This is a genomic window from Demequina sp. (assembly GCF_016278765.1).
In the GTDB taxonomy this organism is placed as follows: domain Bacteria; phylum Actinomycetota; class Actinomycetes; order Actinomycetales; family Demequinaceae; genus Demequina.
In genome coordinates this window covers 1-54,391 of the sequence record NZ_JADQBE010000081.1, presented here as the reverse complement: position 1 = coordinate 54,391, position 54,391 = coordinate 1, and the positions used below count along the sequence as shown (strand labels likewise).

Genomic DNA, 54,391 nt, shown 5'->3' with positions numbered 1-54,391 from the left:
ATCCTCCCGACGAGCCCGTCCGAGGCGACTCCGCCGCTGGCGGTGGCGGCAGCACGATCTCAAGAGGCGATACGAAGGGCTCGGGGCTCGCAGTCGGGACGGGTGCGGCAAGCTCCGGGATGAGGGCCCGTCCGGCGGGCGCGTGAATCTCGGCCGCGACGTCGTCGGCGGGGGGTATCGCGGCGCGAGCGATCGTTGCCGCCGCCAACGCCAGCAGGACCACCAACGTGAGCGGCGGGGCCCATCGGCGCCACGTCGGCGCTGGGGTGGGGGTCGGCGTCGGCGTCGTCAACGGTGGTCGACCACCCAGTCAATGCACGCGAGCAGCGCCTCGACGTCGGCCGTGTCAACCGCAGGGAAGACGCCGATTCTCAGTTGATTGCGCCCGAGCTTGCGATACGGGAACACGTCAACGATGCCGTGCGCGCGGAGCACCGCCTGCACCTCGTCGGAATCGAGGTCGTCGACCAGGTCAACCGTCGCGACCACCGGTGAACGATGCGCGGGGTCCGCCACGAACGGGGAGGCGAAGTCGCGAGCCTCGGCCCACGCGTAGATTGCTGCGGAGGAGGCCCTGGACCGGGTGGCCATCGCGGCGAGGCCGCCTTGACTCAGCATCCATGCGAGCTGGGCGCGCATCATGATCAGGGTGCTGATGGCGGGCGTGTTGAGGGTCTGATCGGCGCGGGAGTTGCTCACCGCCTCGGCGAGCGACAGCGACGGCGGAATGTATCGGCCACTTGCCGCGATCCGCTCGATGCGCTCGACAGCGGCCGGAGACGCCAGAGCGAACCACAGGCCGCCGTCGGAGGCGAACGACTTCTGCGGGGCGAAATAGTAGAAATCCGCCTGCGTTGGGTCCAGGTCGATCGCGCCCGCGGCAGACGTCCCGTCGATCACGATGAGGGCGTCGCCAGCTCCGTCGACGCGACGCACGGGCGCGGTCGCGCCGGTCGAGGTTTCGTTGTGGGGCCACGCGTACGTGTCGACGCCGTCCTCGAGCACGGGTACGGCGATGGACCCCGGGACGGCGCGATGCACCGTCGGCTGCTCCAAGTGAGGCGCGGCCGCGACGGACGCTGCGAACTTGGAGCCGAACTCGCCGAAAGCGGCGAGTTGCGCCTTGGCGGCGATCAGGCCGAACGCCGCCGCGTCCCACACGAACGTCGAGCCGCCATTCGACAACAGCACCTCGTGACCGTCGGGCAAGTGATACAACTCGGCCAGCATTCGCCGCACGTCTCCCACGAGGCCGCGCACCGGAGCCTGACGATGCGAGGTGCCGAGCACGGTCGGGTTCGCGTCGACAAGTGCCTGCACCTGCGCGGCGCGCACCTTCGAGGGACCGGACCCAAACCGACCATCGCGGGGCAGGAGGTGGGCCGGGATGGTCGGGTTCGTGCTCATGGGCCCAGAGTAGTAGGGGAGTCGATGGCATGATGGCATGCGTGATCGCTCTGACCCCCGCCCTGCAGCGCTCGGACTGGGGGACGCCGGAGGGCATCCCCCACCTGCTCGGATTCCCGGCCGATGGAGGTCCTTACGCGGAGGCTTGGTGGGGAGCGCACCCGCTCGTTCCCTCGGCCACGGACGAGGGTCCGCTGGACGCGGTGATCGCCCGCGACCCGGTCGCGGCGCTCGGCGCCGACGTCGCCACACGCTTCGGCCGGCTGCCCTACCTGCTGAAGGTGCTGTCCATCGCAAGGCCGCTGTCCATCCAAGTGCATCCCACCGCTGGCATCGCGCGCGACGGCTTCGCTGCCGAGGAGGCGCAAGGCATCGCGTACGACGACCGTGCCCGCACCTTCAAGGACCCTTCCCACAAGCCGGAACTCCTGGTCGCGATGACGCCCATGGAGGTGCTCGTAGGGTTTCGCGCCGAGCCCGACGTGCGCCGTGACCTGGCGGGGCTTGACGGCGCAGGCGCGATTGCGTTGATGAAGGCGCTCGACGAGGGCGGGTTGGCCGCCTACGTCACGTCCGCGCTCGACGGCGGTCACCTTGACACGGTGACCGCGCTCGCCTCATTGCCGGAGGGCACGGGTGGCTCTCTCGGAGCCGCTCGCCTGACCGCGCAGACCTATCCGGGGGACCCAGGGGTATTGGTGGCGCTCGCGATGAATGAGGTGTTCTTGGCCCCGGGTGAGGCGGTGTTCACTCCCGCGGGAGTGGTGCACTGCTACCTGGGCGGCATGGGCCTTGAGATCATGGCGAACTCCGACAACGTGGTGAGGGCGGGCCTGACCACCAAGCCGATCAACACGGAACTGCTGCGCGAGATCGCTGTGCTCGAGCCCACCCCCGCGTCGCGTCCGTCGATGATCAATGAAGGCGCAGCGCGTCGCCTCCGCACCGAGGCGGACGAGTTCTGTCTTGACCTCGTGGAGGGGGGTGCCGCCATCGTCCCCGACGGCCCCCGCATCGTCCTCGCGCTCGGCAGCGGCTGCGAGGTCTCTACCGAGGCCGAGCGGCGCGTCCTGCCCGCAGGGCAGGCGGTATTCGTGAGCGCGCGCGAGGGATCGGTCACGGTGACATCGGACGGCCCGACGGCGATCGCATCCGTGCCGCCCGGACGCCGATAGTCTGGCGACATGAGTATGCGCGTATCCGTCTTTGGCACTGGATACCTCGGGGCGACCCACGCTGCGGGGATGGCAGAGTTGGGGCACGACGTCATCGGCGTCGACGTTGATCCCGTGAAGGTGGCCACGCTATCCCGTGGCGAAGTGCCGTTCTACGAGCCGGACCTGCCCGAATTGCTGTCCAAGCACGTGGCGTCGGGCCGGTTGAGATTCACGACCGACGCTTCAGAAGCCGCCGATGCCGACGTTCACTTCATCGGTGTCGGCACACCCCAGAAGCGCGGCGAGTATGCGGCGGACATGACGTTCGTCGATGCCGTGATCGAGACGCTCGCGCCGATGCTGGAGCGACCCACGGTGATCCTGGGCAAGTCCACCGTGCCGGTCGGCACGGCCGCGCGGCTGGCGGCGCGCGTGCGCGAGCTCGCGCCGGTGGGGGACCAGGCGGAGTTGGGGTGGAACCCAGAATTCCTTCGCGAGGGCTTCGCCGTCGAGGACACCCTGAGGCCCGACCGGCAGGTGCTCGGAGTGGACAAGGGCCAGCCAGGTCGAATCGAGGCGGTGGCGCGCGAGGTGTACGCCAGCATCATCGCCAGGGGCACGCCGTTCCTGGTGACCGACCTTCCGACCGCCGAGCTCGTCAAAGTCAGCGCGAACGCGTTCCTCGCCACCAAGATCTCGTTCATCAACGCGATCGCCGAAGTGTGCGAGGCGACGGGCGCCGACGTGCTTGAGTTGGCGGATGCCATCGGATATGACGAGCGCATCGGCCGCAAGTTCCTGGGCGCCGGGCTGGGATTTGGAGGCGGGTGCCTGCCGAAGGACATTCGTGCGTTCCAGGCGCGTGCGGCCGAACTTGGAGTCGACCAGGCGCTCGCGTTCCTCAGGGAGGTTGACTCGGTCAACCTGCGGCGCCGAGACCATGTGATCGATGTGGCCGCTCGCGAACTCGGCGGCGCGGTCGTGGGGCGCAAGGTCGCGGTGTTGGGCGCTGCATTCAAACCCAATAGCGACGATGTGCGTGACTCGCCGGCACTGGATGTGGCGGGTCGCCTCCACCTCATGGGTGCGGACGTGAAGGTATATGACCCGCAAGCGATGACGAATGCCAAGGCGGTCTGGCCAACCCTGACGTTCGCGGATTCCATGATGGACGCCGTGACTGCAGCAGACCTCGTGGTGGTGTCGACCGAGTGGAAGGAGTTCAAGGAGGCCGACCCGGCGGTGCTGCGCGCCCAAGCCAACGGCGATCTCGTGATCGACGGTCGAAACTGTCTGGACGTCGAGGCATGGAAGACGGCCGGCTGGCGTTATCGGGGTATGGGCAGGCACACGACATGACCGACCTCATCGACACCACTGAGATGTATTTGCGCACCATCTACGAATTGATCGAGGACGGCGTGCCGCCGCTGAGGGCGCGCATCGCCGAGCAGCTCGGACACTCCGGTCCCACGGTGTCGCAGACGATCGCCAGGATGGAGCGCGACGGATACGTGGTGGTGGGGGAGGACCGCACCTTGGTTCTCACCCCGGACGGCATCGATCGGGCCACCAAGGTCATGCGCAAGCACCGGCTCGCCGAGAGGCTGCTGACCGACGTGATCGGCTTGGAACTGCGTCACGTGCACGAAGAGGCATGCCGTTGGGAACACGTCATGAGCGACCGGGTGGAGCGGCGACTCGTCGAGATGCTGGGGCACCCGGAAAGGTCCCCCTACGGCAACATTATTCCCGGTCTCGACGAACTCGAGGCGGCGTCCGGTGAGGTGTCGGAAGTTGGCGAAGTGCCCATCAATGTGGTCGATGCGGTCGCTTTGGGCACCCGAAACGCCATGCTGGTGAGAATTGGTGAAAACCCACAAACTCTTGCCGGTTTCCTCCAAGACGTCTCCGAAATTGGTCTCTTACCTGGTACTTCGATAGGACTTCAGTCCCAGGGCGAAGACGTCGAACTGTCCACGAACCTGGGATCCATCGTGATTTCCGGGGACATTGCGCGACACCTGTTCGTTCACCCGGAAGCCAGGTACTCTGGCGATCAGGTAACGTAAGTCAGTCAACAGGGGCGGCATCGGCCGCTCCGGACATGGTGTGCTCGGTCCACTGCGGGGGCGGTGACGGGACCGAGCGCCCTGTTTTCGTGCGCTGACAACGCGAAGGGAACGGTAATTTGAGGTACGGATACATGCGCGCCAAGACGCGCGCGGTGGCAGTTTCGGCAGGCGTCGCACTGATCGTGGTGCCCCTGTCAGGAGCGGCCGCCGTAGCGATCGCCGGTGAATCACCGGTGACGCCCGACGTCGACGCGGCAGCCATTCAGGGCGCCGCCTATGTCGACCAAGTCGAGCAGATTGGCGCCGCTGTAGCCGCCGACTCACAGGCAAAGTTCACGGTGGAGACGCCGTCGCTTGACGTGAAGCCCGACCCCAAGCCAGTGGTGCGCAGGTCGTATTCTTCGGCTCGGACGGTCGCCAATAGCGCGAGCGTGGCTCAGGCCATCGCCGGCTCGGCCATCATCGCCGAGGCCGCAAAATACGTGGGTATCCCCTACATGTTGGGTGGAGCCTCGCCCAGCACCGGTTTCGATTGCTCGGGCTTTGTGAGTTATGTGTATGCGCAGTTCGGCATTTCGCTGCCACGTAGTTCGGGCGCGTACTACAACGTGGGAACCCGCGTGAGTTCGCCGCTGCCCGGCGACATCATCGTGTCTCCCGGTCACCTGGGCATCTATGCCGGACCCAACCTGCAGATCGACTCGCCGCGACCCGGCAAGACGATCCAGTTCCGCGCCATTTGGCAGACCAACCCGATCTACGTTCGCGTCACCGGATAACACCCCGACGGTGGGGACGGAGCACGTCGGCCGTCCCGTAACGTAGAACCCATGCGTACTTCAAAGATTGAGCGGCTCGGCCGCCAGGTCAGTGAAATCGGTTTGGGTTGCTGGCAGCTTGGCGCCGACTGGGGCAACGTCGACGAGGATCGCTCACAAGCGATTCTTCAGGCGGCCGCTGACTCTGGCGTCACCTTCTTCGACACTGCCGACGTCTATGGTGACGGCCGTTCGGAGCGCGCGATAGGCGACTTTCTCGCGTCCCGCGCCGACGCGGACCGGTTCTTTGTGGCGACCAAGATGGGTAGGCGTGCGCAACCACACGAGGCTCAGGCGTACACGCTTGACGCCTTCAGGGAGTGGACGGATCGCTCACGGGAGAACCTCGGCGTCGACACCCTTGACCTGATTCAGCTTCACTGCCCGCCCACGCCAGTGTTTTTCGACCCCGAGACGTACGAGTCCTTGCGCGTGCTGGTGGACGAGGGACGGGTGCGCGCGTGGGGAGTCTCCGTTGAGAAGGTTGACGAGGCGCTCCAGGCGTTGCGCGAGCCGGACGTGGCGTCGATCCAGATCGTCGTCAATCTGTTCCGCCGCAAGCCGCTCGAACGCGTGGCCACCGAGGCGGCCAGACTTGGCGTCGGGATCATTGCCCGAGTGCCCCTTGCGTCGGGACTGCTGTCGGGCAAGTACGACGAGAGCACCACCTTTGCAGAGAACGACCACCGCAATTACAACCGAGATGGCTCCGCCTTCGACGTCGGCGAGACGTTCGCAGGAGTGCCGTACGACGTCGGTGTCCGTGCCGCGCGAGAGGTCGCCGCACTGACGCCCGAGGGGTGGACCACGGCGCAGATGGCGCTGCGATGGCTCACACAATCCGGCGTCAGCACCGCGATTCCGGGGGCGCGCACCGTGGAGCAGGCACGGGGCAACGCGGCGGTGGGAGACCTGCCTGCGATCGATGACGCCACCATGGCTCAGCTCGCGCGCATCTACGACGACTCGATTCGCGAGCACGTCCACGCCCGCTGGTAGCGGGCGAACGGGTCGCCATGTTCCCTCGGCTTTGAGGAGCCGTTCGTCCAGGGCGCGACTCGCGGGGCTCGGGTCAACGCCGAGCTCCTCGTTGAGAACTTCCCGCATACGGCCAAAGGCGGCGATTGCCTCGGCGGTGTTGCCTTGCGCGGCCAGGGCCCTCATGAGCGTGCGATGGCCGCTTTCGCGAAAGGGCGCGGCCACAATCAGTTCACGCGCCGCCCGCTCGGCCGTGGGAAGTTCAGCACCGGCGACGTGGAGCGCGGCGGCCGCGTACGTCTCCAACGCCCGCACGTACATGTCCTCCAGTTCGCGGCGCACCGGAGCCGCCCGCGCGGCCTCGATGTCGATCTACGCATCCGCTGGCAGCGTCAACGTCACCTCGCCCCGCCCACTCAGAAACTCGTGACCCAACGCGGAGCGAAGTTTCGACAGTAACGAGTGCACGGCCGTGCCTGCGGCGCCCGGCGGGTCCTCTGGCCACAGTGCATCGATCAGGTGCGGTTGCGAGACTTTCTCGTGTCGGTGCAGCACCAGGAAGGTGAGCAAGAGCCTTCCCTGCCGCCCGGGCACCCGCGACTCCGTCCGCTCATCGTCGATCTCAATGAAGAGCGGACCGCACACCTGTATTCGGACCCGAGGAGACACCATGATGTCGCCAAGGTGCCACCAAGGACAGTCGGTTACCAAGAGTGCTGACAGAAAGGGAGCCGGTAATGTCCAAGATCATCCGATGCGAGTGCGGGTTCGTCGCCAACGGCGACACCGACGACGACGTGGTGGCGGCCATCGAGGCTCACATGGCGTCCGATCACCCGGCCCTCCTCGCTCAGGTCGATCGCCACGACATCTTTGGCTGGATTGAACGCGCCTAGTTCACCCCGAAGGAGCACCCCATGAGCACCACGACCACGTCGTCGAAGCCCGCCAGCGCGCCCGCTTTCGACGCTCAAGAGTACAAGACCACCACGACCGAGCAGTGGCAGGCAGCGGCCGCCGCCGCGCGTCGCGTCGCGTCGCGCCCCATGGTCGCGTGCCCGCCACCGACGTGTCCTCAAACCTGCTCGCCTGCGCGAAGCACTCTGCTCGCACGGCCAGCCTCGAGGACATCGTCGACACCGAGGTCATGGACGGTGAGAACCTCGCCGTCGACGCAGGCTCGTTCGACAGCGTGATTTCACGCGTGGGGCTGATCCACTTCCCCGACCGGCAGCGCGCGCTCAAGGGAATGCGGCGTGCACTCCGCCCCGGTGGGCGGCTCACGGCCGTGACCTACTCGTCGCCGGAGGCGAACACGTTCTTCTCCATTCCGGTCTCCGTCATCCGCGCTGCGGCGACACTGCCGGCGCCGTCGCCCGGACAGCCGGGGCCATTCAGCGTCGGCGACGAAGACGTGCTCCGCGCGGCCCTCAAGGACGCAGGGTTCATGGGTGTCGAGGTGCGGCGGATCCCGGCCCCGTTGCGCCTGCCCTCGGCGGCGGACTGCGTGCCTTTCGAACGCGCATCGTTCGGAGCATTGCGCCAGCAGTCGGCGCGCCTGGCGACTGGTCACTCCCGGGATCCGCGGCCCGCCGCAGGGCTGATGGTGATTGGCGGTGGCGCGGCGTTCGTGGCCGTTCTTGGTCCGCTACCGGCCGGCGTCATCGAATGTCACGTCTCCTCAGGAGCCGCGAATCAGATCGCCGGCGGGGATGTTGCGAGTCTGGTCCTGGTGGCACCGGTGTGCGTCATCGCAGCTGCGCTGGTCGCCTGCTATCCCGGCACTAGCGAACGATTCTTCCCCCTCTTTCTGGGGCTGCTCGTCCTTGCGCTCGCCATCGCAATTCGAGCGTGGAGCGCCGTCGACGCCTCCCGACTTCCGGCGACGACGCGCCGACTCGATCGCCTCGTCGGCTGGTTCGCGCCGCTGGTGGCGGCGTTCCTGACCTTCGGTTCACACCTACCCGGGTTGCTTGACGCCTGGCAAGAGCAGCCGAGCGCGCCGGAGTACCTCGCCGACCCCGTCGTGTTCTGGCTGGTCAAACTGATGGACCTGGGACTTGTCGTCCCGGCCCTCGTCGCCATCGGGTGGGGGGAGTCTGAGGGGCGCCGCCTGGGCGTCGCGAACCCGGTATGCAGCCGTCGGGTGGATGGCCATGTTGGGAATGGCGGTGGCGGGGATGGCGATCGCGCTGGCAATTGCGGCGACCGCGTATCGGCCGTTGTTCTCAAGCCGACCGTTGCGCGGCTGACCCGCGTCGAATTCGCCCTCGCCTGCGTTCGCCGCCGAGGGCCGGGGCCGAGCAACCACAACGTCGGCGGTTGCGGTGGAATCCACGCGGCCTTCGGAAGTGTTCCTTGATTAACGTCACCATCGCGAAGGAGCCTGCCATGCCAGACATCATCGACAACCCATTTGTGATCGAGCCGGGGACGGTGCAGCGAGGCCGGACCCGGATCCGGGCCTTCAGTGCCGGCGACCTCGTTGCCGACGCCGTCGAACCGCTGCTCGTCTGGGAGCACCCCTACTTCCCGCAGTACTTCTTCTCTCCCGCCGACCTGGAAGTCGAACTCCGTGCGGCGGGGAAGGGCCCGCGGTCGAAGGTGCTCGGACCGAGCGAGGAGTTCGACGTGGTGATCGAGGATCGCGTGCTGCCCAAGGCCGCCCGCCGCTACCCCGAGGCGGCCGTGTCGGGCATTCGCGAGGCCTTCACCTTGACGTGGGCCGCCTTTGACACATGGTTCGAGGAGGACGAGATCATCCACACTCACCCGCGCAGTCCCTATGTGCGCATTGACGCTCTTCCGTCAAGTAGGCACGTACGGGTCGTGTTTCACGGAGAGGTGATTGCCGACTCGCGGCGACCGATCGTGCTGGCGGAAACGGGCTTAGTTCCCAGGTACTACCTGCCGCGCGTGGATGTTCGGATGGACTTGTTGACACCCACCGACACTGTCAGCCACTGCCCGTACAAAGGCACGGCGTCGTACTGGAAGGTCGCCACCGGTGATGCGGAACTGGCCGACGCCGTATGGGGGTACGATTCGCCGCTGCCAGAGGCGGCGAGGGTCGCAGGGTTCGTCTGCTTCTGGCCGGAGAAGAGCGGGGACCTCGAGGTGTATGTCGAGGGCGAGCGCATCGGCCGACCTTGAGCCGTGGGTGGACGGAAGCGAAGCCCCACCACGTGGGTTCCGACGGGGTGAAGACACCGCGGACGAAGACATCGGGGACGCCGCTTCCACCCGCCCGCTATATCGGCGCGGACCGTGTGTGATGAAGGTGCTCGCCGACCACGGCGCTCAGCGCCTGATGCTACTCACTGGTCCACGGGTGTTCGCGCTCGCGATCCTCGCTGGCTCCTTCATCACGACCGGCGCGCTGATGTCGATTCTCCTTGCGGCGGGGACGCACAACGAAGGTCTGGTCAGGCTCATCGAGGGATGTGGGTTCAGTGCGGGCTTCTTCTTCGTCGTCCTGTCAGGAGCCGTGCTCTTCACCGAGACGAATGTGGTGCTCCCGGCAGTCTTGATGGGAGATCGACGGCCGGTGCTGCGGGTCTTGAGGTTCTGGGCGCAGTCGCCAGGTGGTCGGTCGTGGTCTCCGGGGTGCTCGCCCGTTGGCTGGTCGGCATGGCGGCATTCTTCGCGACTATGGGGCGCACCATCATCGGCAAGTACATCCCCGTCCTGCTCGCGGTGACCGCCTTTGTCTCGGCAGGATTTCAGCACAGTCCCGCAAACATGGGGTTCTTCTCCCTCGAGTCCGGGTTCGGTGGTGGTGTCGACTGGGCAACTGTTTTCGCTGGGAATCTCGCGCCAGCCGGCCTGGGGAACGTCATTGGCGGCGGCGTCGCAGTCGCGGCGCTACTCAGCTGGGTCTACGCGAACTCTGACGCGCCGAAGGCGGCACGGCTCAACCCCGACACGGGTGCGCATCGGCGTGCGCCGGTCGCGTCTCACGACTCCGTCGAGCCTTGACAACTTCTTGTTGAGGGGGCGCGGCTCAGTCGGCGGCGGGACGCCTCAACGCCCTGGAGCCGTCGAGCATGCGGCGCAGTCCGCTGACCATGACGACCGTCGCCCACACCCAGGCCACGCCTCCGGCAACGCCGGGCACGATCACCCACACGCTGTGCACCACGACTGTCTCGGCTCCCTCTGCGACTCCGCCAAGAAACGACAGGGAGTGTCCGTCATCGATCTGGTGGCCGGTGCGCTCGGCGACGGACGACAAGGCGAGGAAGGCTGCGCCATTGAGGTAGTAGGCGAGCAGCACGGCGAGGAAGGGCAGCAGTGACCCGCCCCAGCCGATCGCCACGCCCACCACGGACGCGCTGTAGGTCAGGAAGTCGGCCGTGATGTCCACGAAACCGCCCGCGTCGCCCGCATCGTCCGGGTCGCGGGAACGCCGACGCCTCGCCAAGGGACCATCGAGGCCATCGGCCGCACGCGAGACAAGCCAGAGAACCAACGCGGCGGGCCACCAGTCAGCGGCCGCCGAGGCGTGCGCGCACCGTCGGAATGCACCGGTTGACTGGCGCTCCACCATGCAGCGAGCAAACCCAGCGTCATCGATACTCGGGGTTCGGGTGGTCGAAGCGTGCGCCAGCGTCCCATGCGGAGCGCTGGTTGCCATGCGCGGGGAAGCCCCCGGCTCGTTTGAGCATGGCCGCCATGTGCATGAGGTTCCACGTCATGAACGTGGTGTTGCGTTGCGTGAACTCATTTTGCGGGCCCCCGGATCCTTCGTCGAGGTACGAAGGGCCGGGACCGGCTGGACCAATCCAGCCGGCGTCGGCCTGTGGCGGAATCGTGTAGCCGAGGTGCTGCATGGAATACAAGACGTTCATGGCCACGTGCTTGACACCGTCTTCGTTTCCCGTGACGACCACCCCGGCGGCGCGCCCGTAAAACAGGTATTGTCCGGCGTCGTTGAGCTGACCCGAAAGCGAGTACAGCCGTTCGATGACGCGCGTGCATACGCTGGACTTGTCGCCAAGCCAGATGGGCGTCCCCACCACGAGGATGTCTGCGGCAAGAATGCGCTCGGCGAGTTGAGGCCACTCGTCGCATTCCCAGCCATGTTCGGTCATGTCGGGCTGCACGCCGGTCGCGATGTCGTGGTCGGCGGCACGGATCTCATCGACCGTGACCCCGTTCGCCCGCATGATGGCGGCGCTGACGTCCAGCAGGCCCTGCGTATGGGAGAGCTCGGGGGACCGCTTGAGGGTGCAGTTGATGAACGCGGCGCGTAGCTCAGCAAAGTTGTGGCGTCGCGGCTCCACGGTCAGTCGCCCACCTTGACTCCCCGCCAGAAGGCGACGTGCCCCGCAATGTGGCTCGCCGCCGAATTCGGCTCCGGATACTCCCAGGCCACGGCCTCGCCCTCCTGACCCCCGCCCGCCACGGACCAGTACCGGGCGGTTCCCTTCCACGGGCAGACGCTATGAAGCTCCGCAGGCTCGAGCGCGTCCCACAGGACGGCGTCTGGCGGAAAGTAGTGGTTGCCTTCAACGACGACGGTGGCGGCGCTCTCGGCCAGAACGGTGCCATTCCAGGTGGCGCGCATGTGCGGTCCTCTCTCGACGGGGTTGTTCCCAGGGAACCCCTCAACGGCACGCCCTGATTCCCTTGGACGGCTGGAGCGACTCAGGGCGCCTTGCGGGCGATCACCAGTTGGAGAGGAAGGGGCAGGGAGCGCCCAGGGCCAGCCAGGCGGGCGAGCGCGTCTTCGGCGGTTGCGATGCGGTCCCGGTCGCGCCCGGGCGTGTATAGCGACATCACGGCGCGGCGTGCGGTCACTCCTCCTGCTTCGCGAGTGTGTCCGCGAAATCACGTAGCCGCGCGACGGCCGCCGCGTCCGCTTCGTCGGAGTGTGGCGCGGCGGCGCTGATCGCGACCTTGATGGACTGGTAGGTGCGCGCCTCGAGGCCGCAACGGCGACACGTCTCGAGATGTTCGGCCACCATCGCCGACCGCACCATGTCCAGTTCCCCGTCGAGGTAGTGCTGGAGGAACCGGGCGGCGCGGTGGCAGTCGGAGCGGGCGGAACGCGAGAACAGGGGAAGGGCCATCACATGCCCCCTTTCCGCGGGACGATGCCCGCGACATCGAGCCGTGCCCGCATTCGGGCGCGTGCTCGGTGTAGACGGCTCATGACAGTCCCCCTCGGTACCCCGAGCACGTCCGCCGCCTCCTGGTATGACAGGCCTTCGATGTCAACCAGGGTCACCACCGTCCGGTGCTTATCCGGCAACGCTCTCAGGGCATCGGCGACCACAGACTCGAACTCCTCGCTGATGACCAGTTCCTCTGCTGATGCAGCGGCGGGCCCGGTGTTCTCCAGGGTCCTTTCGACGGACTCCCCGTCATGGAGCAGGACGGGACGCCGCACCCGGACTCGGTTCAGGTGCGCCCTGCGCAGAATGGTCAGCAGCCAGGCCCGCGGGTGTGCCCCGTCGAAGCGGTCCGCGGCACGGAACGCTCGCACCAGGGTCTCTTGCACGAGATCCTCGGCGTCGGCCATCTGACCCGTCAGGGACAGGGCGACGCGGTACAGCACGGGGATTTCCGGCACTACCCAGCGGTCGAAGGCCACATGCTGTGCCTGCGCGCGAACCGTCGCCGCGTGGCTGTTGTCTTGCGCGAACTCCGTCACGTGGGGTAAACCCTGCCCCTCGCCGGGAGATTCCATCTCATGGGGGAATCCCAGCCGACGGCGAGGGGTTTCATGGCGATGAACGCCTTACGTCACAGCCGGCTGCGTCGTCGGCTCGGGCCGTACCTCGACGGCGAACTCGAGGCCGGGCAGGCGGGCGAGGTCGCGGTCCACCTGAGGGACTGCTGGGGTTGCAGCGGCGACGTCGAAGTGCACCACCTGATCCGGGGCGCTCTACGCCGCGCGATCGCCGACGGCACGGTCCACCTGCCGGTGATGCGGCTGGAGCGTTTCGCCGGACGTCTCGCCCACGACTAGAAGATCGACGGCGTCGCCGTATCTCCCGAATGGATTTCCCTCGCAGGGGACTTTCATGGAAGCGGCCCCCCCGTCGCCGGGTTCCCCTGGCGATCGAGCCACGTGGGCTCGCCCCACCAAGGAGGTTGTGATGACACAGCAGACATCGACGCAGGAATCGAAGCACGACATGACGCCGCGGGCAGAACTCATCCGGTTCGGCGCACGAGGCGTGATCGGAGGCGCCGTCGCGGGTGCCGTCTTTGGCGCCCTCAACATGTGGTTTGCACACAGCCAAGGAATGCCGACCGATACCCCGCTCAAGATGATCGCCACCATCGTCCAGGGTGAAAACGCCATGGCGGACGGGACGGCGAGCCCTGCGCTCGGCCTGGTGGTGCACATGGTGCTGTCGATGATGTTCGGCCTGATCCTGGCGCTACTCGTGCTGCGGATGCGCTCCGATGCTCTCAGGTCGTTGGTGGGATTGCTGTTCGGTGCGGCGCTCTATCTGGTGAACTTCCTCGTGATGGCGCCGCTTGCGTATGGTGTTTTCGAGGACGCCAACCAACCCCTGGAGTTGGCGACTCACATTGTCTTCGGTTCCGTCGCGGTGGTGTTCCTCATGGGCAGGCGAGCGACGCAGGCACGGTAAGGAGGGGTCGTGACTCCGCGCATCGGTGACCACGCGCTGATCGGCGACAACCACACCGCCGCGCTCGTGGCGCTCGACGGCTCGATCACGTGGCTCTGCCTACCCCGGTTTGACAGTCCTGCCGTCTTCGCTTCTCTCTTGGGAGACGAAGACAATGGGCACTGGACGATCGCCCCACAAGACGAGGCGGAGACGAGCAGGCGGTACCTTCCGGGGACGCTCGTGCTCGAGACGACGATGCGGACGGCGACCGGAACGGTGCGCGTCACGGACTTCATGCCGCACCGCCACGGAACCCCCACCGTTGTTCGTCTGGTCGAGGGCGTCGACGGTGCGGTGCCGATGCGGGTGTCGTTGTGCATGCGTTTTGACTATGGCCAATCCGTGCCATGGGTGCGGGAGAACGCGGAGGGGCTCGTGGCCGTTGTGGGGCCGCACACCATCGCTGTCCGCTCCCCGATCCCACTCCGGGGCGATAACCACACGAGAGCCGCTGACATGGTGGTGGGAGTGGGCGAAAGGCTCGCCTTCGTCCTGTCCTGGTCGGAGCGGGGCGGGGACCCGGTGGACCCAGGTCCTGCGGACCAACTCCTCGCGGCGACGGTGAGCCAATGGGAGTCATGGAGCGACAGGCTTCCCGTGCAAGGAGCGTGGGCGGATGCCGTTTCTCGCTCACTTATCACCCTCAAGGCACTGACCTACGAGCCGTCGGGAGCCCTGGTCGCGGCCCCCACCACCTCCCTGCCGGAGCAACTCGGGGGCGCGCGCAATTGGGACTACCGGTACACCTGGCTGCGCGACGCATCCTTCACGCTGGAGGCACTCACGGCCAACGGCTGTGTCGCCGAGGCCGTGGCGTGGCGGGACTGGCTCCTGCGTGCCGTCGCAGGGGACCCGGCGCAACTGCAGATCGTGTACGGCATCGACGGCGAACGCTGGCTGCCGGAACTGACGGTGCCGTGGCTCCCAGGTCACCGAGGGAGCGCCCCGGTGCGGATCGGCAACGGCGCTGCGGGGCAGCTCCAACTCGACGTCTATGGCGAGGTGATGTCCGCGATGCACGCGGCGAGGCAGGCGGGGATGGCTCCCGACGGTGATGCATGGACCCTGCAGCAGGAGTTGGTCGCGCACGTCGCCGCCCACTGGCGCGAGCCGGACGAGGGCATCTGGGAGGTGCGGGGCGGTCGGCGGCACTTTGTGCACTCCAAGGTCATGGCATGGGTTGCGCTTGACCGGGCGGCGCGGGCGGTCGCCGAGCACGGCCTGCCGGGGGATGCTCAGCGGTATCGGGCCCTCGCCGACGAGGTCCATGAGGATGTCTGCCGACAGGGCTACGACGAGGCTCTGGGCACGTTTGTCCAGTCGTACGGCAGCACCGCACTCGATGCTTCACTCCTGCTCCTGCCTGCGGTCGGGTTCCTGCCGGCGACCGACCCGCGGGTGGTGAGGACGGTCGATGCCATTGCCGAAGGGCTCACGGTCGATGGCTTCGTGCAGCGCTACTCCGTGCCGGACGATGGCCTCGCGGCCGACGGACTTGTGGGCGCGGAGGGCAGTTTCCTCCTGTGCACGTTCTGGCTCGTCGACGCGTTGGCTCTGCGGGGCGACCGCGAGCGCGCCACCGTGCTGTTCGAGCGCGTGGTCGCCGTCGCGAATGACGTTGGCCTGCTGGCCGAGGAGTACGACCCGGTCTCCGGCGAGATGCTCGGCAACTTTCCCCAGGCCTTCTCGCACATCGGCCTCGTCAACTCTGCGCGACTGCTCAACGACACGGCCGCAGTCAGCTCTGCGCGGAATGCGCCCCTGGGGTGAGCGCTACCCGGTAGCCGTCGGTGAACATGGCGCGCGGGACATCCACACCCACGCGGCGGTAGACCTCGCGGGGGATGCCGATGTCCGCCAGCAACAGCCGCCCGACGGCGGGGGAGTCGAGTCCCGACTTGGGCAGGGCGAGCGTCATCGTGGTGGTCGCGCGCACAAAGCGGCCCCACGCCTCGCCGGTCGTGGCGTCGACGCCGCTGGGGACGTCGAGCGCGACCACCGGCGCGCGCATGCTCTCCATCCAGGAGATGAGTTCCTCGGCGGCCCCCCGTGGCGCGCCCGTGAGGCTATAGCCAAGGACAGCGTCGACAATGAGATCTGGCTGGGTCTCACCCATGTCGTCGATGTCCACGACACGGCCGCCAGCGGCGCGTACGAGCGCGAGTTGTTGTGCGGCGGCCGCAGTGAGCCGCGTCTGATCGGTGACCACGATCGTGACCCGTCCGCCGTGGTTGAGCAGGTGGCGTGCCGCGCACATCCCGCCACCGCCGTTACCGCCGGTGCCGGCGGCGATGAGGACCGGACGGTCGGTCCACATCGTGCCCAGCTCCTGGATGCCCAGCTGTTGGATGCACAACTCGGCAAGGTTCCGTCCGGCGTTCTCCATCATCTGGAGCAGCGTCGGCCCCACCTCCTCCACAGCGACACGATCGACCTCGCGCATCTGTGCGGTCGTGACGGCGGGAACCCTCAGGCCCGTCGGGGTCGTGAAGGTGTGCGCCGTCATGTCGCCTCCGCTGGTGGGTGGGCTCGCCCCAGTATGCCCCCTACTGTGCGGAATGATTCGGGATCATTCGGTGGCATCCAGGCGTAGCACGACCGTGTCGGGCCGGAAGGCGGCCTGAGCGAACCAGAACGTGTTCAGGTGGGGGACGGCCGTGAGTCGCGCCCCTGCGAGTGGTCCCGCAACGGCGTGACCCAAGAGGTTCCAGCGCGACCCGGTCTGGTCATCCTCCGCGACTGCGGCCCCGTCCGACGACGACCCATCGCCAGAAATCGGACGGAACGTGAGCGCCTGGCCCTCCCACTCGGGCACGAAGGCTCCCGTGGCCGTCACCGGCGCGCCGTCGGCAACCTGCGGGGCATTCAGGGCCGATGCGAGGCCGGGAGAAGCGAATATGACCACCGGCTCACCGTCGACCTCAATGTGAGCTACCCCAGACCCGGTGAGATCCGCGGTGAGGACCGCTACAGGCTCCGCCGCGCCGGGGAAAGCGACAATCGGTTCCTTGGCGGGGAAGCGACCGTCGGGCTCCTCGTCGAGGAGAAACGGGTCCTTCGTGAGTTCGTCGTAGCCGACGTAGGGGTTCCTCCCGTAGTCGCGGTCGAAGCCGGTATCACGGGACAGCACCCAGCCATCCGGATTAGTTGCCCGCCAATCGGCCCAGCGCAGCATCGTCACCGGAATGAGCTCGAGTCGCTCGCCAGCGAGAACACCCGCGATTGCCGTGCGTTCGACCTGAGACCACAGTGACTCTGTTTGACGGTCGTACATCACGAGGGCCGACAGGTAGAGCCGCCCGGACGTGCCAAAGGACAGCAGCCGGTCGCCAACTTGGCGGTCGAACGCGAGCGCGGAGTTGCACAGCGGGCAGTAGGTCACCGCGACCGGACGCCCCGCCACGGTGTCGTTGACAATCTCGTGCCAATGAAGAATCTGAACAGGGTAGGCACGCTGGTCGCCGTCGAGGTCCAGGGCGATCACCGGTTCGTCGTCGGCGATCCAGTCCACGCCCCCCGCGGGCTCGAATAGCGGCGCGTCGATCGAGGGGATCCCGTCAGGGGGTGGGCCGCCGGAGATGATTCGGCCCGTGTCCACCAGCGGCGTTGGCAGCGCGGGGTCGCTTGCGTTGTCGAGGGCGGACGGAACGTCCTCGGGCGGCCCGGCCGCGACGTCCTCGAGGGCCACGGGTGCGGCGACGCCCTCAGTCGGTGTCGACTGCGGGGTCGCGGCACACCCGGCAACGCCGATGACGACGACCGCCAGGAGAGCCACACCGCGCCGCCGCATGGTCACCCTCCCGAGACCTGGACCGCCGCGTTGCGCAAACCGTCCGCGCCAAGCGCGCCCTGCACCACCCTCACCTCGCCGTCGGCGGTGATCAACGCGAACGCGGGTTGGCTGAAGACTCCATACGCACGCCACACGTCGCCGTCGGCGTCCACGACGTGCGTGATGCCGCCGGTCCCGGTGTCGGCGACAAAGTCATCCATCTCCGGCGTTTCGCCGCGACCAGGCACCCCCAGGAGGACCACGTCGGAACCCTCAGCCTCGAGTTCCGCGGCGACCTGCGCGACGGCTGGACCCTCGCCGCGGCAGATCGTGCACCACGGAGCCCAGAACCACAGAATCACGGGGCGGCCCTCGATTGTCGTCGGATCGAACGCGGCGCCTTGCAGAGTAGTCAGCGATGCGTCGAGCACCGGCGTGCGCGGCGTCGCCGAGTCGGGCGTGGCGCTCGCGGCGCAGCCGCCGAGCACCAGGGCCGCCGTCGTCGCGACAAGGAGACTGCGTAAGCGCGTCATGATGACCTCCGAATTGCGTGGGGAACCCGCGCTACCTGTCGTCGATTCCACGGGGATGAGATGACCACTGGGCCGGTCCGTGGCCGCCTGGAATTGGTCGCTACTCGTCCAGGGTTTCCACGGCACCATGACTCCCGAGACCCTGTCGGCAATGACCCTCGCCGTGTCGGCCGGAGCGATCGCCGCATTCAACCCGTGCGGCTTCGCTCTCCTGCCCACCTACCTCGCTCTGTTCATCGGTGAGCGCGGCGACAGGCGGGCCGCTGTGGGCCGCGCAGTCGTGGTCGGTGGGTCCATAACCCTGGGATTTATCGCCGTGTTCGGCGTCGCTGGCGTGGCTGTTACCGCCCTGTCGGTGGCCCTTGGGCCGTGGCTCAGCACCGTGACGCTCGTGTCGGGCGTCCTGCTGGTGGCCATTGGCGTGGCGCTCCTGTCTGGGCGCGATCTGAGCCTGCCCATTCCACGGGCGCGGCTACGTGTCGACGGAACGCCGCGCGGGATGGTGGTCTACGGGGTCGTCTATGCGACGGTGTCACTCTCGTGCACTCTTCCCGTGTTTGTCGCTGCGGTGGTTTCTGCGTTCACTGTGACGGGGTCGACCGGCGCCGGAATCCTGGCACTGCTTGGCTACGCAGTCGGGATGGGCGCGGTGATGGCCGTGCTGGCGCTGGTCGCGGCGCTGGTGGGCAACGCGGCCACGCGGAAGTCGACCGCCGTGCTCCCGCACCTTCCCCGAATCTCCGGGGCGTTCCTGCTCGTAGCCGGAGCGTACGTGGTCTGGTATGGCTGGGTCGAGTACCGCGCCTTCCAGGGCGACCTGGGCGGTAGCGGGCCCGTCGCCTGGGTGGGCGCCGCTTCGAATGCGGTCGGATCCACGGTCGCGAACCTTGGTGGAGTGCTCGTCGTGGGGCTAGCAGTCCTGGTGCTGGCGGCAGCTGGAGGCGCGACCATTCTGCGCCGCCAGCGTCGGGGTCGCCGAGTCATGAGCGAGTGAGCGCCCATCTGGCACCGGCGAGGGCCCGTATCAGCCCACGGATCAGAGGCGCGTCGAGCCTGCCCTGCACGTCCTGCAGCGCGGCGTTCCATGGGCCATCGTCGTAGGTAGGGTAGGCATGGGTCGTTCCGGCCAGGTCGCTCGTGGTGAGCTTCTTGCGGACCCCAAGCACGAGTTCACCCAGTGACTCGCCCGCACGGGGGCCCACGACGGTCGCGCCGATGATGCGATGCCGCCAGCCCAGCGCGAGCCGCGCAAATCCCGACGTCGTACCGTCGGTGATCGCTCGGTCCACGTGCTCGTGGTGGCGCGTGATAACCCGTGGATCTCGCGCGTCGCCGTCGGGCCACGTGCGAGCGCCCACGGCGGCGACCTCGGGGTCGGTGAACGTGACGCGGGGCACAGAACTGGCGTCTACCGCGCGGCGCAATCCGAGGATGGCGTTGGTCGCCGCGAGCGAGCCATGAACTCCGGCCACGTGCGTGAACTGCGGATGCCCCGTCAGGTCGCCGGCCGCCCACACGCGAGGGTTGGTGGTGCGTAGCGTTCGGTCGACGCGAACGGCGGCCTTGTCGGCCAGTGCGATGCCAGCCGAGTCGAGCCCGAGCTCGTCCGTGCGAGGCGTGCGACCGACAGCGACGAGCAGCGCGTCATAGGGCACGACCGACTCGGAGCCGAGGCTCTCGAGTGTCACCGTGCCGCCGTGCCGCCGTGCCGCCGTGCCGCCGTGCCGCCGTGCCGCCGTGCCGCCGGGACCCGGTCACCCGCGTCAGCCGGTGCTCGGTGAGGATGCGGACACCGTCTGTCTCGAGCGCTCGGCGGACGATCGCGGAGGCATCGGGGTCCTCCTTGGACAGGATGCGCGCCCCGCTCTCGACCATGGTGACCTGGGCACCCAACCGTGCAAAGCCCTGGCCCAATTCGCTGCCGATCGCGCCGCCCCCCACCACCACGAGGCGGCGGGGGACCTCGGCCAGGTCCCAGATCGTGTCGCTGGTCCATGGCGCGGCTTCACGCAGCCCTGGCACGGGCGGAACGGTAGGCGATGCCCCCGTTGCCAGGAGCGCACGCCGAAAACGTAGCGTGGTGCCGTCGTCGATCGAGACCGTGCGGGGAGAGGCGAAGCGCGCCACCCCAGTCACCACCTCGACACCAGCGTCCCGCAGCGCTTCGGGGGAGTCGACAGGTGCGATGGTGTTGATGGCGTCCCGGATGTGCTCCCTGACACGGGCGAAGTCGACGGCAACGGACTTTGCATGGACGCCCAGGTGGCCCGCATTCCGCGCGTGAGCCGCGGCTGACGCGGCCGCGAGCAGCGACTTGCTGGGGGACGCAACCCGTCCACAGACAGTCACCGCCGGGCTGGGACCGCTCAACCAAGACGACGCGGGCCCCCAAATGTGCTGCAGTCTTCGCGCCCACCATGCCGGCCGTGCCCCCGCCGATCACCAGCAGGTCCCACTCGCGCTCAGTCGTCGGCATGCTCTCCCTCTCCTGGTGTGGTCCCCATCTGTGCTGCCTTGGGAAACCCCGCCGACGCCAAGCGCTTCCCTTCGCGCGCATCGGATCGCGATTCGCGGTATCGACGTGGCGTGAGAGCGGGTTTCGCATGCCCGGAGGCCGCCAGGGCCTTCCTGAGAGAAGGAGAAAAGATGACCACCTCGACCGAACCACGCATTCGCGTCGCAGTCGTGATCTACGAGGACGCCGCGAAGGATCTCGCACGTGCCTACCGCGGGCTCCTCACAGCAGCCGAGTTCCTCGACGCTGGAGACGACGTGACGGTCGTGTACGACGGCTCAGGTGTGGACACGCTCGCTGCGGCGTCTCATGCCGACCACAGGTTGCACGCACTCGTGGAGCAGTTGCGCCCCATCACCAAGGGCGCGTGCGCGTTTTGCGTGAAGGCGCATGGCGTCAGTGACGCCGTTGCAGCGGGAAGCTGGCCCCTTCTGGAGGAGTACAAGCACCACGCCAGCCTCCGCAACCTCATGGTCGCGGGATACCAGATACTGTCCTTCTGATCCCGACGCCGCACCGGCATGGTGGTCACGGTCCGGCGGAGCACTGCGGCCCACCGCAGTCCCGCCGGGCCGCCAGCCGTCTCGGGACCATTGTCCCCGTCGCCGATGCCGCGCACGACGCGACACTGCGAACATGCTCGCGGGAGGTCGACGATGGCAGACGTGGGCGCATGACTGCGACGTCGTCGGACATGACGGCGGCTAGGGAGACCCCTGGGTGGCGGGGCCGTGCCCCGCCACCTGGCGAGCGGTTCGACGCCGTGATAGTCGGGGCTGGCGCCGCAGGGCGGCTCTCGGCGGCCGGACGTGGCCGGCGACGGACCGCCGAACTCGCCCCCTACTCCTATCGCCGCATGAGCGGGCCGGAGCTGTCCGCGGCCATCACCCGGCTGACGTACGCACGCTCGGGCTACCGCCACGTGCACGGTTCCGTGCGCGCCCGGGCGCGTGCCGTCACCCCGCGATCGCGGCAAGCTGGCGATCGAGTTCGCGAGCGAGTTCTTCCCCTTCAGGCACCACGTAGGGGTCGGTGATCACGGTGACGCCGAGCCTTCCGGCGTAGGACAGCGCGGTGAACGCGACGCCGACGTTTCCGGCCGTGATAGTCACCGGGACGATCCGGGTGACGGGCGTTCCCGCTAGGTGCACCGAGTCTGAGGGTCCGCGCAGGTTGGTGAGGAACGTGTTGACGAGTCTCTGCCGGTTGACGAACCACCCGAACGCGCCGACGGCGGCCGCACCGCGAAAGAGCGGTCCGACGAGCGCCAAGGAGGACCCGGGTGCCGACTTCCTGGCCGTGGTCTCGGCGGCCACTCTGGCCAAGCGGGCACTCGCGTCGCCGCGTAGGTCCACGCGCACCGGCATGACGCCGACCTGGTTGCCGCGGTCCGCACTGCTCGTGGACCGCCGTGCCGAGATCGGGACGGAGACTACCTGGGAGTCCGGGCGCTCCCCATGAGTATGAAGCAGGTGCTCCACAGCTCCGGCTACGGCAACAAGGAGGCAGTCATTGACGGTTGCGCCTTGGGACTTCGCTGTGGTGCGCACCGTCGCCAGGTCGACTTCCGCGAGCACGTGGTGCATGACCAGCACCAGGGCGACAGCCCACGTTCTTGCCGCCGCGGGCTCGCTGCCCTCTTCCGACTCGCGTGCCACGACGATGGCCCGCCAGAGCGGACGGTCGGGGGGAAGCGGGCGAGCCACCTCCTCTGCGGCGATGGTCGCGAGCCCGGCATCGTCGATCGGACCCCGCAGTGTCAAGCACGTGAGGTGTCGTCCCATCACGAAGATAGGATCGGCAACCCAAGAGGGTCAACCACGGCCGGGCGGGGCGCTGCGCAGCACCTGACGGAACCTGTGGACCCGCGGCAGTCGACGCAAGAGCGCCTGCCGCAACTCGTCGAGGTCGGCGTCGTCGCGGGCCAGCAACGCGCCGGCGTTCATCGGCACCGGGCCCACATCCGTGGCGAGTTGGGTGAGGTCCGTCGGACTGATGCGGTCGACTCTGGCCACCATGGAACGAGCCTCGCACCGGCGCGGCCGCCGTAGCCGTGACCGTGGTCGCGCCGGCTACGGCGCGGGTTCAGTGCAGGTACTCGTGCGGCAGTGGAGCGGCGAGGATGCTGCACACACGGGAGTCGGCGCAGTCGGCCGGGTCCAAGGCGTTGCCGCGGACGATGAGGTGTTCCAGCTCCGCTTCGAGAGCAGCAAGTTCGGCCTGGCGCGCGCGGACAGTGGCAAGCTTGCTGCCAAGCAGGGCGATCACGTGGTGACACGGCACATCGCCGCCGTCTCGCACTTCGATCACGCTGCCGATCTCGGCGAGGGTGAGACCTGCGGACTGCGCGCTCCGGATGAACAGCGCGCGGGACACGCTCGCATCGTCGTAGTCGCGGTAGCCGTTCGCGGCCCGTTGCGGCTCGGGCAGCAGGCCTTCGCGTTCGTAGAACCTGATGGTCTGACTCGTCACGCCGACGGCGTCGGCAAGTTCCCCTATCAACATCGTCACAGGCTACCGCTTGACCTTGCAGTGCGCTATAAGGTCTACGGTCGCCATATGGAGATCACCTTGCAGTACTTCGACGGTTGCCCCAACTGGAGGATCGCCGACGAACGTCTCGCCGTCCTCGCGGCGGCGCGCCCCGACCTTCGCATCAGCCATCAGAAGGTCGAGACCGTCGAGGAGGCCGAGCGCGTGGGTTTTCACGGATCGCCGACCGTCCTGGTCGACGGAACCGACCCTTTCGCGCACGCGGAGGAAAGCGTCGGGCTGGCGTGCCGCATCTACCAGACGCCACAAGGCCCGGCCGGTGCCCCGACCCTTGAGCAGTTGCGCCAGGCAGTGGACCACGCATGACAACGTATGACCTGATCGTGATCGGCGCCGGAATGGCTGGCATCGGCGCCGCCAACAAGTGTGCCTCTCAGGGGTGGAGCGTCGCGATCGTCGACGAGCTGCCCTATGGGGGAACCTGCGCGCTACGGGGATGCGACCCAAAGAAGATCCTCCGGCGGGGTGCGGAGATCATCGATAGCGCACGGTTGATGCAGGGCAAGGGGATCGACCCCCAAGGCCTTACGATCAACTGGAGCGATCTCATGGGTCACAAGCACGGATTCGTTGACTCCATGCCGCAGAGTGTGGAGGCCGGCCTCGCGGGCAATGGCGTGGACACTCTGCACGGTTCCGCGAGGTTCACGGGCCGCCACCGGCTCGACATCGACGGCGTGTCCCACGAGGCGGCACACTTTCTGATTGCCAGCGGTGCCCGCCCACGTCCGTTGGACTTCCCCGGTCACGACCACCTGGTCGACAGCACACAGTTCTTGGACCTCAAGGAACTTCCGCGGCGCATCTTGTTCGTCGGCGGCGGGTTCGTCTCCTTCGAGTTCGCCCACATCGCCGCACGTGCCGGTAGCGCTACCACGATTGTCGATCGTGGTGCGCGCCCGCTGAAGGGATTTGACCCCGATCTGGTGGAGTTGCTTGTCGCGCGCGGCGCGTCCGCAGGGGTCGATGTCCGACGCGCCACGACCATCGCGGGCGTCACCAAGACCGCGGCCGGCTTCCAGGTCAGCGTCGAACGATCCGGCACACCCGAGACGATCGAGTGCGACCTCGTCGTCCATGGCGCGGGCCGCACGCCGGATCTCACCAGGCTCGATCTGGACGCCGCGGGAGTCGCATGGGACGACCACGGCGTGACCGTGGCGGGTCACCTGCAAAGCACCAGCAACTCGGCGGTCTACGCGGCTGGCGATGCGGCGAACACCGCGGGAATGCCGCTCACGCCGGTCGCAGTCTTTGAGGGCAAGGTCGCCGCCTCCAACATGCTGAACGGCGCCGCCACCGTTCCGGACTACACCGGTGTCCCCACGGCCGTGTTCACCATCCCCGAGCTCGTTCGGGTGGGCCTGCTTGAACGGGAGGCTCGCGAACAGGGTCTGGACATCGACGTGCGTTACCGAGACACCAGCGGTTGGTACGCCAACTACCGCATCGGCGAAACCACCGCAGCCAGCAAGATCCTCGTCGACCGGTCTACTGACCTCATCGTTGGCGCGCACCTCTTGGGGCCCGAGTACGGCGAACTGATCAACACCATCGCGATGGCGATGAAGTGGGGCCTCACCACCAGGCAGATGAAGTCCGCGTCCGCCGCATACCCGTCTGTCGGCTCAGACCTGGGCTCCATGCTGTGACGCACGTGCGTCTTCACGGTCGCGTAGCTGACCACCAGGTCCGCGGCGATCTCCGCGTTGGACCGCCCCTGAGCGACCGCGCGCAGCAGGCCGTCGGGGGCGGTGTCCTTGGGCAGGAACCCGCTTGCGCCCGCGCGCACCGCGTAGCCGCCCTCCTGTCGCGGACCCGCCTCCAAAGTCCCGCCCCACACCGCGACCCGCTCGCGCATGCCGAGCAGGCCGTGACCGGGGGAGGTCTCGCCGGGGGCTGAGGCACGGGTATCGGGCGTGGCATCGTCGGCCGGACCATCGTCGAGGATCTCAATATGGACTGCGCCAGGCTCGTACCGAATGGTCACGGTGGCGTGCGTCCTTCCCGCGTGCTTGGCCGCGTTCGTCAGGGCCTCCTGGGTGAGGCGGTACGCGGTCATCTCGAGCGCTGACGGCACGCCTTGCGGGGTCCCGACGCTGCGCACCTCGACCGGGAGCCCGGCCTCGGTGAGTTCCGCGGCCAGACCGCCCACGTCGCGCAGGCCTGGGGCCGGGTGATAGCTGCCGTCGGATTCGTGCATCGCTCCCAAGATGCGCCGGATCTCGGTCAACGCCGTGCGGCTGGTGCCCGACACCGCGACCAGTGCCGCGTTGGTGAGCAGCTCGCCGGGGGGAAGGTCGCCGGGGGGAAGGTCGCCGGGCCGCACGATGGCAACGACGCGAGCACCAGCACCGCCAGCGGGCGCGGCGCCTCATCACAGAGGGCACGACGCCGACGCCGATCAGCACAAAGAAGGTCGAGTCGACCATGCGGTCGTCCGCCTCGGCAGCGCCGGAGATGACGGCGCCGGAGATGATGGCGCCGGCGAAGAGCCCGAGGGCGATCAGAGCGTCCAGCGCCTCGGGCGGCCGGCGTCGATCGCGCGCGTCCGCGCCCACGCCCGCTTCACCCGCCGATTCATGGTTCCCACGGTAACCACCCGTAGCCGCGCGGGCATCCGCCTTCAGGCTGATCGAGTGGTACGCCCCAAGGTTGACACCGACGTGTTTCCGGTGACTTGAGGTGGTGCACAAGTCCACTCTGCGGCCCGATGCCACGGACCCGTCCCCGCCGACCAGACCCGCCGACCGGCCGACATGGTGACGACCACAACTCCCGGTTCCGTGATCGTTCAGATCACCCGACCCGGCACACAGGTGGTCTACCTCGAAAGCGCGGTTCCCACCGCTGCCCGCGACCTCGACGCGAGCCTCGCCCTGACCGCTTCGGACATCACCGTCACCGGACCCGACGAGCAAGCCGCCACGGTCACTCCGTACACGCTCGACGTGCGCTACGACGCCCCAGGCGGTGGTCCCGGCGTGGGTCGGTCAGGCCTTCGCCAAGTTTGACGCGGAGCGGACCGGCAAATACGTCGTGTCCACGGACGTGACCCTCGCCGATTCCACCGCGCGAATCGCTGTGGGGGACGATCTCGCCCCCGGCGTGCTGCGCACCATGCTGCTACCCGCCATGACCGGCATCCTCTCCCACGCGGGCCGATGACTTCGTGGGAATCCGTCGCGGCGTTCGTGCTGTTGGGCGCCGCGGGCGTCGTGGCAGGGATTCTCAGCAGGACCCGCTGGTCGGCACTGCTCGCGCCGATGCTGATGCGCCGGTTCTGCTCTTCCTCGACGGCGGGCCCGGGGGCACCGCGACCGGCTCGATGCGTGTCGCCGGAAAGCCTCTCGAGAAGGACTTCGTGGTGGCCACGTGGGACCAGCGGGGAACGGGGGCATCGGCCCACGCTCTGGAGCCGACCTCCACCTTGACCCTTGACCAGATGGTCGCCGACACGATCGAGGTGACGGAGTATCTGCATGATCGCTTCGACGAGCAGGCCATCTTCGTGGTGGGCAGTTCGTGGGCCACCTTGGGGGTCCTTGCGGTCCAGCAGCAACCCGGCCTGTACCACGCCTACATCGGTACTGGCCAGCTGGTGGACCAGTTCGAAACTGACAAGCTCATGTACGCCGAGTTGCTGGCCTACGCAGAACGTGTCGGGGATGAGGCTGTTGCGAATCGCCTGCGGGAGATTGGCGAGCCGCCCTACGATGACACGCTCGCCTACATCCAGGCCCTGGCGGCCAATCCCGAGTGGGTCGACTACCCCCCCCGCGGGGAGGACTACGACATCCGCGCCGAGTACCTCTGGGACGTTGTCCTCCACCAGTAAGGGGTGCGCCCGTCTCACGGTGGTGAGGGTGGTGAGCCATCCCACCGTGAGACGGCGTGCTGCCGCGACGCTGGACGTAATCCATGAGCGCTCGCGGAACCGGTAACCTAAGAGCCCCCGGCGCCTGTAGCTCAGGGGATAGAGCACCGCTCTCCTAAAGCGGGTGTCGGCAGTTCGAATCTGCCCAGGCGCACTACGAAGTACCTGGTAATAGGTATGTCTCGCGCATCCCTTAGTGCGCGTCGGGTGGAGTCATCCACGAATCATCCACATTCAACCTAGAACGCATCGCTCCAAGCGCGTTGCCGAGTTCATCCAAGTCGTTCTCGAAGAGGTCTGAGTAGTGGTCGAGCGTGGTGGAAGGTCGTCGGCGTCCATGGGTGACGTTGTTCACCAGTGCCGTCAGCGCCAGTTGGTGCTTCTCGGTCATGGTGACGGTGGTGTGCTTCTGACGGTACATCGGTGCTCCTCAGGTGGGTGTTGGGGTGTCTCTTTTGCATAGTATCCAGGCGGTCGAAAACGCCTGATTGGTTGCCAAGCCGGGCCACTTCTTACGCGGTCTGAGGTGAGCCCGCTGGTCCCAGAGTGGGGCATCTGCTGGCGGGTTGAACTGGCTCAACCAACCCGCACGATGCGGAACTGACGCGGACGCCTGTTAGCGGCCATGCGAAACTGCCCATGGGTGGCTTGGGCAGTTCTCAAAGGCCATTGACATCCCTGACACGGAATCGTTAGTGCGTTGGGGTGCTTGCGGCGACTGAACGTATCGGGCATATGCCACGCACCGTGCCGTCTTGCTCGGGAACGCGACCACCCGGTCCAGGCCTGCTGGATCCAGAATCAGTGGGTGAGGGGTGTGGTGGCTGGTTTGCCGAAGTAGTAGCCCTGTCCGTGTTCCCATCCCTGGTCGCGCAGGATGTTGGCTTGCATCTGGGTTTCGATGCCTTCGGCGATGCCGGTCAGGTGTCTGCCCTTGACCAGACCGCTCACGCCCTGGGCGAGGGCGTTGGCCTGGCTGTCGCTTTCGGTGAGGTCGTGGACGAAGCGCAGGTCGAGTTTGACGCCGGTCACCGGCAGGTCCCGCAGCACCGAGATGGACGAGTATCCGGTGCCGAAGTCGTCCAGATGGATGCCGATGCCGAGTTCGTGCAAGGACGTCAGTGCGGTTCGGGCGGAGTCCATCAGGCTCAGGACGGCGGTCTCGGTGACCTCGATCACGATCCGGAAGGGGTCGACCCCATGGGTCGCCAGAGTGTCCCGCACACTGGTGAGCCAGCCCGGTGCAGCCAGTTGGACAGCCGAGACGTTGACGCTGATCGGACCGGGGAGGTCCGGATGTTCTGCGAGCATCGCGCAGACCTGGTCCAGGACTTGGGCGCCGATGGCGACGATCAGCCCGGTGTCCTCGGCCACGTCAAGGAACTCACCGGGGCTGAGCAGGCCGCGGGTGGGGTGAGCCCAACGTACGAGTGGCTCGTGTGCGACCACGCGGGCGTCGGCCAGGGCCACGATGGGTTGGTAATACACCACGAACTGACTGGCGATGATCGCCTCACGTAACTGGTCCTCGACGGTAAGACGCACAAGAGCCTGGGCGTGCATCGCCGCGTCGAAGATCCGCCAGCGCGCCCGCCCGTTGGTTTTGGCCTGGGACAGTGCGGCGTCGGCGTCGCCTAGCAGGCTCTCGGGCGTCGACATCGAGGTCGAGGTGGCAATACCGATGGACGCCGTCGGCACAATCCGGTGGCCTCGCACCTGCAGATCGACGCCGATCGCGGCAGACACCCGGTCGGCGTAGCGTTCCACCGCCAGTGCGTTGTGGGCGTTCTGGATCAGGATGACGAACCCGTTCCCCCCAAAACGTCCAACACGGTCCCCCGGGCGCACAGCGGCAACGATCCGGCCCGCCACCATGACCAACACCTCGTCGCCGGCCACGTGACCCAACGAGTCGTTGACGACGTTGAAGTTGTCCAGGTCCACGAACAGTGCCACCACCGAACGGCCCTCCCGTTTGGCGATGCGCAGATCGCCCTCCAGGATTGCTGAGCACGGCGCATCGGTCCGGGGTAGGTGGCTTCGTCTTGCGCCCGGCCACAAACCGCGCCACGCTAGGGGAGTACCGCTCGGTGGGTCTGCCTCCCAGGAACGCCGCCGAGCGGGCGTGAGACACCGCCGACGTGTAGCCAAAGTGCGGTGGTGGCGTGTGGCTATTCGAAGGCCAGTGCGGAGAACTTGGCGTTACTCTCCCTTGCAAAAATGTCACATTCTCCCTAGACTTTTGTGACACGAACAAGATGATCAGGACGATGAAGACGAGGAGGAGCGAGATCACAATCATGACGAAGACGATGACTAGGCCTTCGAAGTCGAACGCGTCGATCAAGAACTCGACGACGCCTGCCGCAGCGATTCGCGCACTCCCGGTGAAGTCCTTCGTGCGTCTGAGTGATCTTCCCGGCGCGGATACGGCTCGCAGGAAGGCTGTGTCCCGCGCGGTTGAGAGCGGCGACCTCCTCAAAGTGCGACGCGGTCTGTACTACCGCGGCAAGGCGACCCGCTACGGAATGACGCACCCCTCTACCGCTGATGTCGTCAACGTCGTGATGGGTAGCGTCGGTGTTGGTTTGGCCGGATTCTCGGCGGCCCGTGAATGGGGAGTGACGACTCAGGTGCCAGCCAGTGTCCACGTCGCGACCCTGAAGAGAGTTGAGGGTCTTGGGGGCGTGAAGCAGACAGTGCGAAGCAACTTGGCTCGCGCTGATCTCAACGCCAAGGAGATTGCTCTGCTGGAATTGATGCGTGAACCTGACGTATATGTCGAAGCGGGGTGGGGCGCCCTGGTCGCGGCGGTTCGCGATGCGATCGTTACCCGCGCCATCCGGGTCGACCGCCTCAGGCTCGCGGGGCACGATGAGTATGACCTTGCGACTGGTTCGAACATTGACCGACTTCTCGCGAACCTCAACGAGTTGACTCCTGTCGTCGCAAGCGCCGCATGAGCCCCCGACTTCGCGAAGACCCCGATAGCCTCAATGCGCTTGTCGCCCAAACTGCACGCGCTCGTGGGCTGGACCCGGCCTACGTTGAAAAAGACTTCTGGGTCACCGAAGTGCTCAGGGCTGCTGCGGTTGAACGCACGATCAACGGGGCCACTGATGCCGCCCGGGTTGTCTTCAAAGGCGGGACGAGCCTCAGCAGGGTCTTTGGGCTCATTGATCGGTTCTCCGAAGACGTCGATTTGCTGGTCGTCTTCCCGGAGGGTCCAAACGACGCTGCGCGCCACGCAGTATTCAAGTCGATCGATGCCGACGTGCGCTCGTGGCTTGGCGTAACAAGCCAAACGGGGCCTTCGAGCACCGGGGTCCATCGCACCACGACCTACCAGTACCGGACCTCTTTCGGGTCGAGCGCGATCAAGGAAGGCGTCGTCCTTGAACTCGGAAGTCGCGGTGGCGATATCCCAGCGAGCGAGCATCAATTTCGCTCCACGGTGGCGATCTACGCCGAGGAGGCTTACGGCGACGATGAGGGTGTTTGGGAGGAGTTCGCTTCCTTCCCGGTCACGGCGCTTGCTCCCGAGCGCACTCTGCTTGAAAAGTTAGCGGCAGTTCATGCCGCAGTGACCAACAACAACCAAGAGACGATCGCCCAGTATGGGAGACACTTCTACGACATCGGGCAACTGCTCAAGTCCGAGCATGTCCGAGATGCTCTCAGCGCGCTCGGCACTGACGGCGTCGCATTTCTGGTCGACGACATTGATCGTCGCAGCGAGGCGGCTGGCTGGAAGTGGACACCACGACCCGATGGCGGGTTCGCCGACAGTCCGGCATTTGATGACCAACACGAGGCGCATTCGGTCATCCAGCGCGGGTACACCGCAGCGTTGGAACTGGTGCATGGTGCCGCCCCGTCACTTTCAGACGTCTTTGCCACAGTTCGAGCAAGCCGCGCTCTCCTGTAGCCAGCCAAACGGCCACTGCCTAGCCTGCCGCCTCTGCGGTGGCAGGTCGCACCAAATCCGCATTGCTGGCTGTCTGGCCGGCAGGGCGTTTCCATTCATCCACATTTCATCCACGAGACTTCCGCAAACGTCCGTGGGTTGCCGCAGCTAGCCGTACCGTTGAGGGGCGACCTTGCGCGGCAGTCGTGATCAATCGGTAGTGACTGATAGTTGTCGGTAGTCGATTGGCCGCTCTCCTAAAGCGGGTGTCGGCAGTTTGAATCTGCCCAGGCGCACTGCGAAGTACCCGCTCTAGTCGGTGTTTCCACCTTCCCCCGTCGACGCTTTTTGCGCGCCCGTTCACGATTCACCCACAGGGAGTCCGCAAGACACCGCGCCGGGCAGCGGACCCGTTCCAGCGTTACCGAACGGGGTGTGCGCGATGAGCGCACGGCTCAACCTTCGCGCATCGGGGAAGCGGCGCGGACGATGGCCCGGTGCTCCGCGTACGCAGTTCGCAACTGGTCGGGGTGCGCCAGCAGTAGCCCGTCGAGCTTCTCGTCGACGAACCGTTGTGGGTTGGTAGTGATCTTCTTCACGAGATTCTTCCTGTGGCGCGGCGGGGAGGGCCTTCGCGCCCGACCGGGGGAGCCTCGCACGCTCCCGTCGGTAGGACTCCTCAGCGCGCGATAATCCCGAACTGGCGCTGCAATGCCGCGATTCGCTCGGGACTCAACTGACGCTCGCCGTCGATCTGCCGCACCAAGTACGTCATGAGCGCGGAGTACTCAAGACGTTCCATTGCCATGTATGCAGTCATGAGGTCACCAGCCCAGGTGATAGCGCCATGATGCTCCAGCAGGCAACCCGGGTGGCTTCGCACGAATGGTTCGATCGAGTCGGGAACCTCGTCGGTGGATGGCGTCGCGTACGGCGCCAGCGGGATCTCCGGCATCGCGACGATGCTCTCCGGCATTAGCTTGCCCACGAGCGCCTCACCCTTGATCGCGAAGGCCGTGGCGTAGGGCGAGTGAGCGTGAACAACCGCGCCGATCAGGTCAGAGGTCTGGTAAGCACGCAGGTGCATGCGTACCTCGGATGATGGCGGTCGGTCCCCCTTCCCGAGCGAGACGATCCCGCCGTCGATGTCGACGACGGGCAGCATCGCGGGGGTCATGAACCCCTTGCTCACTCCGGTCGGGGTGCAGAGAATCGTGCCATCGGGCAGCAGTGCGGAAATGTTGCCGTCGTTCGCGGCCACCATCCCCTTGGTCCACATGCTGCGCCCGATGTCACACATCTGCTCGCGAAGGGAGGCTTCCGTGTCCGCCGGTCGCGGGCGGTGGCCGTTTTCGGTTGTCATCTCAGTCTTGCGCTCCACCGGACAGGTCGCGGTAGAGCTCGGCGGCGGCCTCGGGCTTGGCGTCGTCGTGCACCACAGCGCGAACTGCCTGGACCATTGCGACCGGGACCTGACGCTGGAAGATGTTGCGCCCCATGTCCACGCCCGCGGCGCCCTGATCCACAGCCTTGTAGGCCATCGTGAGGGCGTCGAGAACAGGGAGCTTCTTGCCTCCGGCCATGATGATCGGGACCGGACAGGCGGACGTCACCTGCTCGAAGCCTTCCTCGACGAAGTACGTCTTGACTATCTGCGCCCCCATCTCAGCGATGATCCGTGTGGCGAGGCCGAAGTACCGTGACGTGCGGGCCATGTCCTTGCCCACCGCGGTGACACCCATCACCGGGATGCCGTAGCGCAGGCCACCGTCGACTAGCGTCGTCAGGTTGGCGATCGACTGGGTCTCGTGCTCGCCTCCGATGAATACCTGAACGGCCGCGGCCGCAGCGTCGATGCGCACGGCGTCCTCGATGTCCATCGCAAGCCGCTCGTCGGAGAGCTCCTTCAGGATGGACGGGCCGCCCGACGCCCGTAGCACGAGCGCGTTGTCCGCTGCTGCTGGCACGACGGTGCGGAAGATCCCGCGGGTCGCCATCAGAGCGTCTACATACGGGGCGAGGGGGACGATGTTCAGGTCCACTCGCTCAAGGCCCGACGTGGGGCCCTGGAAGTACCCATGGTCGAAGGCCAGCATGACGGTACGGCCATCGGGTGCGAACACGCGAGATAAGCGGTGCTGCATGCCAAAGTCGAGCTGGCCAGCGCCCTTGATGTGAGAGCCAGAATTTTGTTGGGGCCTGTCAAGCCCGTAGTCCTTGGCGTCGACGTTGCCGTCAAGATCAGCCATGGTGATGCTCCATTTCTTTCGCGGCCACTAGGCCGATTCGGCGGTATGAGTGGGGACCGGCTCGCCCGGCACCCAAGGAATGGTGATGGTGTCGCCGGGACTTGTCGGCGACTTGATGAACAGGCACCGGAACGGGCTGTCGCTGTCGTTGACGAGGTAGTGCATTTCGCCCGGGTTCGCCCGGAAGACTTCATTGACCGTCATGGTGTGGCGCTCGACGCCGTCCATCCACAGCGTGCAGGTGCCCTCGAGCACAACGAACGACTCATCGCAGTGCCAGTGCAGGTGGTTGGGCATGGAGTCCCCGGGGTTGAGCAGCAGTACGCCCATGTCGCTGCTGGGGCCTTGGATCAGGTATGCCGGTCCCCAGGTGCCGTTCCGGTACTCGGGGTTGTTCAGAGATGCTTTTTGCATGTGCGTTCCTTCGGTCAGATGACGCGCTCGTTGCCGCCGTCAATGGGGACTTGGGCCCCGGTGGTGCACGCGAACGTCTCGTCGGCCATGGCGAGGACGAGGCGCCCCACCGCGGCACTGGTGACCTCGGTGCGCAGCAGGTTGCGGCGCTTGTAGTCGGCGATGGACATGCCGTACTTTTCGGCGCGAGCGGCGAGTAGTTCCGGAGTCCACAGTCCGGTGTCGAAGACCGCATCGGGGTGGACCATGTTGACGCGAATACCCTCCGGCGCCCACTCGAGCGCGGCGACCCGCGAGAGTTGCGTGAGTGCTGCCTTGGAGGCCGAGTATGCGGCCGCGCCGGGGCCCGGTGCATGGACGTTCTTGGAGGCCACGACGACGACTCGTCCATGGGTCGGCGCGAGGCGCAAGAGCGGGTACGCGTGCCCGTACAGCGCGGCGACCGCATCGAGGTTGACCGCCATCGTTTTTCGCCAGGTCGCCATCGGCATCTCGCCGAGCGGCTGGCTTGTGGGGAAGATCCCCGCAGCGACGACGAGGATGTCCAGGCCGCCAAAGCGCTCGACGCCGGTCCTCAAGGCGTGCTGCATTGCGTCATCGTCGGTCACGTCGACCTGCAGTCCGAGCCACTCAGAAGAGTCGAACGCTTCCACTATTCCGCCAGCGAGATCCCATCCCACGACGGATGCACCTGCCTCGAGTAGCGCATGTGCGCAAGCCTTCCCGATGCCTGACGCGGCCCCGGTGACGAGAGCGACCTGACCGGCGAGGGGGAGGTGTGTGTCGCGGCGCGCGAGCTTCAGTTGCTGCAACTCCCAATACTCGAGGTCGAACACGTGACCGGCGGTGGCCGGGCGGTAACCGCCGAGGTTTTCGGACGTCGCGATTCCCGTCATGGTGTGCCGGTAGATGTCCTCGGCAACGCCTGCCTCACGAGCGTTGCGGCCCACAGTGAGCATTCCCAGCCGCTCGTCCAGGACGACGCGTGGAGCGGGGTCGAGCATGGTGAGCGGGACTTCGCGCTGATGCTCATGGTCTGCGAAGTAGGTCCGATAGCCCGTCGCGTAGTTGGAGAGGTCTGTACCGACGAGCGGGGTCCGCTTGGTCCAGATGACGTGGTCGGGGGTCAGCGGACCATGACTTGTCGCAGCGAGCATCTCCGGGTCCCGGACAAAGCGCGCGACTTCGTCGTCGGTGCTGCGCCGGACAGTGACCGGTTTCCCGGCTAGGGCACTGAGTTCAGCACGGAAGGTGGCGAGTTCCACGGGGTCGACGTCGGGTAGCGGCATCAGAGCCGTATCGGCCATCGTCGACGCGTGCTCATCCAGATAGACCTCGGCTGCGGCGATGAGCCAGTCATGGTGCGCGAGTGCCTCTCGGGGGGAGTCGCCGAGGGCAAAGACGCCGTGCTGGAGAACCACCAGGCCGACCGTGCCCGGGTGGCTCTCTGCTTCCCAGGCCAGGGCGCAGGCGGCGGCGAGGTCAGGGCCCGGCATGGCGTAATGCACCACCACGACGCTGTCGCCATAGACCTCGCGGACTCGCTTCTCTCCGTCCTCAGTGTTGGTGAGCGAGAGGATCGCATCGGCATGGGAGTGCAGGACTGCGGTATGCGGCACGAGGGCGTGGACCAGGGTCTCGACGGACGGGTCGGGAGCGTCGGCATCCAGACGGGCACAGCGCAACTCGTTGAGCAGCGCGATATCGCCAATCCGGGTGGGCGGGAGCAGGTCTCGGAGCCGCTCGAGTCGGAGCGCGGCGAATCCTTCCGCGCCGATCGTGGCGAGGTCATGACCGCTGCCCTTGACCCATAGGACCGGAATCTCCGATCCTGTGACGTCACGCCGTGTGGTCTTGACTGAGGTGTTGCCCCCACCGTGGAGCACGAGCCGAGGGTCGCTTCCCAGTACGCGGGACACCTCGACGAGCTGTTCCAGCGAGTCGACCACGCCGTCGTTCTCGCGATCTTCCACGATGCGCACACTTCCTTACGTTCTCCGGATAGTTGTCTTACAACCTAGCAGGGAGTCGGAAGTTGTCAAGCAAGAGTTGAGTGTTCATGCCGAGCCGACGGGAGGATCGTCTTGTGTGTGGTGCCGCGGGGAGGAGTCAGTTGCGTCGCATGATCTCGAAGGAGTAGCGACCCTCAATGAAGTAGGTGCGCGAATACAACACGAGGCGCCCGTCGGACGCGTAGTGGAGCTGATTGAGCAGGACAAACAAGTTGTGGGCGGAGGTTTCGGTGCCCCAGCCGACGTGGTTGGACGCCACCGCGTGAACCTCTGCCACGCCGCGGTCCGGGAGGATCGAAAGGCGGGTGCGCAGGAATTCGAAGATCGAACCCTCAAGTTCCTCGAGGTCGAAGTCCGGCGGCAGGATTGCCTTTGGCATGAGGTCGTAGGAGTACGCCATGACCTCACCGTCGGCCAGTATCGTGCGCCTGAGTTCGAGCACCTCGGTATCGCCGGGAACGCCCATTCTCGCCGCTTCATCAGGCAATACGGTCCTAAAGAGGCGGCTCGCGTACACCATCCCCGGCTCGCGTCCCGTGGCGCGGATCGAGTCGGTGATCGACTCCATCCGCTCAAGGCCGGCGCGCACCGCAGGCTTGTCCACGACAAACGTCCCCACGCCGTGCTGGGTGCGTACTAGACCTAGCGCTTCGAGTTCACGCAACGCGGCGCGGATCGTGGGCCGAGAGACACCGAAGGTGCTGCCGAGTTCGCTTTCCGTAGGCAGGCGCGAACCCGGAGTGTACTCACCCGCCGCCAGCTGGCTTCGAAGGTCTTTCGAGATCTGCGACACGAGTGTTCCCTTGCGTGCCATGTCCGCCTCCCCACCCTGCCCCTTCAGCCGCGCCCTCCAGCGGGGCTCGCTGGCGCCCACTATACCGAGCGCCTTTTCGGAATGTAACAACTTGGTAGCGATTCGTTGACAATCGGCATCCATCGACTTACAGTTACCACCAAGTTGTCGGACAACGTGGTTCGAAGGGTATGGAATGGTTCTCGCGATCGAATGGCGCGACATCGATCAGCCGACACTCCGGTTGATCGACCAGACGGCGTTACCGCACGAAGAGCGGTACCTAGATGTTCGGTCGGTTGACGACCTCGTGCGGGCCATCAATGAGCTTTCCGTACGCGGGGCACCTGCACTCGGCGCGGCGGGGGCTCTCGGCGTGGCCATCGCCATGAACCAGGCCGTGCGCGAAGGATGGCACGACGCTCGCCTTCAATCAGAGGTCCAGCGGATTCGCGACGCAAGACCCACAGCGATCAACCTCGCGTGGGGAGTGGACCAAGTGCGGGGCGCCATGCCTCATGGTGTGAGCGAGGTGCTGCGACTCGCGCACGAGCTCGTGGCCGAAGACACCGAAGCCAACCGCACGCTGTCTCGCGTCGGGGCGGATTGGATCCTGAAGCGGACCGGCCTTGACCACGTACGCGTGATCACCCACTGCAACACAGGGGCGCTCGCCACGACAGCGTGGGGAACCGCGTACGGCATCATTCACGAACTTCACGACCGTGGGAATCTCGGGCTTGTCTACGCCGACGAGACCAGGCCGTTGCTGCAAGGAGCCCGGCTTACCAGTTGGGAACTCCAGCAAGACGGCATTGCCCACGTCGTGCAGGCGGACGGCGCCGCATCGAGCACCATTCTCAGGGGATTGGTCGATGTCGCAATTATCGGCGCCGACCGGATTACGGCCAACGGTGACGCGGCGAACAAGATCGGTTCGGTGGCGCTCGCGCTGGCCTGCGCACGTGCGGGCATCCCGTTCATTGTCGCAGCGCCCTCCTCCACCGTGGACCTCTCCACCAAACGTGGCGAGGACATCGTGATTGAAGAGCGGCCCTCCGACGAGGTTGTCAACTTCAACGGGCGCCGAAGTGCGCCGGAGGGCGTCATGGGGTTCAACCCCGCCTTCGACGTGACACCGCACGACCTCATCACAGCCATCGTCACCGAACGTGGCGTTGTCGAACCCGCAGCACACCCTGATCCCGAACTGCTCGCGTCCATTGCGCGCCGAGAGGGATCGCGCAGCCAATGACGGCTGCACTATCGAGAGGAATACCGTGAGAAACACCATGAGGAATCCAAAGAAACTGGCCGCAGGGATCGCGGGCTTGTCCGTGCTGCTCTTGGCCGGATGCAGTCAGGGCGGGACCGAGACGGCCTCCACCACCCCGGCGGACCAGCCGGTCACGAGCGCCGCCCCTGCGGCGGCCGCGCCGGCACCCTTCGACCAGCCAGGCGTGAAGGTTGCGATCGTTCAGAACAGCGGTGGCGGTGACTACTTCCAGCAGTACCTCAACGGCACCAAGTTGCAGGCCGAAGCCCTCGGCATCGACCTGTCGGTGTACGACGCCCAGGGCGACAACGCCACCCAGGCCACCCAGCTCGACCAGGCCATCGCATCGGGCGTCACAGGGATCATCGTCAGGCACGGATTCCCGGACACGCTGTGCCCGGGTGTGAACAAGGCGATCGAGCAGGGCATCAGCGTCGTCATCTACGACGTCGAGATCCAGGCGTGCGCACCCGACGCCGTCCAGACCCAGCAGTCGGACGCGGTGATGGCAAGCCTCGTTCTCGACCAGATGGCCGCCGACATCGGCACGGGACAGGATGTGGGTTATGTGAACGTCCTCGGCATCGCCCCGCTTGACCGCCGTGACGTCGTGTGGAACGAGTATGTGGAGAAGAATGACTGGAACCAGTTGTTCTTCACTGGCACCTACACGAACTCGACGGCGACCGACACTGCGGCGATGGTCAACAACGCACTCCGGGCCAACCCCGACGTCATCGCTGTCTACGCGCCCTACGACGAGCTCACCAAGGGCACGCTATCGGCGCTCGAGCAGAGCACCGAGCTCAAGGGCAAGGTCAAGGTCTATGGTGCCGACATCTCCACGGCTGACATCGAACTCATGACAGCGGATGGCAGCCCTTGGATGGCTACCGGAGCGACCGACCCCAACGCGATCGGCGCCGCAGTGATGCGGACGCTCGCGCTGAACATGGCTGGTGAGATCACGAAGGGCACCAAGGCCGAGTTCCCGCCGATCCTGATCACTCAGGACTTCCTGCGGAGCAAGAACATCAAGAACATGGTCGACTTGAGGGCCGCAGAACCTGCGCTCAACATTGCCGACATCATGTCTGCCGACTGGATCCCCGCCGTCACGTTCTGACGGCACGGCCCATAGGACGACGTCCGGGGTGGTGGCGAGGGTCTCGCCACCACCCCGACCCCGGAACTACGTGTGAGGAGTGAGGGAATTGCAGCACATGGACTCCCCTGAGGAGAAGGAAGTCGTCGCCTCGGGAGCCAACGATTCTGAGCCCATACTGGAGCTCGACGACATCACGATGTCGTTCGGCTCCAACCAGGTGCTCAAGGGCGTCACCCTGCAGTTGCGACCCGGCCGAGTGACCGCGCTGTTGGGAGCAAACGGCGCAGGGAAGTCCACTCTCATCAAGATTCTGTCCGGCGTGTACGCCGACCACGGCGGTCTCATCCGGATCGGCGGGCTACCAGTCGTCATGGATACCCCGCTGGCGGCGGCGCGACAAGGGATCCAGACGGTGCACCAGCGCATCGACGAGACGATTGTCCCCGGCCTGACGGTCGCGGAGAATTTGGTGTTCGAGGAGATCGTGCGCGGGGAGATCGCCCCGGTCCGCTCGCTCAAGCGCCTGCTCCCGCGCGCCAGGGAGATCGCTGCGACGCTCGACCTCGGATGGTCGGACGCCGTGCTCACCAAAGACGTCTTCGAGTTGGGAAACGCGGATAGTCAGATGCTCCTGCTGGCCCGCGCCCTGAGCCAACGACCCAAGGTGCTCGTGCTCGACGAGCCCACTTCCACGCTGTCCACGACCGAGGTCGAGCGGTTGTTCGCACTGGTGCGACGGCTCTGCTCAGAAGGCGTGGCGATCCTTTACGTGACCCACCGCCTGAGCGAGGTACACGAGATAGCCCACGACCTCGTGGTGCTCCGTGACGGCCAGGTGCAGAGTCGACAGCAGGCACCGTTCGACATGCCCGAGGCGGTGCGGTCGATGCTGGGTGAATCGACCCTGGACGAGGTCAGCCATCTTGTCGAGCAACGCGGCACCCAGGTAGCCCTCCACCTTGAGAACGTCCAGCTGCTGCGCCGCTCCGAGCCGATTGACCTCGACCTGCGCTACGGAGAGGTCACCGGCATCATTGGGCTCATCGGTGCAGGAAAGTCGGAACTTGCCCGTGGCATCTTTGGGGCGGAGCACTGGCGGCAAGGCAGCATGAGCCTCGACGGAGAGGCCTTCACCCCTCACCACACGAAGGAAGCCGTCCGACGGCGGATCTACATGGTCCCCGAGGACAGGACAGCCGGAGCGATGCTGCCGGGCTGGTCAATCGCCTGGACAAAGTCATTGCCGTTTCTTAGCGGCGTAAGCCGCTCGGGGATCCTGAACTTCAAGCGTGAGCGCGCCTCCGGAGACATGCTCCTCAGCGAGTTCGGTGTCGTGTCCACAGGCCCCGACCAGGTCGTGGATGCGCTGTCCGGCGGCAACCAGCAGAAGGTCGTCGTGGGGCGGTGGATGCAGTCAGGGCCGCGCGTGTTGCTTCTCGACGAGCCGTTCAGGGGAGTCGACATCGGTGCTCGTGGGGACATCGCCCGGCGGGCCCGCAACCAGGCCGGCGACGGGGCCTGCGTCGTCGTCTTTACCAGCGACGTCGAGGAGATCCGCGAGATCGCCGACAGGATCATCGTCTTGGTCGAGGGCGAGATTCGCCTCGATTCGTACACCACAGCGATCGACAATGACGCGATCGTGACAAGCATGTCGGAGGTAAACTAAGTGCCTGAAACACCCAGCGCCCTAGGTATCAGGGCCCGCATCCAGGACGCGGTCGTCAAGTACGGCTTCATCGCGATCACCGTGATCCTGTTCCTGTACTTCTCACTCACCGAGCCAGCGTTCGCGACATCGCCGTCGCTGTTCCTCCTGCTGAAGTTCGCCTCGGTCACAGCGATCCTCGGGCTCGGGGTGACCTTCACCATGGTGGTCGGCGGTCTCGACCTGTCGATCGGCGCCACGGCAGGCCTCACCGTCCAACTTGCCGCGATGACGATGGTGTTTTACAACCTCACTGGCACGACGGCGGTGGTGGTCGCGCTGATCGGAGGCGTCGCCGTCGGTCTGATGAATGCGTTCCTGATCGTGGTCGCCAAGATTCCAGACCTCCTGGCCACTTTGGGCATGATGTTCGTGATCATGGGAGCCAAGCTCATCCCTGTCAGCGGCCAGTCGGTTTCGAGCGGCATGGTGTTGCGTGATGGTTCTGTGGCTCCAGGTAGCTTCACCCCGGAGTTCCTCAAGATCGACCGCGGGTTCCTTGGCCCTGTCCCTCTGCCGGTGGTCATCATGCTGGTCCTCGTGGTCGCGTCCTGGTTCTTCCTGAGCCGCACCACGTGGGGTCGGCTCATGTATGCGATCGGTGCAAACCCGGAGGCGGCACGGCTGTCCGGCGTGCGCGTCGGCATTTACCACGGCCTGGCCTACGTGATCTCGGGCCTGTTCGCGTCGATCGCGGGCCTGATCCTCGTCTCGCGTATCGGTCAGGGCGACGTCAACGCAGGGGCATCTAGCCTGCTTGAGGCGGTCGCAGTCGCCCTGGTGGGAACCTCGGTTCTCGGCCTCGCCAAGCCGAACGCCTGGGGCACGTTCCTGGGGGCGTTGCTGATCGGAATCGTCCTGACGGGTCTCACGATGAAGGGCTTCCAATACTATCACCAGGACACTGCGAAGGGCCTGGTATTGATTGTCGCGCTGCTCTTCTCCTTCACGATTTCTCGCCGCAAGGTTCGCTACTCACCGGCCACCTGAGCCGGGCACGTAAGGGGTGTTTTCATGACTGCCGACTACGAGTTTCTGACTGTCGACACGGTCGCCGACTACGTGCGTTCCGTACCGCGACTCGCGCAACGAATCGACCCAGACGCCCTGGTGTCTGTGAGCGAGATCGGTGATGGGAACCTGAACTTGGTGTTCCTATTAGGTGACGCCACGGGTCGAGGCCTTGTGCTGAAACAGGCTCTGCCGTACGTTCGCATGACCGGTGAGGGCTGGCCGATGACGCCCGAGCGTGCGCGCTTTGAGGTCGACTCACTGCGCGCGCATCACGCATTGCTACCTGAGCATGTGGTGGAGGTTTTCGACTACGACCCCGAACGCTTCATCATCGCAATGGAGGATCTCAGCGACCACTCGGTGTGGCGGGGTGCTCTGAACGAAGGCCTCATCCACGACGGCGCAGCAGCGGCGATGGGCAGGTACGTGGGGGCGGTCGCGTTCGGCACCTCGGCGCTGGCGCTTGAGCGCAAGGAACTTGCTAAGGCGGTGGCCGCGGCTGTCAACCCGGAATTGTGCCTTATCACCGAGGACCTTGTCTTCTCCGAGCCGAGCGTGGACGCCGGGCGCAACAGCGTGATTGAGCAAAACAAGAAGGATGCCGCCGACCTCGCGGCAGACGAGGATTTCGTGACCGCGATGGGTCGCGCCAAGTGGCTATTCATGACCAAGGGCGAGGCGCTCATCCACGGGGATCTCCACACCGGCTCAGTCATGGTGCGAAGCCCCGAAGGCAGCACTGCGTGCGACAGCGTCAAGGCCTTCGACTCCGAGTTCGCGTTCTACGGGCCCGTGGCTTACGACATCGGCTGCCTGTGGGCCAATTACGTGATTGCGGCCGCGCGCGCGTTCGCCCTCGGTGACGAGCCCCGCGCCGAGTGGGCGCTCGGGATGATTCAGCAGACGTGGGACGGGTTCGAGGAGGAGTTCCGCGCCCGCTGGTCGGACCGGCGTGATCCTCGGGTGTGGCGCGGGCCGTTCCTGGAGCACTTACTCGCCGACTGGAACGAGGAGAGCCGATTGTTCGCGGCGGCAGAGTTGGCCCGGCGCACTGTGGGCGCGGCCAAAACGAAGGACATCGAGACGCTGCCGGAGTCTATCCGGGAGGGCGCCGCACGCGGAGTCTTACTCGCCGCACGCAGGTTCGTCCGGGTTCCGGACGCTGCCGGTGCCCCGCACGACCTCGCCGTCCTCGCTGCAGACACGTTGCGCGAGTCCCGGACGTCTTGAACACGGGAGCCAACGATGCTCAAGACGAACGCCCCCACAGGTGGTCGGGGCGTTGCTTGTTGCCCGCGCGGCGATGGGTCATGCCTCCCACCTGCGTCACGTCATACGGTCCGGCCAGCCCGACGAAACGGTCGGTAGCGACCGGAGGATCCGCGCAGCCGGAGGTGAAGGATCCCGGCGTCAACGCGACGACAGCGGCGAGTTGGGCACCTGCCGAGTGTCCGACGACGATGACTTCGCCAGCACCCATACCCGCGCGTGGGGTGCGGGCGACTGCGTCCGCCACGCCGGAATCCTTGTGCGAGACCTTGAGACCCCAGGTCCCTGCCTACGCAACCGTAAGTCTCGCGTAGACTGGTCAGAGGCCCCTCACGTGAAAGCGCATGCCAGGGGGCGGGCGCGGCGGACTCCCTGGACAACACCGGCGTTGTCCCCACGCAGACGCGCACGTTACCGGGATCGGTGGAACATCATGAAGGACCTCAACTTGCTGTGGGATGCGGCTCGCCAGGCCACGGTGCCCCGCGAAGTCGATGTTCCCCACGAGACGCTCGAAGTGGCTCTCGAACGCGCCGCGGCCGCCTGGCCGGACCGCGTCGCGGTCGACTTCCTCGGCGCAGAGACCACGTATGCGGAGTTGGCGCGGCAGGCGTCCGTCGCGGCCGCGGTCTTGCGCGATCGCGGCGTCCGCAGGGGCGACCGCGTGGCAATCGCGCTTCCCAACTGCACCACGCACACCGCGCTGTTCTACGCGGTGCTACGCCTGGGCGCGATCGTGGTGAGTATCAACCCCACCCTGACTCCGAGTGGCATTCGGCACCAGATGGCCGACTCAGGGGCCGTGATCCTGATTGCCTGGGAGAAGACCCTCGAGCGGCTCGAACCGCGCACGGGAGACGAGCCCTTCGCTGCGATCCCGGTCGACATTGCCGCAGATCTGCCGCCCGTGAAGCGCCTGGCCCTGCGACTGCCGCTGCCGAGTGTCCGCCGCAAGGCCGCCGCACTGCAATCCACGGCCTTTCCCGGAGTGCAGCGGTGGCATCAGCTTCAAGGCGCGGCGTCGACACTCGACCCTGAGGTCGAGCGGGCGCAGCCCGAAGACGTCGCCCTGTTCCAATACACGGGGGGGACCACCGGCACGCCCAAGGCCGCCATGCTGACGCACCGCAACATTGTCGCCAACGGCGTGCAGAGTACCGCGTGGACGGGCGCGCCGCTTGGCTCCGAGGTGATCTTCGGCATCCTTCCGTACTTCCACGCGTTCGGAATGATGCTGTCCCTCGTGTATGCCGTGCGCATCGGCGCCACCGTGGCGACGTTCCCACAGTTCGACCCCGACGAGTTTCTGAAGACGCAGAAGCGACGTCCGGGCACGTTCCTCCCTGCGGTCCCTCCGATGCTCGATCGGATCGCCGATGCGGCCGAGAAGTCCGGGGCCGACCTGACCTCCTTCGCGGTCTCCCTGTCGGGTTCAATGGCTCTTCCCACGGCGACGGCCGAGCGTTGGGAGCGGCTGACGGGGGGCCTCGTCATCGAGGGTTACGGCCTGACGGAGACGTCTCCCGTGGCCGTCGGCAACCCTCTCTCGCCTGCCAGGCGTCCCGGCACGCTCGGGATCCCGTACCCCAGCACTGAGGTGAGGGTGGTGGATCCGGAAGACCCGACCGCGGAGGTGCCGTTTGGGGCCTCCGGCGAGTTGCTCATTCGTGGGCCGCAAGTTTTCTCTGGGTATTGGAACCTGCCAGAGGAGACCGCTTCCCAGCTGCTGCCTGGCGGGTGGCTGCGCACCGGTGATGTGGTGCAGATGAGCGACGACGGCTTCATCGTGCTCGTCGACCGCATCAAGGAACTGATCGTCATCGGCGGATACAAGGTGTACCCGTCTCAGGTGGAGGAGCACTTGCGTCGGATGCCTGGCGTGAAGGATGTCGCCGTGGTCGGCGTCCCCGGTGGCGACCTGGGAGAGAAGGTTGTCGCGGCCATCGTGATGGAGGCAGACCACCACGCCGTCGGCTTGGACGCGGTGCGCGAATGGTGCAGCGAAAGGTTCGCAAAATATGCGCTACCCCGTGGTGTGGTGATCCTTCCTGACCTTCCCCGTTCGCAGATCGGTAAGGTCTTGAGGCGCGCCGTCAGGCTTGATTTGATGACCCCGACGCCTTAGCTTGACGTCCATGGCAGGCGAGTATCACAATTCCTCCAACGATGCGCGTCGGCTGTACAAGTCGGCGCGCATTGTCGCGTGATCGGCGGGTGCGGCGTGGCAGCCGCTCGGCGGGTTGCGGCATCGTTACCGTGGGTTCGTGGTGGACTACATCTCGCGGGGGCTTGTCGCCGACGCGCTAAGCCAGTGGCGGGCGCATCTGAGTTCACGCTCGACGATTTCACCGCTACGCAATCTCGCCGCGACGCAGTCCGCCATCATCGAACTCGAGCACGCGCACCCGTCCGGCCTTGCGCAACTCTTCGCCGGTCGCGCGACATTGCTTTCCACGCTCGTCCAGGACCGCGAGGAGTACGCGGCAGCCTCTCTGCGCGGGAGGTTGATTCTCGAGGAAGCCGCCGCGGTCGCCGCGACCACCGGCATGTGGACCGCCGCGCTCGTGGTGGGCACCGTGTCGTGGGAGGGCTCCGACATGCCTCTCCTGCTGCGGCCGATCTCGCTCGATGTGGCGCGCCACGACGACGTCGTCATCACCCTCAGGCACGAGGCCTTCCTCAACCCAGTTTTCGCCGCGATTCTCCGCGATCGCGGCGGGCCCGCCGATCTCGCGTCCCGAGTAGCCGCGACTCTTGAGGGCAAAGAGTTTGACCCGCGACCGCTGTGGGCCGAGGTGCGCGACCAGGCACACCTGTTCGACAACTTGGAGGTGGGCGAGCGGCTCCTGATCGGGGCCTTCGACGACCCCGAACAGCGGCTCCTGGACGACCTCGATGACCTCGACCCCGTCATCGGCATCTCCGACGTGGTGGCCGCGATCGCGGGCGATGAAGACGCGCGGGCCACGTTGGCGGAGCCGTTGCCGCAGTGGTCCACCACCGAGCGCGATCCGTTCTCTGAGCGCGGCATGGGAGACCTCGACGACTCTTCCTTTGCTGTGCTCGACATGGTGGCTCTCGGTCGTTCCGTCGCCGTCGATGCCCCGCCAGGATCGGACGCCACCGCCGTGGTCGCCGCGATTGCGGCCGACGCCGCCGCGTCGGGGCGCACCGCGCTCGTGGTGGGCGGCTCCGACGATGCGCTCGCTTCGGTCGACGCCCTGCTGGCATCGTCCGGGGCGGGAGACATCGCCCTCACGGGAGTGGTTCCCGCGTGGAACGCCGAGTCGCGTTCGCGGTTGCTCGCGTCGCTCACGCTCGACAGCCCGGAAGTCGACGAATCTCAGCTCCGTGTGCTCGGCGAGGAGCTGCTGCACGCTCGGTCGGACGCCGCGGCCCGGTACGACGCCTTGCACCGTCCGCATCGTCCGTGGGGTGTGAGCGCGTTCGAGACGGTGCAGGCCATCGTGCGGCTCACGGGTCAGGAGCCGCAACCCGGCGCCACGATCCGCCTCGGGACGGATGCCGCCGCCGCCGTCGCGGAACATGGTTTGGGTCACGTGGCCGCCGCCATCGCAGAGCGGATGCATGGCGAGGCGCAGTGGCCGGACGCCCCGGAAGGTGATGCGGACGTTCAGGTTGTCCCGTGGTGGCATCGCATTGCCACGTCGAACGAGCATGGCGCCGAATTGGACGAGGCGCTCGCGACGACCCTGCGCATGATGCCGGGCCTGCGGTCCGACGCTCAGGCGGCGGCGCGCGACGCGGGCGTGGACGAGGCACAGACCCTGGGCGTGTGGCGCGAACAGGTGAAGCTCTTCAGCGACGTGCAGGTCACGCTCGACAACTTCGCGCCCGCCGTGTATCACCGGTCGCTGTCCGACCTGGTGACCGCCACGGCGCCCCGCGATGGGGACGAGGACCCCGAGATGTCGCGACGGGTGCGGCGGGCGCTGTCCAGGCGTGCCGCAGAGCTGCTGCGGCCCGGTCGCGGCACCTCCGGATTGCATGCCCGATTGGTAGCCGCTGCGGCCGAAGCGGACATGTGGCGCGCACATTGCTCCTCGGGAGGTTGGCCCGTGGTGCCGGATGGCTACGCGGAGTACGCGACCCGACTGGCGCGCCTCGAGGGCGCGTGGGCGATCCTCGCACCCGTATTGGCAGACGCGTCCGGAATCGACGAGCCAGCCGACACCGAGTGGGGCGAACTTGCCGCTGCGCTCGCCGACCTCGCTGACGGCGTCCCGGGTGGCATTGACCGGGCCCCCGCGCGGCCCGCGTCGATGGATCTTGAGGCACCCGGGTTCGCGCCGCTGCTGGAGGACTTGGAATCGCGTCACGCCTCTCCCGAACAGATCCGTGTGGATCTCGAGTTCTCGTGGTGGGCGGCGGCGTTCGACGGGATCGTCGAGGAGGATCCCAAGTTGATCGAAGCGGGCGCGCTCGGTGCCGCCGTGAATCGGTACCTCGAGTTGGACGCCCAGTTTGCCGAGCTGCGGGTGGGGCCTCTCATGCGCGCCGTCGCGGAGCATCGCCGCCAAGCCATTGTTCGCCACCCGTCCGACGCTCGCGACTTGTTCGCGACGCTGATGGAGGGTTCCGAAGTTTCCATGCGCGACGTACGGCGCGACTTCGGCTCTGTAGTCGCGGCCCTGCGGCCGGTGGTGCTCGCGCGTGCCGAACAGGTCTCTCACCTCCTGCCTCCCACCCGCTGCGTCGACGTGGCCGTGGTGTTGGGGGCGGAGTCGCTGGCCACCGCGCAACTCATTCCGGCGCTGGCGCGCGCCACGCAGGTAGTGGTGGTCGCGGACGCACGCAGCGCTACGCGGTCCGCGGTCGCGGACCTTGCTCACTTGCTTCCTGATGTTGCTTTGCGCGCCCTGCCGCAGGCGAGGGACCCCCGCGTCACGTCCGTGTTGGCGTCGGTGGGCTACGACAGGGCTGTCGCGGCCATCCCCGCGCCAGGGGAGCCCGGGGGCGAGGGCGGCCTGGTCGTGACTGTCGTCGACGCCGTGGCGCAGCCCGTCGCAGGCCGCACCACGGTCGAGTCCACGCGGGCGGAGGTGGCTGCGGTGGTCGAGACGGTGATGCGCGCATCGGCCACCGTGCCGCGCCGCAGCCTCGTGGTTGTCGCGGGCAACGACTTGCACGCCGCTCGGGTCGCCGACGCCCTCCTGGAACGCGACGAGGCGGTCGCGGCACGGGTGCCGGTGGTCGTGTGCGGCGAGTCCGCGGGTCTGACCGCGGATGAGGTGGTGCTGAGCCTTGGATACGCCCGCGATCATCGCGGGGTGTTGCCCGCCGACTTAGGCATTCTCACCACGGACCACGGCGCCGCGGCGTTGGCGCAAGCACTGGTCGCCGGCGGTTCCCGGGTGACAGTATTCACCGCGCTCGCGCCGCACCACCTGACCCACGTGGCCAGCAACTGCGAGAACGCCGCCGGGGTCATGGCGTTGGCCGAGTTGGTGGAGGCCGTTGACAAGCCTCCGGTGCCCTCCGAGAGGTCGGCGCCCGGCCCGTCCGACTGGTTGCTCGCCGATGTGGCGCGCCTGTTGCGTGCCGAGGGCCTGGCGGTTCGCTTGCGATACGGAGTGGGCGGTCAAGCCATTCCCATGGTGGTGGGTGACACGCGAGACCGCGGATACAGCGTCGCCGTGGTCACGGACGAACCGCCGTCCGGGCCGCGTGGCTCCGTGCGCGATCGCCTGCGCTGGCAGCATCGGCACCTCGAAGTTCTCGGCTGGAGGGTCGTGCCTTTGTGGACGATCGACGTGTTCATGGACCCGGTCGCCGCGGCCGCACAGGTGAAGCGAGCGCTGAGGAGCGAGGACGCGGCTGAGGCCATCGAAGACGAACCCGTCGACGACGCCGACGAGGACGAGGCAGACGCCGACGAGGACGAGGCAGACGCCGACGACGCCGACAAGCCCGACGCCGACGAGCCCGCGCCGGTAGCCGCACCGACTCGCAAGGGCTCGGACCGACCGCTCATCCCCACCCGCGCATGGGAGGACGAGGACGCCGCGTGGGGCGACGGCGGTTCCGCCAGCCGCGACGATGAGATTAAGCGGGATCGGCCGCCGCACTGGTAGCGGGCTTGGCCTCGGTCTTCGCCTTGGCGGCGCTGGGCGCGCCTGCGGGGGCCGTCGCGCGCGAGTCCGTGCGATAGAACCCGGATCCCTTGAAGGTGACACCCGCGGCAGAGATGACGCGACGGAGGGCGCCCCCACACACGGGACACGTGGTCAGCGCGTCGTGATGAATCGACTGGATCGACTCGAAGCGGTGTCCGCACGCGCTGCAAGCATACGAGTAGGTCGGCATGTGACGATTTTACGCGTGGATTCGTGCCACTGATGACGGGGTGACCACGATGGTCACGGGTACGTCGTGCCATTCGCGTGGCAAAGCGCGCACGTCCGCGTCGTGGAACTCGTCGTCAAACACCAGCGCGACGATGGGCACACCCGGCCGTGTGTCCGCCAGCGCCCGGTCGTACCAGCCCGCTCCTTGGCCAAGGCGAGTTCCTCGCGTGTCGACACCCAGTGCGGGCACCACTATCAGATCAGCATCGGCGAGGCGGTCCGAAGGCAGAAAGTCTCCCGACGGTTCGGGCGGCCTGCCCGGCGCCCTTTCCGAAATATCGTCGGCGCTGGTGAAGACGCCCCAGCCGCGCACAAGGCCGTCCCCCAAGCGGGGCATCAGCACCTCGATGCCGCGGTCGTGAAGCGCCTGGATGAGCGGGAGCGTTCCGGGCTCATGGGCGCGCGAGGCGTACACCGACACACATCGGATCCCGTCCACCTCGGGCAGCGTGAGCACCTGGTCGCGGAAGGACTCGGCGCTTTCGCTCATGCGTCGCTCGCCGCGCTGGAGTCGCGTACGGCGCACCGCACTTCGCCAGGCGGACTTGGCTTCGGCTGGGGGCATGGTGCGCGGATCAATGTGGGACAACGGGGTCATGACCCCATTGTGTCAAACCCTGGCGAACTGCGTGGGATGAGCCGGTTCGCGATAGTGGGCCCTGGTTGCATGGTGTCGGCGCCGCACAGGACAATGCCATGGTGACCTCGTGCAGCCTCGAAGAGCATCGTGCCGATGTTCTTGCCCTGCTCGCCCCCCTTTCTCCCTTGGATCTGACGCTTGCCGACGCTTTGGGGTGTGTCGCTGTTGCCGATCTGGTTGCCCGTACGGCAGTTCCGGCCCTGGGAATCGCCGCGACGGATGGTTTTGCCGTGAGGTCGTCCGACACGCGGGGGGCGCGGATGCGTCCGGTGACCCTGCCGGTGACTCACGACGTGCTCCCTGGGAACGGCCCTACCCGCCTCATGCCCTTCACCGCCGCCAGGATTGCGCGTGGAGGCGCGCTCCCGCATGGAGCCGATGCCGTCGTGGCCCGCCCTACGACGGCCGCAGTGTCGCTGTTTCTTGATGCGGAGGTCGCAGTCGGCGAGGGAGTGGTCGACGAGGGCGGCCATTGGGGGGTTGGAGACGTGGTCGTGGCGGCCGGAACCCGGCTCGGCGCGGGTCACGTCGCGTCGATGGCGGCCTGCGGGTACGCCACGGTGAGGGTCCGTCCCGCGCCGCGGGTGGCGGTGGTGGCCGTGGGCTCCGAACTTCGGGGCCACATTGCAGCCGTGCACCCTTCGCTCGCTCCGCCCGAGCCCACCGTGGACGCCTCGGGCCCGCTGCTCGCGGCGATGCTCACATCCGCAGGGGCGCGTGTGGTGCGCACGCTCGCCGTGCCGGACGACGGCCCGTTGCTGCGCCAGGCCATTGACGATGCGGCTCTTCAGGCGGACCTTGTCATCACCCTCGGAGGCGTTTCCGACGATTGGCACGACGTGGTGGGACCCGTGCTGACCCGCGCCTATGGCGGAGAACTTCGCCGCGTGAGGCTGATGCCGGGCGATCGGCAGGGACTCGGCACGGTCGATTCCAGGGACACGGCGCCCGTCGCGCTCCTGGCCCTGCCAGGAGATCCGGTCGACGTCGCCGCCGCGTTCGCCGGCTACGGCATCGACGCCATCATGCGCATGCGGGGGCTTGGCGTGGTGCGGCCGACGGCCACGGTCCAGCAGGGATGGCAGGCTCCCTTCGGCTTCGCTCAGGTGGTGCCGGTGCGCCGCGGGGAGGGCACCAGGGATCGCGTGGAACCGGTGGGGGACCCGGCGCGCCCGCTGTTGCGCGACATCGCGGCCGCCGACGGTGTGGCGCTTGTCGCGGAGGACACCACTGAGGTGAAGAAGGGTGACGCACTCCCCATCCTGTGGTGGCAGCGATGAGACCGGTCGCGCCTCGCCTGGAGCGCGATGGGGTGCGACTCAGGCTGCTCCGGCCGGGCGACGAGCGCGAGTGGTTGTCCTTGCGTGAACGCAATCGGGAGTGGTTGCGACCGTGGGAGGCGTCGCCGCCGCCGGGCACCCACGAGGCCACCATGTCGTTCCGCACCTACGTGCGCCGCGAACGCGCGTCGTGGCGGGCGCGCCGCACCTACCCCATGGTGATTGAGCGGGACGGCGAGCTGGTGGGTCGCGCCTCGCTGGGTCGCGTCGAATGGGGTGCGGAACGCGGCGGGACGCTGGGCTATTGGGTGTCGAATCACGTGGCGGGTCAAGGCATTGCGCCCGCCGCCGTGGCGCTGCTGTGCGAGCACGCGTTCGCGGAGGGCCTGCATCGGATCGAGATCGCGATTCGCCCGGAAAACACCGCGTCCCTGGCGGTGGTGCGCAAGCTCGAACTGCGCGAGGAGGGCATGCGCGCGTCGTATTTGTTTATCGATGGAGCGTGGCGTGACCATCGCATTTTCGCGGTGACGGCGAGCGAGAAGCGCACCGGAACGTGGTGGGCCGGCGCGATCGACCATTCCTGACACTGACACGCCGCGCTAGGTCCCTGAGTCGTGCCCGACCCGGCCGTACCGTCGTGTCATGCCTCCTGCAGGACTTCTCGCGATCGTCGCCGTAGGACTGGTGCTTGCCTACGTCCTGCCCCAGCGGATCCGCGAACGCAGCGACTATGCGTTGGTGCGTACCGAGGATCGCTACTCCGCTGACATGCGCGTGGTGCGGGCCACCGCGGCGCGTGTGGCTCCGGTCGATGCCGCGAGTGCTTCGACCGACGTTCCGTTGCTGGTCACGGGTGCGGCTCGCGTCCGTGTCGCCCAGTTGGGCCAGGCTCGTATGTCGCGCCCCAGCAGTCCGCTTGATCGCGCGGCCGCTCACGCGCAACGCGAAAGCCTTCACCTGCGCCGTGACCGGCTGGGCTCCATGGCGCAGCGAGCGGCTCGTGCACGCAGGCGCGCGCTGTTTTCTGCCGTTGCCACCGTGGTCACCGTGGTCGCATGGATGCTCGCGTCCACCACGGGAACGCCGTCGTGGATCGCAGGTCTTGCGACCGGCGCCATGGTGACGGTGGTTGGTGCCTCCGTGCGTGCCGGAGCTGCAGAGCGCAAGGCACTGGCGGAGATTCGTGCGGTGGACCGCGAGGTGCAGGCGGCGGCCACGGCGATGCGAGCCCTCAGGGTGGTGTCTGCCGCCCGTGCCAATGGCCAGCAAGCGCAGCCCAGCGAGGTCGCCACGCAGGCGATCCGCATCATCACCGCGACCGACTTGGCGCCGCTCAAGGCCCCGGCCATCGCCCGACCGCGCGTGGCGCAGGCCCTCGATGAGGCGTCGGCTCGCGATGCGGCGCCGGCCTCACCCGATGCCGACACCCCCGCTGGCGCGGCGTGGAAGCCCAAGACCATGCCGGTCCCCGCCTACGCGCTCAAGGCGTCGGTGCCTCAGCACACCGCCCGCCACATGTCGCAGGACGACTACGCGGCGTCGTCGCATGCGGCACACCAGGCGGCACGGTCGGACGCCGCCACGGATCACGCCAGTGACGATGCCCCGCGCACGGGCGCACTCGACGCGATCCTCGCGAAGCGTCGGCAGGCAAGCGCCTAACGCGCGCGAGCACGCCACGGTCAGTGGTCATCTCGTGCGGGGGACCGTCAGGGCCGCGAATAATCCTCTGAGTTCGCTGAGAATGGGAACCTTGCGTCCCGTCCAGCGTTGGTTCAGGAGTACCGACGCCACACGGCGGGAGGCGCGGAGCATGCGCCTCTCCGTGGGACACTGGGGCGTCATCGAACCGCTGGGAGTTTTGCACGTGAAGCACCGTCTTGCCCTTTCCGCCGCCCTTGCCGCGGCAGCCCTGTCACTCGCGGCTTGCGCGCCGGCCGACAACGCCGACGGTTCGTCGAGTGCGTCGGCTGGCGCCACGGCGCAGCCCACCGCGGACGCGGTCGCGGCCGTCGAACCTGATGCCGCACTTGAGGCGATGAAGTGGATTGACAACGGAGACGGTGTCGCCCCCGATCTTGAGGCCACCACGCCGATCAACTTCACGGTGTCCGGCGCGCGGCTGATCTCCGACGGTGACGGCGACCCGATCGAGTCGGGTCAGCTGCTGGCGCTCGACTACGTCATCAAGTTGGGAACCGACGGCTCCACGCTGTACTCGACCTACGACAACGGCAGCGCCGAACAGGTGCAGTTGATCACGGGCCAAGTGGACCCCGCGATCGAGGCCGTGTTGAAGGGCGCTCACGTGGGCACCGACTTCCTGTACGCGGTGCCGGATCGGGGCCAGGGAGCCAACATCATGCTGGTGACGGTTTCCGGTGTCAGCGACGTTCTGGACCGGGCCGAAGGTACTGCCGTGGCCCCGGTGGACGGACTTCCCAAGGTCACCCTTGACGCCGACGGCGCTCCGTCGGTGACGTACCCGACCACCACTAAGCCGGAGGGCCTTATCGCTCAGGACCTCATCGAGGGCGACGGCCCCGTGGTCAAGGACGGCCAGAGCGTGACCGTGCACTACTCCGGCTGGGTGTGGAACGGCGACAAGTTCGACTCGTCGTGGGATCGCGAGGCGCCGTCGACCTTCACGCTGACGTTCGGCGGCCTCATCGAGGGCTGGGTCCAGGGACTCGTTGGCAAGACCGTGGGCAGCCAGGTGCTGCTGGTCATCCCGCCGGAGCTTGGTTACGGCGATGCCGGCTCGGGCGACACGATTCCCGGCGGCGCGACGCTGGTGTTCGTGGTCGACATTCTGGCCGCCAACTAGCGGTCGTTGGGCGTCGGTGGCCTGCGGGTCGCCGACGCCGCTGCGGCCGGTTTCGTTCTTGGGCGGCCGCGGCGAAGTGGTAGTCTGATCGTCGCTCCGCGAGGGGCGAAGGGGCTGTGGCGCAGTTGGTAGCGCGTCTCGTTCGCAATGAGAAGGTCAGGGGTTCGATTCCCCTCAGCTCCACCA

At 66.9% G+C, this 54,391-nt stretch carries 61 protein-coding genes, 2 tRNA genes and 3 pseudogenes (1 of these 66 cut by a window edge); 35 read left to right on the top strand and 31 right to left on the bottom strand.

What is annotated here, in order from left to right:
• Positions 1-292, bottom strand: partial view of a CAP domain-containing protein gene (locus tag QZZ29_RS11885; RefSeq protein ID WP_291383536.1) — the beginning only. It extends 473 nt beyond the left edge of the window; only the first 292 of its 765 coding nucleotides appear in the window; the start codon lies at positions 290-292; its stop codon lies beyond the left edge, outside the window.
• A complete protein-coding gene (serC, locus tag QZZ29_RS11880; RefSeq protein WP_291383535.1) occupies positions 289-1,407 on the bottom strand; it encodes a phosphoserine transaminase in 1,119 nt (372 codons plus the stop codon). The genes QZZ29_RS11885 and serC overlap by 4 nt, the downstream gene beginning before the upstream one ends.
• 41 nt (positions 1,408-1,448) lie before the next feature.
• On the opposite strand from serC, the gene manA reads away from it, so the two are divergent.
• The 5 genes from manA (at position 1,449) to QZZ29_RS11855 (ending at position 6,456) form a co-directional block, all read left to right on the top strand.
• Positions 1,449-2,582, top strand: coding sequence for a mannose-6-phosphate isomerase, class I (manA, locus tag QZZ29_RS11875; RefSeq protein WP_291383533.1), 1,134 nt, complete (start codon positions 1,449-1,451; stop codon positions 2,580-2,582).
• A 15-nt stretch (positions 2,583-2,597) separates the two neighbouring features.
• On the top strand, positions 2,598-3,923 hold the full coding sequence (locus tag QZZ29_RS11870; protein WP_291383547.1) for a UDP-glucose/GDP-mannose dehydrogenase family protein: 1,326 nt from the start codon (positions 2,598-2,600) through the stop codon (positions 3,921-3,923).
• Entirely contained in the window at positions 3,920-4,636 is a 717-nt protein-coding gene (locus tag QZZ29_RS11865; RefSeq protein ID WP_291383531.1) for a metal-dependent transcriptional regulator, read from the top strand. Before QZZ29_RS11870 ends, QZZ29_RS11865 begins: the two co-directional genes overlap by 4 nt.
• Positions 4,637-4,770: 134 nt before the next feature.
• A complete protein-coding gene (locus tag QZZ29_RS11860) occupies positions 4,771-5,418 on the top strand; it encodes a C40 family peptidase (RefSeq protein ID WP_291383529.1) in 648 nt (215 codons plus the stop codon).
• A gap of 51 nt (positions 5,419-5,469) precedes the next feature.
• Positions 5,470-6,456 carry an aldo/keto reductase gene (locus tag QZZ29_RS11855; RefSeq protein WP_291383527.1) on the top strand — a complete coding sequence of 329 codons (987 nt, stop codon included), beginning with the start codon at positions 5,470-5,472 and terminating at the stop codon, positions 6,454-6,456.
• A 45-nt stretch (positions 6,457-6,501) separates the two neighbouring features.
• On the opposite strand, the pseudogene QZZ29_RS12850 reads toward QZZ29_RS11855, so the two are convergent.
• Positions 6,502-6,777, bottom strand: a pseudogene (locus QZZ29_RS12850) (bacterial transcriptional activator domain-containing protein); the annotation flags it as partial.
• Positions 6,778-6,807: 30 nt separating this feature from the next.
• Positions 6,808-7,107 carry a winged helix-turn-helix domain-containing protein gene (locus QZZ29_RS11850; RefSeq protein WP_291383526.1) on the bottom strand — a complete coding sequence of 100 codons (300 nt, stop codon included), beginning with the start codon at positions 7,105-7,107 and terminating at the stop codon, positions 6,808-6,810.
• Positions 7,108-7,172: 65 nt separating this feature from the next.
• Here QZZ29_RS11850 and QZZ29_RS11845 point away from each other — a divergent pair, with 65 nt between their 5' ends.
• The 5 genes from QZZ29_RS11845 to QZZ29_RS11830 all read left to right on the top strand — a co-directional run bounded on the left by QZZ29_RS11845 (position 7,173) and on the right by QZZ29_RS11830 (position 10,413).
• Positions 7,173-7,331, top strand: a complete 159-nt coding sequence (locus QZZ29_RS11845) for a DUF1059 domain-containing protein (protein WP_291383524.1) — start codon at positions 7,173-7,175, stop codon at positions 7,329-7,331.
• Positions 7,332-7,435: 104 nt separating this feature from the next.
• Positions 7,436-8,797: a class I SAM-dependent methyltransferase gene (locus tag QZZ29_RS11840; protein WP_291383522.1), complete on the top strand. Its 1,362-nt coding sequence runs from the start codon at positions 7,436-7,438 to the stop codon at positions 8,795-8,797.
• 29 nt (positions 8,798-8,826) lie between these two features.
• The gene (locus QZZ29_RS11835) at positions 8,827-9,588 is read left to right on the top strand and encodes a DUF427 domain-containing protein (RefSeq protein ID WP_291383520.1); all 762 of its coding nucleotides are present in this window, start codon (positions 8,827-8,829) and stop codon (positions 9,586-9,588) included.
• The gene (locus QZZ29_RS12845; RefSeq protein ID WP_366479556.1) at positions 9,557-10,135 is read left to right on the top strand and encodes a formate/nitrite transporter family protein; all 579 of its coding nucleotides are present in this window, start codon (positions 9,557-9,559) and stop codon (positions 10,133-10,135) included. The genes QZZ29_RS11835 and QZZ29_RS12845 overlap by 32 nt, the downstream gene beginning before the upstream one ends.
• Positions 10,030-10,413, top strand: a complete 384-nt coding sequence (locus QZZ29_RS11830; RefSeq protein WP_291383519.1) for a formate/nitrite transporter family protein — start codon at positions 10,030-10,032, stop codon at positions 10,411-10,413. The genes QZZ29_RS12845 and QZZ29_RS11830 overlap by 106 nt, the downstream gene beginning before the upstream one ends.
• Before the next feature lie 25 nt (positions 10,414-10,438).
• Here the strand turns inward: QZZ29_RS11830 and QZZ29_RS11825 are convergent, their stop codons facing one another.
• The 6 genes from QZZ29_RS11825 to QZZ29_RS11800 form a co-directional block, all read right to left on the bottom strand.
• Positions 10,439-10,984, bottom strand: a complete 546-nt coding sequence (locus QZZ29_RS11825; protein ID WP_291383517.1) for a CDP-alcohol phosphatidyltransferase family protein — start codon at positions 10,982-10,984, stop codon at positions 10,439-10,441.
• A gap of 19 nt (positions 10,985-11,003) precedes the next feature.
• The gene (locus QZZ29_RS11820) at positions 11,004-11,720 is read right to left on the bottom strand and encodes a flavodoxin family protein (RefSeq protein WP_291383516.1); all 717 of its coding nucleotides are present in this window, start codon (positions 11,718-11,720) and stop codon (positions 11,004-11,006) included.
• Positions 11,721-11,722: 2 nt separating this feature from the next.
• Positions 11,723-12,004 carry a DUF427 domain-containing protein gene (locus tag QZZ29_RS11815; RefSeq protein WP_291383515.1) on the bottom strand — a complete coding sequence of 94 codons (282 nt, stop codon included), beginning with the start codon at positions 12,002-12,004 and terminating at the stop codon, positions 11,723-11,725.
• An 80-nt stretch (positions 12,005-12,084) separates the two neighbouring features.
• Positions 12,085-12,237 (bottom strand): hypothetical protein, encoded by a 153-nt coding sequence (locus tag QZZ29_RS11810; RefSeq protein WP_291383513.1) that lies wholly within the window; start codon positions 12,235-12,237, stop codon positions 12,085-12,087.
• Positions 12,234-12,509, bottom strand: a complete 276-nt coding sequence (locus tag QZZ29_RS11805; protein WP_291383511.1) for a zf-HC2 domain-containing protein — start codon at positions 12,507-12,509, stop codon at positions 12,234-12,236. Before QZZ29_RS11805 ends, QZZ29_RS11810 begins: the two co-directional genes overlap by 4 nt.
• Positions 12,509-13,129 (bottom strand): sigma-70 family RNA polymerase sigma factor, encoded by a 621-nt coding sequence (locus QZZ29_RS11800; protein ID WP_291383509.1) that lies wholly within the window; start codon positions 13,127-13,129, stop codon positions 12,509-12,511. Before QZZ29_RS11800 ends, QZZ29_RS11805 begins: the two co-directional genes overlap by 1 nt.
• Positions 13,130-13,165: 36 nt before the next feature.
• Here QZZ29_RS11800 and QZZ29_RS11795 point away from each other — a divergent pair, with 36 nt between their 5' ends.
• The 3 genes from QZZ29_RS11795 (at position 13,166) to QZZ29_RS11785 (ending at position 15,857) form a co-directional block, all read left to right on the top strand.
• Complete coding sequence (locus QZZ29_RS11795) at positions 13,166-13,411, top strand: zf-HC2 domain-containing protein (RefSeq protein WP_291383507.1); 246 nt, start codon at positions 13,166-13,168, stop codon at positions 13,409-13,411.
• 130 nt (positions 13,412-13,541) lie between these two features.
• Positions 13,542-14,045: a hypothetical protein gene (locus QZZ29_RS11790; RefSeq protein WP_291383505.1), complete on the top strand. Its 504-nt coding sequence runs from the start codon at positions 13,542-13,544 to the stop codon at positions 14,043-14,045.
• A 9-nt stretch (positions 14,046-14,054) separates the two neighbouring features.
• Complete coding sequence (locus tag QZZ29_RS11785; RefSeq protein WP_291383504.1) at positions 14,055-15,857, top strand: glycoside hydrolase family 15 protein; 1,803 nt, start codon at positions 14,055-14,057, stop codon at positions 15,855-15,857.
• Here the strand turns inward: QZZ29_RS11785 and QZZ29_RS11780 are convergent.
• The 3 genes from QZZ29_RS11780 to QZZ29_RS11770 all read right to left on the bottom strand — a co-directional run bounded on the left by QZZ29_RS11780 (position 15,826) and on the right by QZZ29_RS11770 (position 18,392).
• On the bottom strand, positions 15,826-16,593 hold the full coding sequence (locus tag QZZ29_RS11780) for an NAD(P)H-hydrate epimerase (RefSeq protein WP_291383503.1): 768 nt from the start codon (positions 16,591-16,593) through the stop codon (positions 15,826-15,828). The two genes, QZZ29_RS11785 and QZZ29_RS11780, sit on opposite strands and share 32 nt — an antisense overlap.
• A gap of 63 nt (positions 16,594-16,656) precedes the next feature.
• Positions 16,657-17,862 carry a DUF3179 domain-containing protein gene (locus QZZ29_RS11775; RefSeq protein WP_291383501.1) on the bottom strand — a complete coding sequence of 402 codons (1,206 nt, stop codon included), beginning with the start codon at positions 17,860-17,862 and terminating at the stop codon, positions 16,657-16,659.
• A gap of 17 nt (positions 17,863-17,879) precedes the next feature.
• Positions 17,880-18,392: a redoxin domain-containing protein gene (locus QZZ29_RS11770; RefSeq protein WP_291383500.1), complete on the bottom strand. Its 513-nt coding sequence runs from the start codon at positions 18,390-18,392 to the stop codon at positions 17,880-17,882.
• Between the two features lie 79 nt (positions 18,393-18,471).
• Between QZZ29_RS11770 and QZZ29_RS11765 the strand changes: the two genes are divergently transcribed.
• A complete protein-coding gene (locus QZZ29_RS11765; protein ID WP_291383498.1) occupies positions 18,472-19,386 on the top strand; it encodes a cytochrome c biogenesis protein CcdA in 915 nt (304 codons plus the stop codon).
• On the opposite strand, the gene QZZ29_RS11760 is transcribed toward QZZ29_RS11765, so the two are convergent.
• From QZZ29_RS11760 to QZZ29_RS11750, 3 genes and pseudogenes are all read right to left on the bottom strand, one after another.
• The gene (locus QZZ29_RS11760; RefSeq protein ID WP_291383497.1) at positions 19,373-20,080 is read right to left on the bottom strand and encodes an FAD-dependent oxidoreductase; all 708 of its coding nucleotides are present in this window, start codon (positions 20,078-20,080) and stop codon (positions 19,373-19,375) included. The two genes, QZZ29_RS11765 and QZZ29_RS11760, sit on opposite strands and share 14 nt — an antisense overlap.
• Positions 20,037-20,741, bottom strand: coding sequence for an FAD-dependent oxidoreductase (locus QZZ29_RS11755; RefSeq protein ID WP_291383496.1), 705 nt, complete (start codon positions 20,739-20,741; stop codon positions 20,037-20,039). The genes QZZ29_RS11760 and QZZ29_RS11755 overlap by 44 nt, the downstream gene beginning before the upstream one ends.
• A 13-nt stretch (positions 20,742-20,754) precedes the next feature.
• Positions 20,755-20,811: pseudogene (locus tag QZZ29_RS11750) on the bottom strand (hypothetical protein); the annotation flags it as partial.
• 227 nt (positions 20,812-21,038) lie between these two features.
• Between QZZ29_RS11750 and QZZ29_RS11745 the strand changes: the two are divergent.
• The gene (locus tag QZZ29_RS11745; protein ID WP_291383494.1) at positions 21,039-21,410 is read left to right on the top strand and encodes a sulfur reduction protein DsrE; all 372 of its coding nucleotides are present in this window, start codon (positions 21,039-21,041) and stop codon (positions 21,408-21,410) included.
• A 453-nt stretch (positions 21,411-21,863) separates the two neighbouring features.
• Here QZZ29_RS11745 and QZZ29_RS11740 read toward each other — a convergent pair whose 3' ends face one another.
• From QZZ29_RS11740 to QZZ29_RS11730, 3 genes are all read right to left on the bottom strand, one after another.
• Positions 21,864-22,691 carry a WS/DGAT domain-containing protein gene (locus tag QZZ29_RS11740; protein ID WP_291383546.1) on the bottom strand — a complete coding sequence of 276 codons (828 nt, stop codon included), beginning with the start codon at positions 22,689-22,691 and terminating at the stop codon, positions 21,864-21,866.
• A gap of 30 nt (positions 22,692-22,721) precedes the next feature.
• Positions 22,722-22,925: a hypothetical protein gene (locus QZZ29_RS11735; protein WP_291383492.1), complete on the bottom strand. Its 204-nt coding sequence runs from the start codon at positions 22,923-22,925 to the stop codon at positions 22,722-22,724.
• Positions 22,926-22,992: 67 nt separating this feature from the next.
• Positions 22,993-23,412, bottom strand: a complete 420-nt coding sequence (locus tag QZZ29_RS11730) for a heavy metal-responsive transcriptional regulator (protein WP_291383490.1) — start codon at positions 23,410-23,412, stop codon at positions 22,993-22,995.
• Positions 23,413-23,466: 54 nt separating this feature from the next.
• Between QZZ29_RS11730 and QZZ29_RS11725 the strand changes: the two genes are divergently transcribed.
• Both QZZ29_RS11725 and QZZ29_RS11720 read left to right on the top strand, forming a co-directional pair.
• Entirely contained in the window at positions 23,467-23,766 is a 300-nt protein-coding gene (locus QZZ29_RS11725; RefSeq protein WP_291383489.1) for a thioredoxin family protein, read from the top strand.
• Positions 23,763-25,112, top strand: coding sequence for an NAD(P)/FAD-dependent oxidoreductase (locus QZZ29_RS11720; RefSeq protein ID WP_291383487.1), 1,350 nt, complete (start codon positions 23,763-23,765; stop codon positions 25,110-25,112). Before QZZ29_RS11725 ends, QZZ29_RS11720 begins: the two co-directional genes overlap by 4 nt.
• Before the next feature lie 35 nt (positions 25,113-25,147).
• Here the strand turns inward: QZZ29_RS11720 and QZZ29_RS12840 are convergent.
• A pseudogene (locus QZZ29_RS12840) lies at positions 25,148-25,522 on the bottom strand (ATP-binding protein); the annotation flags it as partial.
• 697 nt (positions 25,523-26,219) lie between these two features.
• Here QZZ29_RS12840 and QZZ29_RS11710 point away from each other — a divergent pair.
• The 4 genes from QZZ29_RS11710 to QZZ29_RS11695 all read left to right on the top strand — a co-directional run bounded on the left by QZZ29_RS11710 (position 26,220) and on the right by QZZ29_RS11695 (position 27,491).
• Positions 26,220-26,474, top strand: a complete 255-nt coding sequence (locus tag QZZ29_RS11710) for a hypothetical protein (RefSeq protein WP_291383486.1) — start codon at positions 26,220-26,222, stop codon at positions 26,472-26,474.
• A gap of 25 nt (positions 26,475-26,499) precedes the next feature.
• Positions 26,500-26,628, top strand: a complete 129-nt coding sequence (locus QZZ29_RS11705; protein ID WP_291383484.1) for a hypothetical protein — start codon at positions 26,500-26,502, stop codon at positions 26,626-26,628.
• 4 nt (positions 26,629-26,632) lie between these two features.
• Positions 26,633-27,298 (top strand): alpha/beta hydrolase, encoded by a 666-nt coding sequence (locus QZZ29_RS11700; protein ID WP_291383482.1) that lies wholly within the window; start codon positions 26,633-26,635, stop codon positions 27,296-27,298.
• A gap of 120 nt (positions 27,299-27,418) precedes the next feature.
• A tRNA-Arg gene (locus tag QZZ29_RS11695) sits at positions 27,419-27,491 on the top strand.
• Between the two features lie 39 nt (positions 27,492-27,530).
• Here the strand turns inward: QZZ29_RS11695 and QZZ29_RS11690 are convergent.
• Positions 27,531-27,758: a hypothetical protein gene (locus QZZ29_RS11690; protein WP_291383481.1), complete on the bottom strand. Its 228-nt coding sequence runs from the start codon at positions 27,756-27,758 to the stop codon at positions 27,531-27,533.
• A 380-nt stretch (positions 27,759-28,138) separates the two neighbouring features.
• A complete protein-coding gene (locus tag QZZ29_RS11685; protein ID WP_291383480.1) occupies positions 28,139-29,398 on the bottom strand; it encodes a GGDEF and EAL domain-containing protein in 1,260 nt (419 codons plus the stop codon).
• A gap of 104 nt (positions 29,399-29,502) precedes the next feature.
• Here QZZ29_RS11685 and QZZ29_RS11680 point away from each other — a divergent pair, with 104 nt between their 5' ends.
• On the top strand, positions 29,503-30,300 hold the full coding sequence (locus tag QZZ29_RS11680) for a hypothetical protein (protein WP_291383478.1): 798 nt from the start codon (positions 29,503-29,505) through the stop codon (positions 30,298-30,300).
• Positions 30,297-31,265, top strand: coding sequence for a nucleotidyl transferase AbiEii/AbiGii toxin family protein (locus QZZ29_RS11675; RefSeq protein ID WP_291383476.1), 969 nt, complete (start codon positions 30,297-30,299; stop codon positions 31,263-31,265). The genes QZZ29_RS11680 and QZZ29_RS11675 overlap by 4 nt, the downstream gene beginning before the upstream one ends.
• 434 nt (positions 31,266-31,699) lie before the next feature.
• On the opposite strand, the gene QZZ29_RS11670 is transcribed toward QZZ29_RS11675, so the two are convergent.
• From QZZ29_RS11670 to QZZ29_RS11645, 6 genes are all read right to left on the bottom strand, one after another.
• The gene (locus QZZ29_RS11670) at positions 31,700-31,843 is read right to left on the bottom strand and encodes a hypothetical protein (protein WP_291383474.1); all 144 of its coding nucleotides are present in this window, start codon (positions 31,841-31,843) and stop codon (positions 31,700-31,702) included.
• An 80-nt stretch (positions 31,844-31,923) separates the two neighbouring features.
• Complete coding sequence (locus QZZ29_RS11665; RefSeq protein WP_291383472.1) at positions 31,924-32,607, bottom strand: class II aldolase/adducin family protein; 684 nt, start codon at positions 32,605-32,607, stop codon at positions 31,924-31,926.
• A 1-nt stretch (position 32,608) separates the two neighbouring features.
• A complete protein-coding gene (gene lsrF, locus QZZ29_RS11660) occupies positions 32,609-33,493 on the bottom strand; it encodes a 3-hydroxy-5-phosphonooxypentane-2,4-dione thiolase (protein WP_291383470.1) in 885 nt (294 codons plus the stop codon).
• A gap of 27 nt (positions 33,494-33,520) precedes the next feature.
• Entirely contained in the window at positions 33,521-33,907 is a 387-nt protein-coding gene (locus QZZ29_RS11655; protein WP_291383468.1) for a cupin domain-containing protein, read from the bottom strand.
• Between the two features lie 14 nt (positions 33,908-33,921).
• Positions 33,922-35,889: a bifunctional aldolase/short-chain dehydrogenase gene (locus QZZ29_RS11650; RefSeq protein ID WP_291383467.1), complete on the bottom strand. Its 1,968-nt coding sequence runs from the start codon at positions 35,887-35,889 to the stop codon at positions 33,922-33,924.
• Positions 35,890-36,016: 127 nt separating this feature from the next.
• The gene (locus tag QZZ29_RS11645) at positions 36,017-36,733 is read right to left on the bottom strand and encodes a GntR family transcriptional regulator (RefSeq protein WP_291383465.1); all 717 of its coding nucleotides are present in this window, start codon (positions 36,731-36,733) and stop codon (positions 36,017-36,019) included.
• A 175-nt stretch (positions 36,734-36,908) separates the two neighbouring features.
• Between QZZ29_RS11645 and mtnA the strand changes: the two genes are divergently transcribed.
• The 5 genes from mtnA (at position 36,909) to mtnK (ending at position 43,048) form a co-directional block, all read left to right on the top strand.
• Positions 36,909-37,967 carry an S-methyl-5-thioribose-1-phosphate isomerase gene (gene mtnA, locus QZZ29_RS11640; RefSeq protein WP_291383464.1) on the top strand — a complete coding sequence of 353 codons (1,059 nt, stop codon included), beginning with the start codon at positions 36,909-36,911 and terminating at the stop codon, positions 37,965-37,967.
• Positions 37,968-38,004: 37 nt separating this feature from the next.
• Positions 38,005-39,114, top strand: a complete 1,110-nt coding sequence (locus tag QZZ29_RS11635; protein WP_291383462.1) for a substrate-binding domain-containing protein — start codon at positions 38,005-38,007, stop codon at positions 39,112-39,114.
• Between the two features lie 97 nt (positions 39,115-39,211).
• A complete protein-coding gene (locus QZZ29_RS11630) occupies positions 39,212-40,765 on the top strand; it encodes a sugar ABC transporter ATP-binding protein (protein ID WP_291383460.1) in 1,554 nt (517 codons plus the stop codon).
• Positions 40,766-41,794, top strand: coding sequence for an ABC transporter permease (locus tag QZZ29_RS11625; protein WP_291383458.1), 1,029 nt, complete (start codon positions 40,766-40,768; stop codon positions 41,792-41,794).
• A gap of 24 nt (positions 41,795-41,818) precedes the next feature.
• Positions 41,819-43,048 (top strand): S-methyl-5-thioribose kinase, encoded by a 1,230-nt coding sequence (gene mtnK / locus QZZ29_RS11620; RefSeq protein WP_291383456.1) that lies wholly within the window; start codon positions 41,819-41,821, stop codon positions 43,046-43,048.
• Between the two features lie 19 nt (positions 43,049-43,067).
• On the opposite strand, the gene QZZ29_RS11615 is transcribed toward mtnK, so the two are convergent.
• The gene (locus tag QZZ29_RS11615) at positions 43,068-43,334 is read right to left on the bottom strand and encodes a hypothetical protein (RefSeq protein ID WP_291383455.1); all 267 of its coding nucleotides are present in this window, start codon (positions 43,332-43,334) and stop codon (positions 43,068-43,070) included.
• Positions 43,335-43,520: 186 nt separating this feature from the next.
• Here QZZ29_RS11615 and QZZ29_RS11610 point away from each other — a divergent pair, with 186 nt between their 5' ends.
• Positions 43,521-45,212, top strand: coding sequence for an AMP-binding protein (locus QZZ29_RS11610; protein WP_291383454.1), 1,692 nt, complete (start codon positions 43,521-43,523; stop codon positions 45,210-45,212).
• Between the two features lie 139 nt (positions 45,213-45,351).
• Complete coding sequence (locus QZZ29_RS11605; RefSeq protein WP_291383452.1) at positions 45,352-49,182, top strand: hypothetical protein; 3,831 nt, start codon at positions 45,352-45,354, stop codon at positions 49,180-49,182.
• Here QZZ29_RS11605 and QZZ29_RS11600 read toward each other — a convergent pair.
• Together QZZ29_RS11600 and QZZ29_RS11595 are read right to left on the bottom strand one after the other, a co-directional pair.
• The gene (locus QZZ29_RS11600) at positions 49,154-49,414 is read right to left on the bottom strand and encodes an FmdB family zinc ribbon protein (RefSeq protein ID WP_291383450.1); all 261 of its coding nucleotides are present in this window, start codon (positions 49,412-49,414) and stop codon (positions 49,154-49,156) included. The genes QZZ29_RS11605 and QZZ29_RS11600 overlap by 29 nt on opposite strands.
• 9 nt (positions 49,415-49,423) lie before the next feature.
• The gene (locus tag QZZ29_RS11595) at positions 49,424-50,053 is read right to left on the bottom strand and encodes a 5-formyltetrahydrofolate cyclo-ligase (protein WP_291383449.1); all 630 of its coding nucleotides are present in this window, start codon (positions 50,051-50,053) and stop codon (positions 49,424-49,426) included.
• 98 nt (positions 50,054-50,151) lie between these two features.
• On the opposite strand from QZZ29_RS11595, the gene QZZ29_RS11590 reads away from it, so the two are divergent.
• The 5 genes from QZZ29_RS11590 to QZZ29_RS11570 all read left to right on the top strand — a co-directional run bounded on the left by QZZ29_RS11590 (position 50,152) and on the right by QZZ29_RS11570 (position 54,391).
• Entirely contained in the window at positions 50,152-51,375 is a 1,224-nt protein-coding gene (locus QZZ29_RS11590; RefSeq protein ID WP_291383447.1) for a molybdopterin molybdotransferase MoeA, read from the top strand.
• Entirely contained in the window at positions 51,372-51,962 is a 591-nt protein-coding gene (locus tag QZZ29_RS11585) for a GNAT family protein (protein WP_291383445.1), read from the top strand. The genes QZZ29_RS11590 and QZZ29_RS11585 overlap by 4 nt, the downstream gene beginning before the upstream one ends.
• Positions 51,963-52,020: 58 nt before the next feature.
• Positions 52,021-53,040 (top strand): hypothetical protein, encoded by a 1,020-nt coding sequence (locus QZZ29_RS11580; protein ID WP_291383444.1) that lies wholly within the window; start codon positions 52,021-52,023, stop codon positions 53,038-53,040.
• Between the two features lie 151 nt (positions 53,041-53,191).
• Positions 53,192-54,205: an FKBP-type peptidyl-prolyl cis-trans isomerase gene (locus QZZ29_RS11575; RefSeq protein WP_291383443.1), complete on the top strand. Its 1,014-nt coding sequence runs from the start codon at positions 53,192-53,194 to the stop codon at positions 54,203-54,205.
• A gap of 110 nt (positions 54,206-54,315) precedes the next feature.
• Positions 54,316-54,391 (top strand) — tRNA-Ala (locus QZZ29_RS11570).

Coding starts and splice junctions, on each gene's coding strand:
- serC (WP_291383535.1), bottom strand. CDS start 1,407: ATGAGCACGAACCCGACCATCCCGGCCCACCTCCTGCCCCGCGATGGT.
- QZZ29_RS11870 (WP_291383547.1), top strand. CDS start 2,598: ATGCGCGTATCCGTCTTTGGCACTGGATACCTCGGGGCGACCCACGCT.
- QZZ29_RS11865 (WP_291383531.1), top strand. CDS start 3,920: ATGACCGACCTCATCGACACCACTGAGATGTATTTGCGCACCATCTAC.
- QZZ29_RS11860 (WP_291383529.1), top strand. CDS start 4,771: ATGCGCGCCAAGACGCGCGCGGTGGCAGTTTCGGCAGGCGTCGCACTG.
- QZZ29_RS11855 (WP_291383527.1), top strand. CDS start 5,470: ATGCGTACTTCAAAGATTGAGCGGCTCGGCCGCCAGGTCAGTGAAATC.
- QZZ29_RS11850 (WP_291383526.1), bottom strand. CDS start 7,107: ATGGTGTCTCCTCGGGTCCGAATACAGGTGTGCGGTCCGCTCTTCATT.
- QZZ29_RS11845 (WP_291383524.1), top strand. CDS start 7,173: ATGTCCAAGATCATCCGATGCGAGTGCGGGTTCGTCGCCAACGGCGAC.
- QZZ29_RS11835 (WP_291383520.1), top strand. CDS start 8,827: ATGCCAGACATCATCGACAACCCATTTGTGATCGAGCCGGGGACGGTG.
- QZZ29_RS12845 (WP_366479556.1), top strand. CDS start 9,557: ATGTCGAGGGCGAGCGCATCGGCCGACCTTGAGCCGTGGGTGGACGGA.
- QZZ29_RS11825 (WP_291383517.1), bottom strand. CDS start 10,984: ATGGTGGAGCGCCAGTCAACCGGTGCATTCCGACGGTGCGCGCACGCC.
- QZZ29_RS11815 (WP_291383515.1), bottom strand. CDS start 12,004: ATGCGCGCCACCTGGAATGGCACCGTTCTGGCCGAGAGCGCCGCCACC.
- QZZ29_RS11805 (WP_291383511.1), bottom strand. CDS start 12,509: ATGGCCCTTCCCCTGTTCTCGCGTTCCGCCCGCTCCGACTGCCACCGC.
- QZZ29_RS11800 (WP_291383509.1), bottom strand. CDS start 13,129: ATGGAATCTCCCGGCGAGGGGCAGGGTTTACCCCACGTGACGGAGTTC.
- QZZ29_RS11795 (WP_291383507.1), top strand. CDS start 13,166: ATGGCGATGAACGCCTTACGTCACAGCCGGCTGCGTCGTCGGCTCGGG.
- QZZ29_RS11790 (WP_291383505.1), top strand. CDS start 13,542: ATGACACAGCAGACATCGACGCAGGAATCGAAGCACGACATGACGCCG.
- QZZ29_RS11780 (WP_291383503.1), bottom strand. CDS start 16,593: ATGACGGCGCACACCTTCACGACCCCGACGGGCCTGAGGGTTCCCGCC.
- QZZ29_RS11770 (WP_291383500.1), bottom strand. CDS start 18,392: ATGACGCGCTTACGCAGTCTCCTTGTCGCGACGACGGCGGCCCTGGTG.
- QZZ29_RS11745 (WP_291383494.1), top strand. CDS start 21,039: ATGACCACCTCGACCGAACCACGCATTCGCGTCGCAGTCGTGATCTAC.
- QZZ29_RS11740 (WP_291383546.1), bottom strand. CDS start 22,691: ATGGGACGACACCTCACGTGCTTGACACTGCGGGGTCCGATCGACGAT.
- QZZ29_RS11735 (WP_291383492.1), bottom strand. CDS start 22,925: ATGGTGGCCAGAGTCGACCGCATCAGTCCGACGGACCTCACCCAACTC.
- QZZ29_RS11730 (WP_291383490.1), bottom strand. CDS start 23,412: ATGTTGATAGGGGAACTTGCCGACGCCGTCGGCGTGACGAGTCAGACC.
- QZZ29_RS11725 (WP_291383489.1), top strand. CDS start 23,467: ATGGAGATCACCTTGCAGTACTTCGACGGTTGCCCCAACTGGAGGATC.
- QZZ29_RS11720 (WP_291383487.1), top strand. CDS start 23,763: ATGACAACGTATGACCTGATCGTGATCGGCGCCGGAATGGCTGGCATC.
- QZZ29_RS11710 (WP_291383486.1), top strand. CDS start 26,220: ATGGTGACGACCACAACTCCCGGTTCCGTGATCGTTCAGATCACCCGA.
- QZZ29_RS11690 (WP_291383481.1), bottom strand. CDS start 27,758: ATGTACCGTCAGAAGCACACCACCGTCACCATGACCGAGAAGCACCAA.
- QZZ29_RS11675 (WP_291383476.1), top strand. CDS start 30,297: ATGAGCCCCCGACTTCGCGAAGACCCCGATAGCCTCAATGCGCTTGTC.
- QZZ29_RS11665 (WP_291383472.1), bottom strand. CDS start 32,607: ATGACAACCGAAAACGGCCACCGCCCGCGACCGGCGGACACGGAAGCC.
- lsrF (WP_291383470.1), bottom strand. CDS start 33,493: ATGGCTGATCTTGACGGCAACGTCGACGCCAAGGACTACGGGCTTGAC.
- QZZ29_RS11655 (WP_291383468.1), bottom strand. CDS start 33,907: ATGCAAAAAGCATCTCTGAACAACCCCGAGTACCGGAACGGCACCTGG.
- QZZ29_RS11645 (WP_291383465.1), bottom strand. CDS start 36,733: ATGGCACGCAAGGGAACACTCGTGTCGCAGATCTCGAAAGACCTTCGA.
- mtnA (WP_291383464.1), top strand. CDS start 36,909: ATGGTTCTCGCGATCGAATGGCGCGACATCGATCAGCCGACACTCCGG.
- QZZ29_RS11635 (WP_291383462.1), top strand. CDS start 38,005: ATGAGGAATCCAAAGAAACTGGCCGCAGGGATCGCGGGCTTGTCCGTG.
- QZZ29_RS11630 (WP_291383460.1), top strand. CDS start 39,212: ATGGACTCCCCTGAGGAGAAGGAAGTCGTCGCCTCGGGAGCCAACGAT.
- mtnK (WP_291383456.1), top strand. CDS start 41,819: ATGACTGCCGACTACGAGTTTCTGACTGTCGACACGGTCGCCGACTAC.
- QZZ29_RS11610 (WP_291383454.1), top strand. CDS start 43,521: ATGAAGGACCTCAACTTGCTGTGGGATGCGGCTCGCCAGGCCACGGTG.
- QZZ29_RS11600 (WP_291383450.1), bottom strand. CDS start 49,414: ATGCCGACCTACTCGTATGCTTGCAGCGCGTGCGGACACCGCTTCGAG.
- QZZ29_RS11595 (WP_291383449.1), bottom strand. CDS start 50,053: ATGACCCCGTTGTCCCACATTGATCCGCGCACCATGCCCCCAGCCGAA.
- QZZ29_RS11590 (WP_291383447.1), top strand. CDS start 50,152: ATGGTGACCTCGTGCAGCCTCGAAGAGCATCGTGCCGATGTTCTTGCC.
- QZZ29_RS11585 (WP_291383445.1), top strand. CDS start 51,372: ATGAGACCGGTCGCGCCTCGCCTGGAGCGCGATGGGGTGCGACTCAGG.
- QZZ29_RS11580 (WP_291383444.1), top strand. CDS start 52,021: ATGCCTCCTGCAGGACTTCTCGCGATCGTCGCCGTAGGACTGGTGCTT.
- QZZ29_RS11575 (WP_291383443.1), top strand. CDS start 53,192: ATGCGCCTCTCCGTGGGACACTGGGGCGTCATCGAACCGCTGGGAGTT.